58 protein-coding genes and 1 pseudogene (2 of these 59 only partly in view) are annotated in these 53136 nt (G+C 66.8%); 31 read left to right on the forward strand and 28 right to left on the reverse strand.

The features are described from left to right. Together CQ039_RS02710 and CQ039_RS02715 are read right to left on the reverse strand one after the other, a co-directional pair. Window positions 1-83, reverse strand: the beginning of a protein-coding gene (locus tag CQ039_RS02710; RefSeq protein ID WP_199183592.1) for a metallophosphoesterase. The gene continues 733 nt to the left of window position 1, outside the view; the window shows 83 of its 816 coding nt (coding positions 1-83); the start codon lies at window positions 81-83; its stop codon lies beyond the left edge, outside the window. Beyond that, window positions 67-846: a hypothetical protein gene (locus CQ039_RS02715; RefSeq protein ID WP_199183593.1), complete on the reverse strand. Its 780-nt coding sequence runs from the start codon at window positions 844-846 to the stop codon at window positions 67-69. Before CQ039_RS02715 ends, CQ039_RS02710 begins: the two co-directional genes overlap by 17 nt. Before the next feature lie 266 nt (window positions 847-1112). On the opposite strand from CQ039_RS02715, the gene CQ039_RS02720 reads away from it, so the two are divergent. From CQ039_RS02720 to CQ039_RS16770, 4 genes are all read left to right on the forward strand, one after another. Then, on the forward strand, window positions 1113-1535 hold the full coding sequence (locus tag CQ039_RS02720) for a DUF2231 domain-containing protein (RefSeq protein ID WP_105562233.1): 423 nt from the start codon (window positions 1113-1115) through the stop codon (window positions 1533-1535). Next, on the forward strand, window positions 1535-2842 hold the full coding sequence (locus CQ039_RS02725; RefSeq protein WP_105562232.1) for a sorbosone dehydrogenase family protein: 1308 nt from the start codon (window positions 1535-1537) through the stop codon (window positions 2840-2842). The genes CQ039_RS02720 and CQ039_RS02725 overlap by 1 nt, the downstream gene beginning before the upstream one ends. Window positions 2843-2909: 67 nt before the next feature. Further along, window positions 2910-3629 (forward strand): cytochrome c oxidase assembly protein, encoded by a 720-nt coding sequence (locus CQ039_RS02730; RefSeq protein ID WP_199183600.1) that lies wholly within the window; start codon window positions 2910-2912, stop codon window positions 3627-3629. After that, window positions 3626-4360 carry a cytochrome b gene (locus CQ039_RS16770; RefSeq protein ID WP_105562230.1) on the forward strand — a complete coding sequence of 245 codons (735 nt, stop codon included), beginning with the start codon at window positions 3626-3628 and terminating at the stop codon, window positions 4358-4360. Before CQ039_RS02730 ends, CQ039_RS16770 begins: the two co-directional genes overlap by 4 nt. Here the strand turns inward: CQ039_RS16770 and CQ039_RS16950 are convergent. Then, window positions 4350-4823, reverse strand: a pseudogene (locus tag CQ039_RS16950) (cytochrome c); the annotation flags it as partial. The gene CQ039_RS16770 and the pseudogene CQ039_RS16950 overlap by 11 nt on opposite strands. 224 nt (window positions 4824-5047) lie before the next feature. Between CQ039_RS16950 and CQ039_RS02745 the strand changes: the two are divergent. Genes CQ039_RS02745 through CQ039_RS02760 form a run of 4 tightly spaced genes read left to right on the forward strand, consistent with a single transcriptional unit; the run spans window position 5048 to window position 9207 of the window. Continuing rightward, window positions 5048-5428, forward strand: a complete 381-nt coding sequence (locus CQ039_RS02745) for a cytochrome c family protein (protein WP_105562228.1) — start codon at window positions 5048-5050, stop codon at window positions 5426-5428. After that, complete coding sequence (gene coxB, locus CQ039_RS02750) at window positions 5418-6368, forward strand: cytochrome c oxidase subunit II (RefSeq protein ID WP_105562227.1); 951 nt, start codon at window positions 5418-5420, stop codon at window positions 6366-6368. Before CQ039_RS02745 ends, coxB begins: the two co-directional genes overlap by 11 nt. Next, window positions 6365-8911: a cbb3-type cytochrome c oxidase subunit I gene (locus CQ039_RS02755; RefSeq protein WP_105562226.1), complete on the forward strand. Its 2547-nt coding sequence runs from the start codon at window positions 6365-6367 to the stop codon at window positions 8909-8911. Before coxB ends, CQ039_RS02755 begins: the two co-directional genes overlap by 4 nt. Further along, a complete protein-coding gene (locus tag CQ039_RS02760) occupies window positions 8908-9207 on the forward strand; it encodes a hypothetical protein (protein WP_105562225.1) in 300 nt (99 codons plus the stop codon). The genes CQ039_RS02755 and CQ039_RS02760 overlap by 4 nt, the downstream gene beginning before the upstream one ends. 205 nt (window positions 9208-9412) lie before the next feature. On the opposite strand, the gene CQ039_RS02765 is transcribed toward CQ039_RS02760, so the two are convergent. Together CQ039_RS02765 and CQ039_RS02770 are read right to left on the reverse strand one after the other, a co-directional pair. Further along, the gene (locus CQ039_RS02765) at window positions 9413-10201 is read right to left on the reverse strand and encodes a TSUP family transporter (RefSeq protein ID WP_105562224.1); all 789 of its coding nucleotides are present in this window, start codon (window positions 10199-10201) and stop codon (window positions 9413-9415) included. A 7-nt stretch (window positions 10202-10208) separates the two neighbouring features. Next, window positions 10209-10841, reverse strand: a complete 633-nt coding sequence (locus CQ039_RS02770; RefSeq protein ID WP_105562223.1) for a LysE family transporter — start codon at window positions 10839-10841, stop codon at window positions 10209-10211. A gap of 77 nt (window positions 10842-10918) precedes the next feature. On the opposite strand from CQ039_RS02770, the gene CQ039_RS02775 reads away from it, so the two are divergent. Then, window positions 10919-11797 carry a LysR family transcriptional regulator gene (locus tag CQ039_RS02775; protein WP_105562222.1) on the forward strand — a complete coding sequence of 293 codons (879 nt, stop codon included), beginning with the start codon at window positions 10919-10921 and terminating at the stop codon, window positions 11795-11797. 96 nt (window positions 11798-11893) lie between these two features. Here the strand turns inward: CQ039_RS02775 and CQ039_RS02780 are convergent, their stop codons facing one another. The 5 genes from CQ039_RS02780 to CQ039_RS02800 all read right to left on the reverse strand — a co-directional run bounded on the left by CQ039_RS02780 (window position 11894) and on the right by CQ039_RS02800 (window position 18842). Further along, the gene (locus CQ039_RS02780; protein ID WP_105562221.1) at window positions 11894-12916 is read right to left on the reverse strand and encodes an ABC transporter ATP-binding protein; all 1023 of its coding nucleotides are present in this window, start codon (window positions 12914-12916) and stop codon (window positions 11894-11896) included. After that, a complete protein-coding gene (locus CQ039_RS02785; RefSeq protein ID WP_105562220.1) occupies window positions 12913-14454 on the reverse strand; it encodes an iron ABC transporter permease in 1542 nt (513 codons plus the stop codon). The genes CQ039_RS02780 and CQ039_RS02785 overlap by 4 nt, the downstream gene beginning before the upstream one ends. Before the next feature lie 71 nt (window positions 14455-14525). Next, window positions 14526-15578 carry an extracellular solute-binding protein gene (locus CQ039_RS02790; protein ID WP_158255977.1) on the reverse strand — a complete coding sequence of 351 codons (1053 nt, stop codon included), beginning with the start codon at window positions 15576-15578 and terminating at the stop codon, window positions 14526-14528. Between the two features lie 495 nt (window positions 15579-16073). After that, on the reverse strand, window positions 16074-17867 hold the full coding sequence (locus CQ039_RS02795) for an ABC transporter ATP-binding protein (RefSeq protein ID WP_105562218.1): 1794 nt from the start codon (window positions 17865-17867) through the stop codon (window positions 16074-16076). Between the two features lie 423 nt (window positions 17868-18290). Continuing rightward, window positions 18291-18842, reverse strand: a complete 552-nt coding sequence (locus CQ039_RS02800) for a thermonuclease family protein (RefSeq protein ID WP_233190117.1) — start codon at window positions 18840-18842, stop codon at window positions 18291-18293. Window positions 18843-18988: 146 nt separating this feature from the next. Here CQ039_RS02800 and CQ039_RS02805 point away from each other — a divergent pair, with 146 nt between their 5' ends. The 5 genes from CQ039_RS02805 (at window position 18989) to CQ039_RS16780 (ending at window position 22547) form a co-directional block, all read left to right on the forward strand. Beyond that, the gene (locus tag CQ039_RS02805; RefSeq protein ID WP_105562217.1) at window positions 18989-19585 is read left to right on the forward strand and encodes a JAB domain-containing protein; all 597 of its coding nucleotides are present in this window, start codon (window positions 18989-18991) and stop codon (window positions 19583-19585) included. Beyond that, window positions 19582-19857, forward strand: a complete 276-nt coding sequence (locus CQ039_RS02810; RefSeq protein ID WP_233190116.1) for a hypothetical protein — start codon at window positions 19582-19584, stop codon at window positions 19855-19857. The genes CQ039_RS02805 and CQ039_RS02810 overlap by 4 nt, the downstream gene beginning before the upstream one ends. Before the next feature lie 73 nt (window positions 19858-19930). Then, the gene (locus CQ039_RS02815) at window positions 19931-20251 is read left to right on the forward strand and encodes an AlpA family transcriptional regulator (protein WP_105562381.1); all 321 of its coding nucleotides are present in this window, start codon (window positions 19931-19933) and stop codon (window positions 20249-20251) included. A gap of 502 nt (window positions 20252-20753) precedes the next feature. Beyond that, the gene (locus CQ039_RS02820; RefSeq protein WP_105562216.1) at window positions 20754-22406 is read left to right on the forward strand and encodes a sodium:proline symporter; all 1653 of its coding nucleotides are present in this window, start codon (window positions 20754-20756) and stop codon (window positions 22404-22406) included. A 9-nt stretch (window positions 22407-22415) separates the two neighbouring features. Continuing rightward, complete coding sequence (locus tag CQ039_RS16780) at window positions 22416-22547, forward strand: putative transporter small subunit (RefSeq protein WP_233190115.1); 132 nt, start codon at window positions 22416-22418, stop codon at window positions 22545-22547. A 44-nt stretch (window positions 22548-22591) separates the two neighbouring features. Here CQ039_RS16780 and CQ039_RS02825 read toward each other — a convergent pair whose 3' ends face one another. Further along, a complete protein-coding gene (locus CQ039_RS02825; protein WP_105562215.1) occupies window positions 22592-23029 on the reverse strand; it encodes a MarR family winged helix-turn-helix transcriptional regulator in 438 nt (145 codons plus the stop codon). Between the two features lie 83 nt (window positions 23030-23112). On the opposite strand from CQ039_RS02825, the gene CQ039_RS02830 reads away from it, so the two are divergent. From CQ039_RS02830 to CQ039_RS02880, 11 genes are all read left to right on the forward strand, one after another. After that, window positions 23113-23781, forward strand: coding sequence for a glutathione S-transferase family protein (locus CQ039_RS02830; protein ID WP_105562214.1), 669 nt, complete (start codon window positions 23113-23115; stop codon window positions 23779-23781). 67 nt (window positions 23782-23848) lie between these two features. Next, entirely contained in the window at window positions 23849-24520 is a 672-nt protein-coding gene (locus CQ039_RS02835) for a hypothetical protein (RefSeq protein ID WP_233190114.1), read from the forward strand. Between the two features lie 128 nt (window positions 24521-24648). Further along, window positions 24649-25008, forward strand: coding sequence for a hypothetical protein (locus CQ039_RS02840; RefSeq protein ID WP_105562213.1), 360 nt, complete (start codon window positions 24649-24651; stop codon window positions 25006-25008). After that, on the forward strand, window positions 25001-25366 hold the full coding sequence (locus CQ039_RS02845; RefSeq protein WP_105568029.1) for a hypothetical protein: 366 nt from the start codon (window positions 25001-25003) through the stop codon (window positions 25364-25366). The genes CQ039_RS02840 and CQ039_RS02845 overlap by 8 nt, the downstream gene beginning before the upstream one ends. Window positions 25367-25866: 500 nt before the next feature. Further along, a complete protein-coding gene (locus CQ039_RS02850) occupies window positions 25867-27060 on the forward strand; it encodes an MFS transporter (protein WP_199188414.1) in 1194 nt (397 codons plus the stop codon). Beyond that, window positions 27057-27458 (forward strand): DoxX family protein, encoded by a 402-nt coding sequence (locus CQ039_RS02855; protein WP_105562210.1) that lies wholly within the window; start codon window positions 27057-27059, stop codon window positions 27456-27458. Before CQ039_RS02850 ends, CQ039_RS02855 begins: the two co-directional genes overlap by 4 nt. Before the next feature lie 89 nt (window positions 27459-27547). Beyond that, window positions 27548-28579: a cation diffusion facilitator family transporter gene (locus CQ039_RS02860; RefSeq protein WP_105562209.1), complete on the forward strand. Its 1032-nt coding sequence runs from the start codon at window positions 27548-27550 to the stop codon at window positions 28577-28579. A 309-nt stretch (window positions 28580-28888) separates the two neighbouring features. Then, a complete protein-coding gene (locus CQ039_RS02865) occupies window positions 28889-30097 on the forward strand; it encodes an efflux RND transporter periplasmic adaptor subunit (RefSeq protein ID WP_233190113.1) in 1209 nt (402 codons plus the stop codon). Continuing rightward, entirely contained in the window at window positions 30094-33267 is a 3174-nt protein-coding gene (locus CQ039_RS02870; RefSeq protein WP_105562208.1) for an efflux RND transporter permease subunit, read from the forward strand. Before CQ039_RS02865 ends, CQ039_RS02870 begins: the two co-directional genes overlap by 4 nt. Before the next feature lie 160 nt (window positions 33268-33427). After that, window positions 33428-34891 (forward strand): efflux transporter outer membrane subunit, encoded by a 1464-nt coding sequence (locus CQ039_RS02875; RefSeq protein ID WP_255413083.1) that lies wholly within the window; start codon window positions 33428-33430, stop codon window positions 34889-34891. Window positions 34892-35071: 180 nt separating this feature from the next. Further along, window positions 35072-35416, forward strand: coding sequence for a helix-turn-helix transcriptional regulator (locus CQ039_RS02880; RefSeq protein WP_105562206.1), 345 nt, complete (start codon window positions 35072-35074; stop codon window positions 35414-35416). A 122-nt stretch (window positions 35417-35538) separates the two neighbouring features. On the opposite strand, the gene CQ039_RS02885 is transcribed toward CQ039_RS02880, so the two are convergent. From CQ039_RS02885 to CQ039_RS02900, 4 genes are all read right to left on the reverse strand, one after another. Further along, entirely contained in the window at window positions 35539-35832 is a 294-nt protein-coding gene (locus tag CQ039_RS02885; RefSeq protein ID WP_233190112.1) for a DUF305 domain-containing protein, read from the reverse strand. Between the two features lie 116 nt (window positions 35833-35948). Then, on the reverse strand, window positions 35949-36143 hold the full coding sequence (locus tag CQ039_RS02890) for a heavy-metal-associated domain-containing protein (RefSeq protein ID WP_105562204.1): 195 nt from the start codon (window positions 36141-36143) through the stop codon (window positions 35949-35951). A 120-nt stretch (window positions 36144-36263) separates the two neighbouring features. Further along, on the reverse strand, window positions 36264-36713 hold the full coding sequence (gene cueR / locus CQ039_RS02895; protein WP_105562203.1) for a Cu(I)-responsive transcriptional regulator: 450 nt from the start codon (window positions 36711-36713) through the stop codon (window positions 36264-36266). Window positions 36714-36776: 63 nt separating this feature from the next. After that, the gene (locus tag CQ039_RS02900) at window positions 36777-39275 is read right to left on the reverse strand and encodes a heavy metal translocating P-type ATPase (RefSeq protein WP_105562202.1); all 2499 of its coding nucleotides are present in this window, start codon (window positions 39273-39275) and stop codon (window positions 36777-36779) included. A 162-nt stretch (window positions 39276-39437) separates the two neighbouring features. Between CQ039_RS02900 and CQ039_RS02905 the strand changes: the two genes are divergently transcribed. Next, window positions 39438-39632, forward strand: coding sequence for a heavy-metal-associated domain-containing protein (locus tag CQ039_RS02905; protein ID WP_105562201.1), 195 nt, complete (start codon window positions 39438-39440; stop codon window positions 39630-39632). Window positions 39633-39709: 77 nt separating this feature from the next. On the opposite strand, the gene CQ039_RS02910 is transcribed toward CQ039_RS02905, so the two are convergent. From CQ039_RS02910 to CQ039_RS02935, 6 genes are all read right to left on the reverse strand, one after another. Then, window positions 39710-40756: a 2Fe-2S iron-sulfur cluster-binding protein gene (locus CQ039_RS02910; protein WP_105562200.1), complete on the reverse strand. Its 1047-nt coding sequence runs from the start codon at window positions 40754-40756 to the stop codon at window positions 39710-39712. A 10-nt stretch (window positions 40757-40766) separates the two neighbouring features. Beyond that, the gene (locus CQ039_RS02915; RefSeq protein ID WP_105562199.1) at window positions 40767-41030 is read right to left on the reverse strand and encodes a glutaredoxin family protein; all 264 of its coding nucleotides are present in this window, start codon (window positions 41028-41030) and stop codon (window positions 40767-40769) included. Window positions 41031-41140: 110 nt separating this feature from the next. Next, complete coding sequence (locus tag CQ039_RS02920) at window positions 41141-41629, reverse strand: methylated-DNA--[protein]-cysteine S-methyltransferase (protein ID WP_105562379.1); 489 nt, start codon at window positions 41627-41629, stop codon at window positions 41141-41143. Window positions 41630-41670: 41 nt separating this feature from the next. Continuing rightward, window positions 41671-42153, reverse strand: a complete 483-nt coding sequence (locus tag CQ039_RS02925) for a flavin reductase family protein (RefSeq protein WP_158255976.1) — start codon at window positions 42151-42153, stop codon at window positions 41671-41673. A gap of 17 nt (window positions 42154-42170) precedes the next feature. Then, on the reverse strand, window positions 42171-43220 hold the full coding sequence (locus CQ039_RS02930) for an LLM class oxidoreductase (protein WP_199183595.1): 1050 nt from the start codon (window positions 43218-43220) through the stop codon (window positions 42171-42173). A gap of 23 nt (window positions 43221-43243) precedes the next feature. After that, window positions 43244-43867 (reverse strand): glutathione S-transferase family protein, encoded by a 624-nt coding sequence (locus CQ039_RS02935; protein ID WP_105565020.1) that lies wholly within the window; start codon window positions 43865-43867, stop codon window positions 43244-43246. Window positions 43868-44029: 162 nt separating this feature from the next. Between CQ039_RS02935 and CQ039_RS02940 the strand changes: the two genes are divergently transcribed. Together CQ039_RS02940 and CQ039_RS02945 are read left to right on the forward strand one after the other, a co-directional pair. After that, complete coding sequence (locus CQ039_RS02940) at window positions 44030-44914, forward strand: LysR substrate-binding domain-containing protein (protein WP_105565021.1); 885 nt, start codon at window positions 44030-44032, stop codon at window positions 44912-44914. A 128-nt stretch (window positions 44915-45042) separates the two neighbouring features. Continuing rightward, window positions 45043-45810, forward strand: coding sequence for an SDR family oxidoreductase (locus CQ039_RS02945; RefSeq protein WP_105565022.1), 768 nt, complete (start codon window positions 45043-45045; stop codon window positions 45808-45810). 157 nt (window positions 45811-45967) lie between these two features. On the opposite strand, the gene CQ039_RS02950 is transcribed toward CQ039_RS02945, so the two are convergent. After that, window positions 45968-46297: a hypothetical protein gene (locus tag CQ039_RS02950; protein WP_105565023.1), complete on the reverse strand. Its 330-nt coding sequence runs from the start codon at window positions 46295-46297 to the stop codon at window positions 45968-45970. A gap of 172 nt (window positions 46298-46469) precedes the next feature. On the opposite strand from CQ039_RS02950, the gene CQ039_RS02955 reads away from it, so the two are divergent. Next, complete coding sequence (locus CQ039_RS02955; RefSeq protein ID WP_105714861.1) at window positions 46470-47384, forward strand: DUF2268 domain-containing putative Zn-dependent protease; 915 nt, start codon at window positions 46470-46472, stop codon at window positions 47382-47384. Window positions 47385-47475: 91 nt separating this feature from the next. On the opposite strand, the gene CQ039_RS02960 is transcribed toward CQ039_RS02955, so the two are convergent. Further along, complete coding sequence (locus CQ039_RS02960) at window positions 47476-48456, reverse strand: hypothetical protein (protein WP_105564490.1); 981 nt, start codon at window positions 48454-48456, stop codon at window positions 47476-47478. A 130-nt stretch (window positions 48457-48586) separates the two neighbouring features. Between CQ039_RS02960 and CQ039_RS02965 the strand changes: the two genes are divergently transcribed. Beyond that, entirely contained in the window at window positions 48587-49480 is an 894-nt protein-coding gene (locus tag CQ039_RS02965) for a MurR/RpiR family transcriptional regulator (RefSeq protein WP_158256017.1), read from the forward strand. A gap of 176 nt (window positions 49481-49656) precedes the next feature. On the opposite strand, the gene arsH is transcribed toward CQ039_RS02965, so the two are convergent. From arsH to CQ039_RS02990, 5 genes are read right to left on the reverse strand one after another with little or no spacing between them, the layout of a single operon-like run. After that, window positions 49657-50403 (reverse strand): arsenical resistance protein ArsH, encoded by a 747-nt coding sequence (gene arsH / locus CQ039_RS02970; RefSeq protein WP_105564492.1) that lies wholly within the window; start codon window positions 50401-50403, stop codon window positions 49657-49659. After that, on the reverse strand, window positions 50400-50840 hold the full coding sequence (gene arsN2, locus CQ039_RS02975; protein WP_105564493.1) for an arsenic resistance N-acetyltransferase ArsN2: 441 nt from the start codon (window positions 50838-50840) through the stop codon (window positions 50400-50402). The genes arsH and arsN2 overlap by 4 nt, the downstream gene beginning before the upstream one ends. Beyond that, a complete protein-coding gene (arsB, locus tag CQ039_RS02980; RefSeq protein ID WP_199183596.1) occupies window positions 50840-51925 on the reverse strand; it encodes an ACR3 family arsenite efflux transporter in 1086 nt (361 codons plus the stop codon). The genes arsN2 and arsB overlap by 1 nt, the downstream gene beginning before the upstream one ends. After that, complete coding sequence (arsC, locus tag CQ039_RS02985) at window positions 51925-52347, reverse strand: arsenate reductase (glutaredoxin) (RefSeq protein ID WP_105564494.1); 423 nt, start codon at window positions 52345-52347, stop codon at window positions 51925-51927. The genes arsB and arsC overlap by 1 nt, the downstream gene beginning before the upstream one ends. 7 nt (window positions 52348-52354) lie before the next feature. Continuing rightward, a complete protein-coding gene (locus CQ039_RS02990; protein ID WP_105564495.1) occupies window positions 52355-52690 on the reverse strand; it encodes a helix-turn-helix transcriptional regulator in 336 nt (111 codons plus the stop codon). A gap of 429 nt (window positions 52691-53119) precedes the next feature. Between CQ039_RS02990 and CQ039_RS02995 the strand changes: the two genes are divergently transcribed. After that, a protein-coding gene (locus tag CQ039_RS02995; protein ID WP_105564496.1) for a DUF2177 family protein crosses the window boundary here: on the forward strand, window positions 53120-53136 show its 5' portion. 394 nt of this gene lie beyond the right edge of the window; 17 of the gene's 411 nt are visible here — the first part of the coding sequence; it begins with the start codon at window positions 53120-53122; the stop codon falls past the right edge of the window.

Genomic DNA, 53136 nt, shown 5'->3' on the forward strand with positions numbered 1-53136 from the left:
CCAGGCTGCGGCGTCTGGGCGTCCGATGTCTGGGCGTCCGGCGTCGGGGCGTCCGGCGTGGCGCGCTCAGTAGACGGGGTCATGGCGTTCCTCCAGGCCCTTGCCCACAACGTCGCCGAAGCCCCATTCGGTGATGTCGGCGATATAGTCGCGCGGGCTGAACAGGCGGCCGCGGCACACCCTGACGCGCGGGGCCGGCAGGTCGACCTGGGCTTCCAGCCGCTGCAGAAGTTCGGTCATGAGCCAGGCCGGGACGCGCCCGCGCTCCGTGGGATAGGCGAAGCGGAAGTTGAGCAGGTGGGCCATCAGGACCTCCCAGTAGAGGTCCATCTGATCCAGCATGGACTTCCAGTCGATGGCGTCGGACTGCTTGAGAATGACGTGGTTCACGTCCGCCCCGTCATAGCGATACCGATCCTGGATGAAGACCTTGGACAGGATCAGGGCGGTCGGCGGGGTGATGGTCACCTCGTGGCCGTAGACCGTGATCCGGTTCTCGCCAAACCAGCTGTCCGACACCGCGATGGTCCCGTTCGACATGGCGAAGATGACGTCGAAGAAGTGTTTGTCGTCCTTCCACACCTTGGCGATCCAGCGCTCGTCCTCGACATCCGTCCGGTAGCCGCGGGACTGGAAGTAGGCGAGAATGCGAGGGTAGTCGCCGGGCTTGCAGAAGACGTCCAGATCCTTGGTCGGTCGCCTGATGCCGGTATAGGCCGTGACCGCATAGGTGCCCGAAAGCAGGAAGGGCACGCCGGATTCCTTCAGCAACCTCAGGCTTTCCTCGTAGAAGGCCATCGCCTCGGGCGGCGGTTCAAAGGCGGGATCAGCGACCATGTCGGACATGTGGGCGTGGGTTCCTGAACAGGGCAGGGGAACGGAGCCATGAAGGCTTGGGTTCCGCCGCGCCCCGCTGGGAACGGAGTTGAACAGGTCGATCCGGGCCCAGCGGCGAACGCGCTTCCCCCATCGCTGCAAAGGCGGCCTCAGCCTGGCGTAGCGTCGGTCGGGGCGGGGCCGACCGATCGAACTGAGGCTGCAAGGGTGGAAGACCTGTGAACCATCTCACGGCCAGGCAGTTAGCCTAAGCTAGGCATTAAGGAGAGGCTGGCATGAGCATCCATGGACTATCGCGCGGATGGGTTCGACCGCTGCATCGCCTGCTGCTGGCGTTTCCGATCAGCCTGTTCACCTTCGCCCTGTTCACGGACATCGCCTATCTGAAGACCGCTGAGGTCCAGTGGACGAACTTCTCGGCCTGGCTGATCACTGGCGCCCTGGTGTTCGGCGGCGTCGCCGGCGTCTTCTCCATCGTCGATTTCGCTCTTGGCGCCCGCCGCCATGGATCGCGCCGGCCCCTGATCCATCTGGTCGCACTCGCCCTGGCCTGGGTGCTGGGGCTGGTGAACGCCTTCAAGCACAGCCAGGACGCCTGGAGCTCGGTCGGCGCCTTTGGCCTGAGCCTGTCCATTCTTTGCACTCTGCTCGTCCTCTTCGCCGGCTGGATCGCCTATTCCGCGCGGGAGACCCTCTGATGAAAAAGACCCTGCTCGCCGCCGGCGTCGCAACGATCGCCATGGCGCTCGCCCTGGCCGCCTGCGGAAACCCCAGCGATCCGAAGCTGAACCAGACCGGCGCCGCCCCAGACCTGCCCAGGATCAACGAGACCCTGGTCCCGGCGATGAAGATCAGCCCGCCCGCCGGCTGGAACGGCGAGACGCCGACCGTACCGCAGGGCTTCACCGTCAGCGCCTTCGCCACCGATCTGAAGATTCCGCGTCAGATGCTGATCCTGCCGAACGGAGACGTCCTGGTCGCCGAGGGGCGCGGCGGTCATGCGCCGCGCCTGCGTCCCAAGGACGTGATCGCCGGCTTCATCAAGAAGCAGGGCAACACCAAGATCAAAGGGGGCGACCGCATCACCCTGCTGCGTGATGCGGACAACGACGGCGTCCCCGAACTGCGCGCTGTCCTGGTCGAGAATCTGGATGCGCCCTATGGGCTGGCCTATGTGGACGGCTATCTCTATGTCGCCGAACAGGGCGCCCTGAGCCGTTTCGCCTTCCAGCCCGGGCAAACGGGTATCGCGACGCCGGCCGAGCGCGTGACGGCCCTGCCGTCCCGCATCAACCACCACTGGACCAAGTCCCTCGCCCTTAGTGCGGACGGGAGCAAGCTCTATGTCGGCATAGGCTCCAACTCCAATATCGGGGAACGGGGGATGGCGGTGGAAGAGGAGCGGGCGGTAGTCTGGGAAATCGACCGCGCAACCGGAGCGCGTCGTACGATCGCCACCGGCATCCGCAATCCGACCGCCCTGGCGATCGAGCCCACGACCGGTCTCCTGTGGTCCGTGGTCAACGAGCGCGACGAACTGGGGCCGCAACTTGTGCCCGACTATCTGACACAGGTGCGCGACGGCGCCTTCTATGGCTGGCCCTACAGCTACTGGGGCCAGAATATCGATCCGCGTGTGAGGCCGCAGAACCCGGACATGGTCGCAACAGCCCTCAAGCCTGACTACGCCCTGGGATCTCATGTCGCCGCGCTCGGTCTGGATTTCGCGCGCGTCGGGGGCTTCGGGGGGGCGTTCGGCGACGGCGCCTTCATCGGCATGCACGGCAGTTGGAACCGGGAAGACCCCTCTGGCTACAAGGTCGCCTGGGTGGCCTACAACGGCGGCCGTCCGGTCGGTCGGCCCGTCGATTTCGTCACCGGCTTCCTCAAGGACGGCGAGGCGCGCGGCCGCCCTGTCGGCGTGGCCTTTGATCCGACCAAGAGGATCCTCCTGGTCGCGGACGATCTGTCCAACACGGTGTGGCGGATCGCCCCCTCGCGCTGAGAGCGAGAGGTTCGCCACATATGATTGAACTGTCGCGGTTCCGACCCGTTAGCGGCCTATGACGCTCATGCCCTGGACGCCCTATTGCGGGCCCGCGCCCGATCCGAGCGAAGTGCTCGGGCGCTGGAACGGCGATCCGCTCGTCCTCGCGGGCCTCATTCTGCTCGCTGCGGTCGGGGCGTCGACCTTGCGCGGGCGATCGAGGTCCCCGGCTCTGCTGGGAGCGGCTGGCGTTCTGGCCATCGCCTTCATATCGCCCCTGTGCGCCCTGAGTTCAGCCCTATTCACGGCGCGCACCCTGCATCACCTCCTGCTCCTGTTCGCCGCGGCCCCCTTGCTGGTTCTGAGCCTTCCGCGCCTGAAGGCGCCGCGTCTGGCATTGGCGACGGCGGTTCAGGCCATGGTTTTCTGGGCCTGGCATGCGCCCGATCTCTATGCGGCGGCCCTGTCGAGCGACGCCGTCTACTGGCTCATGCAGGTGACGATCCTCGGCAGCGCGGTCTGGTTCTGGGCGGCCGTGCGGGCCTCTAACGTGCCCGCCGCTGTCGCGGGGCTATTGGCGGCCATGCTGCTGATGGGGCTGCTGGGGGCCCTGATCGTCTTTGCCGGAGAGCCGCTCTACGCGCCGCATTTCGCCTCGACCCTGGCCTGGGGCATGACGCCGCTGGAGGATCAGCAGGCGGCGGGCCTGATCATGTGGGCGCCGGCGGCTGCGGCCTATCTTCTGGTCGCCCTGTGGCGGGTCGCCGGCCTGTTCCAGAGGCGCGAGACGGCGCGCCCGGCATGATCGACCGGCTGATCGCGCAGGCGCTGGAGTGGGCGGCCGGCCATCATGACGAAGGCCGCTATTCCCCTGTCGCCATCCTTTTCCACTGGAGCATGGCGGGTCTGGTCGTCTTCCAACTGGGCTGGGGCTGGTGGATGGGCCGGCTGTCGGTCGGCGGGACCAAGGTCGCGGCCTATGAGGTGCATTTCGCGGTGGGGGTCCTGATGCTTTGTCTGGTCATGGGGCGGCTGTCCTGGCGGCTGATGGCGCCCAATCTGATCAATGACGCCGACAAGCCGGGGTGGGAGAGCGTCGCCGCCCATTTCACCCACTATGTCTTCTACATCTGCCTGTTCGGCCTGCCCCTGTCGGGGTGGGCGATGATCTCGGCCACGGCGCGAGACACCCCCTTGATGGCGGCGGGCGTCGTGCCCTGGCCCCTGCTGCCGTTGCAAAACCTGTCCAACACCCAGCTTTGGGCGATCGAAGCCGCCGCCGAGTGGATGCACTGGGCCATGGTGGCCGCCCTGTTGCTGATGATCCCGATCCACGCCGGGGCCGCCCTCAAGCACCATCTGATCGATCGGGACGACGTGTTTCACGCGATGCTGCCGGTCGTGCCGCAGCGGCGACCGAAGCGGACGCGCTGGCAGAGGCGCTGGCGGGCCCTGGAGAAGCAGGTAGGCCGGACAGCCAACGGGCTATGGCGCGGGCTTCTTCGTCCGTCAGCCCCTGGACGGCGGCGGCCATGACGCCGCGCGGGTCGTTGCGGCGCCGGCCCGATTTCCAGCGATCGATCTGCTCCAGGGTATAGGCGGCGGGCTGGCCGGCGACGGCCGGCTGGCCTTCGCCCGCGCCCTGGCCTGCGGCGCCGTGGCAGGCGGAGCAGGCGGTGATCCCGCGGCCCGCGTCTCCGGTGATCCAGATGGGCGGGGGGGAGGCGGCGGGCGCAGGCCGCGCCTTGTCGTCCGCGGGCAGACCGGCGTACCAGGCTGCGACGGCGCGACGGCTGTCCTGGTCCAGACCCCGGGCGATGCGCGTCATGACGTCGTCGGGACGCCGACCGCCGGCATAGTCCTCCATCTGCTTTTGCAGATAGCCCTGATCCAGCCCGGCCAGGCGCGGCGTCGCATCCCGGTCGCCCTGGCCATCCAGCCCGTGGCAGGTGAAGCAGGCGGCGCCCGCCCCGCCGGGGCCGCCGCTCATGGCGATCATTTCGCCGGATGCGGAGAAGGCCCGGTCCGTCACCCCCGGCGTGGCGTCGCAGGCGGCGAGCGACAGGACCAGGGCAAGCAGAGGGGGCAAGAGGAGGGGAGGAGGGGCGCGCACCCTGTTCCAACACCGGTATATGGCGCCGGTTCCGGCGCGGAACCCCCGGCCTCCCGGCGGATTGGTTCTGGTGAAGCTGGGAAGGGGTGCGATGCGATCATGTACGGACGATGCGGACCATAGGCGCGTTGATGCTGGCGGCGGGTCTGTTCAGCGGCCTTGCGGCCTGCGCCGACAAGGCGGATGCGCCGCGGTCCCTGGCCCAGGCCGATCCGGCCGAAGGCCTGAAGCTCGTCGAGCGCTCCGGTTGCGCCGCCTGTCATGTCATTCCCGGCCTGTCCTGGCCCAGGGGACGGACTGGAGGCTCTCTGGCGGGCGTGGGGGCGCGTCCCTTGATTGCGGGCCGGCTCCCCAACCAGCCCGATGTCATGGTCCGGTTTGTCCGCGACGCCCCCTCCTTGCTGCCCGACCTTGGAATGCCGGCCATGCCCTTGACCGAACCCGAAGCCCGCGACGTGGCGGCCTATCTCTATACCCTCGATGACGATTGAGACGCCCGCCATGCTGAGCGGCTGGCCGCCGCCCGTGCTAGACCCGGCCGGCCCCTTCGCCGGGCCGGTCACAACGGTGGCCTGGGTCCTGTTCGTCATGGGGGCGGTCGTGCCGGCCGTGGTGCTGGTTGCGCTGGGCCTCGCCCTGTTCGGGCCGCGGTCATGGAAGCGGCGGGTGGCGAGCGAGAGGCTGGTGTGGATCGGCGGACTGGTCTTTCCCGTCATCGTCCTGAGCGGCCTGCTGCTGTACGGGCTCAGCGTCACCGCGCGGCTGTCGGATGCGCCTCGCGCCGGCGAGATGCGGGTGCGCGTCACGGGCGAGATGTGGTGGTGGCGGGTCGCCTATCTCGACGGCGAGGGCCGCGAGATCCTGCAGGACGCCAATGAGGTCCACATACCCGCCGGGCGCCCGGTCGTGCTGGAACTGGAAAGCGCCGACGTCATCCACAGCGTCTGGATCCCGCGCCTGGGCGGAAAGACCGACATGATCCCCGGCCGTCGCAACTTCATGCGCCTCCAGGCCGATGCGCCGGGCGTCTACGCGGGACAGTGCGCCGAATACTGCGGCGGGCCCCACGCCCTGATGGGACTGGTGGTGGTGGCGCATGAGCCAAAGGCTTTCGCCGCCTGGCGCGAGAAACAGAAGAGGCCTGCGGGACCTTCCTCCCTGCCTGGCGCGGAGGTGTTCAGCGCTTCCGGCTGCGGCGCCTGCCACACCATCCGGGGCACCGAGGCCAATGGTCTGGCCGGGCCAGACCTGACCCATGTCGGTTCACGCCAGACCCTGGGCGCCGGCATCCTGCCGAACAACCAGGGCACGATGGCGGGTTGGATCTCTGACAGCCAGGGCATCAAGCCCGGCAACCGCATGCCCGCCTATTCCGTGTTGACGGGGCAGGAACTGCGCGACGTCTCCGCCTATATGGAAAGCCTGAAATGACGTCGGAAACGGGCTTCGACGTCGACAAGTACGATCGTTTTCCGACCACGGAGCCCAGACCCGAGGGCGAGCTGGAGCAGCTGGAGCAGGCCTGGTGCGGGCCGCGGTCGCCCTGGGAATGGATCACGGCGACCAACAACAACATCGTCGGCGTCTACTATGTCGGCGCCGCCATGCTCTTCTTCGTGCTGGCGGGGGTGCTGGCCCTGCTGATGCGGACCCAGCTGGCCCTGCCGTTGACTGGCTTCCTGGCCCAGGAGACCTACAACCAGATCTTCACCATGCACGGCACGGTGATGATGTTCCTGTTCGCCGTGCCGGCGGTCGAGGCTCTGGGCGTCCTGTTGCTGCCGCAGATGCTCGGCGCGCGTGACCTGCCGTTTCCGCGCCTGGGAGCCTACGCCTTCTGGGCCTATCTGATCGGCGGCCTGGCCTTCTTCTGCTCCCTCTTCTTCGGCCTGGCCCCGGACGGGGGCTGGTTCATGTATCCGCCGCTGACCAGCACCACCTATTCGCCGGGGATCAACGCCGACTTCTGGCTGCTGGGCATCGGCTTCATCGAGATCTCGGCCATCGCCGGCGCCATCGAGATCATCGTCGGGGTCCTGAAGACGCGGGCGCCGGGCATGACCCTGGACAAGCTGCCGATCTTCGCCTGGGCCATGCTGATCTTCGCCTGCATGATCATCATCGCCTTCCCCTCCATCATCCTGGCGACCCTGCTGCTGGAACTGGAAAGGGCCTTGGGCTGGCCCTTCTTCGACCCGCTCAAGGGCGGCGATCCCATGCTGTGGCAGCACCTGTTCTGGTTTTTCGGCCACCCGGAGGTCTACATCATCTTCCTGCCGGCCGCGGGGGCCATGTCGACCATCATCCCGGCCATGGCGCGCACGCCGCTGGTCGGACACCCCCTGGTGGTCATGGCCATGCTGGCGACGGGCTTCATCAGCTTCGGCGTGTGGGCCCACCACATGTTCACCACCGGCATGCCGCAGATCTCGATCAATTATTTCAGCGCCGCCTCCATGGCCGTCAGCGTGCCGGCCGGCATCCAGGTCTTCGCCTGGATCGCCACCATGGCGGCGGGGAAGATGCGCTTCTCCACCCCGGGGCTCTTCGCCACAGGCGGGCAGGTGATCTTCGTCATGGGGGGACTGTCTGGCGTCATGGTGGCCATGGTCCCCTTCGACTGGCAGGCCCACGACAGCTACTTCATCGTCGCCCACCTGCACTACGTCCTGATCGGCGGGATGGTCTTCCCCCTATTCGCGGCCATCTACTACTGGCTGCCGATGTCCAGCGCCCGGCCGCTGAGCGAGCGATGGGGGCGATGGATCTTCTGGCTGATGTTCGCCGGGCACAACATCACCTTCATGCCCATGCACCTGACGGGCCTGATGGGCATGCCGCGACGGGTCTACACCTATCTGCCGGACCGGGGCTGGGACCTTCCCAATCTCGTCTCGACGCTCGGAGCCTTCATGTTCGGGCTGGCGGTGCTGCTGTGGGTCGTCGACATGGTCCGCAACTACCGGCCCTTTGGTCCGCGCGAGGCCGGCAACATCCACGGCGGCCCTGGCCTGGAGTGGCTGCCCAGCGGCTTCTATTCGGTGCGGTCGATCCCGGTGGTGAAGAGCCTCTATCCCTTGTGGGAACAGAAGGGGCTGGCCAAGGACGTGGCGGCGGGCCGCTATTTCCTGCCGGGCGCGGCCCGGGGCGAGCGCCAGACCCTGGTCACCAGCCCGCTGAACGCCGAGCCGCAATATGTGCTGCGTATCCCGAGACCATCGGCCTGGCATGTGTTCGGGGCGGTCTTCACGGCGGGCTTCTTCCTGATCCTGACCATCCAGGCCTATGCGGCCGCCGTCATCAGCGGCGTGTTGGCCGTCTATTGCATCATGCGCTGGTGCTGGTTCCTGGATGCGCCTCATGCCCGTAAGACGACCGACATCGGGGCGTCGATCCGCGTGCCCAACTATGTGTCCGGTCCGTCCAGTCACGGCTGGTGGGCCATGGTGATCGTGCTGATCGTCGGCGGCATGGTCTGCCTGCTGGCGGCATTCTCCTATGTCTTCCTGTGGAGCCGACGACCGGACCTATGGCAGGCTCCTCCGGCCGTCAGCTCGCTCATGGCGTCCGTCGGCCTGCTCGTCGTGGCCGGCCTTTGCGCCGTCGTAGCGCCGCGGACCGTGCGAATGGCGCGCGCCGGGTCGGTTTCGGCGGCAGCCGGCTTGCTGGTGCTCGCCTCCGTGGCGGCGATCGCGGCGTCGATCCTGGAGGGCAGGGCGTGGTGGGCGACTGGATTGCGGCCGGAGGCTTCCAGCCAGGGGGCGTCGGTCTACGCCCTGCTCAGCTGGACCGGGACCTTCGCGGCCATCGGCGGCTTGATGGGCCTCTATGTCATGCTGAGGCGCCTGTTCGGCCGCCTAGCGTCTGAACGCCCTTCGACGGTGGACCTGATCAGCCTCTTCCTCGCCTTCACCGCAGCCCAGGCGATCGGCGTCATCCTCCTGGTCCGCCTCTTCCCGGGCGGCGGGACATGAGGCGCTGGGTGAGGATGACCGGCGGCCTGTTGATCTGGGCTCTGCACTTCGTGGGGATCTATCTGATTTCCAGCGCCGCCGACGTCTGGTCGTCGAGCGAGGCCGGGAGCGCGCGCTGGATAGGACTGGCCTTCAGCATGGCCTGCCTGCTCGCCGTCATCGCCCTGGCGGTCTGGCTCGGCAGGGGGAGGCGCGAGGGTTCCGGCGAGGAGGCATGGGAGCGGCGCGTGGGCCTGACAGGGGCTCTGGTCGCCGGGATCGGCGTCCTATGGCAGACGGCGCCCTTGGCCTTCTGACCTGCTTCTCTATCGAGACTATCGAGGAATGCCTGGCGCATGTGACCGGCGACGGGACCGAGAGGGCGTATCGGCGGCGCGACGCCCTGCGCAAAAGGCCTGGTCCGACTACTGCCTGTCGGCGCTCTCGGAAAGCCTGGCCCCTCTGAGAGACGAAGAGAAGGACCGCTGTGCTGCGGGTGGTCATCTGCGCTCCGGTTGAGCGTCAGAGGCTGTTCGAAATCCAAAGTCTGATGGGGTTTGCGGGATCGGACAGCAGCTTGGCCACCATGCCGAGGCAGATCACGACCAGGAGCGGACGAATGAGTCTGGGGCCGAACCGCATCGCGGCGTGAGAGCCCAACCATCCGCCGAGGACCTGGCCGATCGCCATAATCAGGCCGACCGCCCAGAGCACATGGCCGCCGATGGCGAACACAATCACGGAAATGAAGTTGCTCGCGAAGTTGAGCGCCTTCGTGTGAGCCGTGGCCCTGGTCAGGCCCATGCCCAGCAAGGTGACCAGGGCCAGGGCGTAGAAGGATCCGGCGCCCGGGCCGAAGAAGCCGTCGTAGAAGCCGATCCCGCCTGCGATGGCTCCAAAGGCGAAGGGCGTGAGCCGGGCGTGGACATCCTCGTCGCTCGCCTTCGGGCCGACCAGGAAGTAGACCGCGATCCCTATGAGGAGCACGGGCAGCAGAACCATCAGCCAGGTCGTGTCGACGAAGGACACGGTGATCGCTCCCAGAACCGCGCCGACCACTGCAGCGATCAAGGGCCACTTGAGGAGGGTGAAGTCGATCCGTCCCTTGCGCCAGAAGGTCCAGGTCGCGGCCGCCGTGCCGAAACTGCCCTGGACCTTGTTGGTGGCGATGGCGGCCACCGGAGCGACGCCGGCGGCCAGAAGCGCCGGAATGGTGATGAGGCCGCCGCCGCCGGCGATCGCATCGATAAAGCCCGCCGCGACCGCTGCGGCGAAGAGGAAGGCCAGGATTTTCGGGGTGATTTCGAACATGGGGCGGTCAGGTTTTCACAAGGGAGAGGGTCAGTTTGACGGCCCCTGCGAGAAGCAGGGCGCCGAACACGCCTTCCAGAAGCGGCCTCAGGCGTCTGAAGGCGTTTCGGGCGGCGGCGCTGTCCAGAAGGCGGGTGAGCAACTCGTACCAGGCCAGGGTGACGGCCAGCACGATGAGGATCAGGGCCATGCCGAGGCTTGGGCTGATATCCTGAAAGCCGCCCATGATGGCGGCGGTGAAATAGACCAGGGCCTGGGGGTTCAGGCCGGCTGAGGCCAGGCCCTGCCAGAAGGTTCTGTGGGTTGACGCGCGCGTATCGGGCGCCGTTTCCGCCGGTCTGGCTGTTAGGGCGCGCCAGAGCATCTGCAGGCCGAGCCAGGCGAAGTAGGCGGCGCCGCAGGCCGTGATCATCAGCCGGAGTCCGGGGCGCTGTTGAAAGACAGCGGCTCCGGTCAAGGCGACCAGGCACCAGAAGGCGTTCCCTGACGCCACGCCGGCGGCCGTCGACATGGCGGCCCGGCGGGAGGACGACAGGGCCGCATTGGTGATCCTGACGAAGTTCGGGCCCGGAACCGCGACCTGCGCCCACCATAGGAGGGCGAAGGTTCCGAGTGCTGTGAGGCTGGCGGCCTGGGTCATGGGCCGGAACTGACATCCGCCCGGTCGCTGGGCAAACGCATGTTTACGATAGGGGGTATTAGGGATACTTATGGGGCATGGTTTCCTCGCGCCTGCCGCCGACCTCCGCGCTGAAGGCCTTTGTGGTGACGGCGCAATCCGGATCCTTCACCCAGGCCGCGAGGGACCTCAATCTCACCCAGTCCGCCGTCAGCCAGGCCGTACGCAGCCTGGAGGATCAACTGGGCACGCCGCTGTTCGCGCGGGGCGTAGGCCGTGTAGAGCTTACGGCGGCGGGGAGGACCTACCGGGACGCCGTGGCTCCGGCCCTGGACCGTATCGCGGCCGCCACGGCCCAGGTCCGGGAGGTCGTTCCAGCTGCCCTGAAGATCGGCTGCGTCAGGTCGGTGTTGAACAATTGGCTTCTGGCCCGGCTGCCTGACTTCACCGCCCTGTCGGGTGCGCTCGATCTCAATGTGCAAACACTCGACCGCGAAGACCGCAGCCTGGCAGGCTGCGATGTCGCCATTGTTCTGGCTCCGAAGGCTGCACCGCCCGTCGGCTCCCGTCATCTTCACGATGAGAGGCTCATCGCTGTCTCCGCGCCGTCGCGGGACGGCGGCGAAGGCGTCGTCACGGCGGAGCGGCCGCGCATCGGCCGTCACTGGGGGATGTGGCCCGGGTTTGGCGAGGGACCCGGAACCGTCATTCAGTTTCGCGAGACCGGCGCTCAGCTGGCGGCGGCGCGAGCAGGGCAGGGCATGGCCTTGCTGCCGGATATCGTCTGCTACGACGACCTGGTCTCGGGGGCGCTCGTCCGGCTGTCGCCCGATACCCTGTCCCGCGAGCGCGCCTTCTATCTCCTTCAGGCGGCGCCGGGCGGCTCGGCGGCGGCCGGTTTCGTCGCCTGGGTCGAGGCGCAGGTCCATGCCTGCATGGATAACGTGTTTTCAGCGAACGCGCCTTTGGGGCGGTAGCGGCGGGGGCGCATTCAAGCCAGGTAGTCCGCTCAATCCCACCGAGGCTCTCGCGACTTGAGGCTCTGGACGCCGGGGGACCGTGCCGATTGCCGCTCAGGCGCGGGGATAGATGCGCGCGCGGGCGGCGTTGAACGTCACGCGGACCATTTCGCCGATGGAGGGGGCTGGTCCCGCAATCCGGAGCCTCAGGGTTTGGCTCCCGGCCAGCAGCTTCACCTCGGTGAAGGGGCCGCCGAAGGCGATGGCGCCGACGGTCGCAGGCGCTCCTTCCGTCCCCATGAAGGCGTCGCCGGGGCGGATCATCACCCAGGCGGGGCCGTCGGGCGCGTCGGGTGCAGGCAAGGGGCCGAAGGCTGTTGTCGCTGCACCTGCCCGAACCTCGGCCGGGAGCAGTTCGACTTCTCCCAGCAGCCGCGCGGCGGCGGGCGAAACGGGGTGCAGATAGGCGTCGTCCGGCGCGCCGATCTGCAAGATGCGGCCCTTGTCCATCAAGACCAGATCGTCGGCCATCAGCAGGGCCTCTTCAGCATCGTGAGTGACCATCAGGACGGCGGCGTCGGCGGCGCGCAGGGCGCTCATCAGCGTCTGGCGCACCTCGGACTTCAGATGTCGGTCCAGGCCGGAGAAGGGCTCGTCCAGCAGGACGGTGTGCGGCCGCCGGGCCAGGGCGCGCACCAGGGCCACGCGCTGCTGCTCTCCGCCCGACAGCATGTGCGGCCAGGCGTCGGCCCTGTCGGCCAGATGCACGGTGTCCAGCCATTCCAGGGCCGTGCGGCGGCGCTCGGCGCGGGGCAGGCCCTTCAACCCGAAGGCGACGTTGTCGGCGATGTTGAGGTGCGGGAACAGGGCGTAGTCCTGGAACACCAGCCCGACGCCGCGCGCCTCGGGCGGGGTCGAGCGCGCAGGCTCGGACAACAGCCGGCCCTCGGCGTGGATGGTTCCTTCGTCCATCGGCTCCAACCCGGCGATCATCCGCAACAGCGTGCTCTTGCCGCAGCCGGACGGGCCGAGCAGGGCGGTGATGCGACCGGCGTGCAGGTCCAGATCGACGCCCTCGACGGCGAGGCGGGCACCGAAACGCCGCGTGGCGCCGCGTAAGGTCAGGGCGGGGGTCATCGTGGGGCTCCGGGACGGGAGGCGGCGATCTTGCGCGTCAGCCAGATCACGCCGGGCAGGGCCAGGACAATGATCATCAGCGACGGCCACCCCGCCTGCGGCAACCGCTCGTCATTGGCGTAGTTGGAGGCCAGCACCGCCAGGGTGTCGAAGTCGAACGGGCGCAGGATCAGGGTGGCGGGCAGTTCCTTCAGCACATCGATGAAGACGATCAGGGCGGCGGTCAGCAGGGCGCCGCGCGCGATGGGCAACTGGATGGCGAGAGCGGCGCCGGTCTCGCTGCGGCCGAGGCTGCGGGCGGCCCCGATCATGGCGGGGGTGACCTTGGAGAAGCCGGCCTCAATGGGTTCCAGCGCGGCCGCCATCAGACGCGCGGCATAGGCGTAGGTGAGCAGGGCCACGCCGACGCCTATGCCGGAGGTCGCGCCAGGCGACAGTCGCCACAGCACGGCGGCCGGGGCCAGAAGGCCGATGGCCATGACGGCGCCGGGCGTGGCGTACCCCAGGCTGGCGATACGCGCGGTGACCGGCAGGCGCGCCGCGCCCAGCGCCAGAAGCGTCGCCAGGATCACCGTAGCTCCGGCTCCCAGTCCGCCCATGATCAGGCTGCGTCCTCCCGCAGAAAGCAGCCGCGACCAGTCGGGCGTGATTTCAAGCGACCGCATCAGCAGGAAGCCGACCGGCAGGATGAGGGCCAGGGTCAGCAATATCAGGCAGAAGCCTGTGGCGGCGACGGCTCGCCAGCCGGTCAGGGCCTCTGACTGCAAGGGGCGATAGCGGGCGTGGCTGCTCTCAAAGCTGCGTCCCTTGCGGCCCCAGCGCTCAAGCCAGAGCAGGACGGCTGCCGTCGCCAACAGGGGCAGGGCGAAGCGCGCGGCCGAGGCCGGAGAACCATAGACCGACCACGCTCGCACCACGCCGGTGGTCAGGGTCTGGACGCTGAGGAATTGCACCGCGCCATAGTCGGCCAGGGTCTCCATGACGGCGAGGGCCATGCCGGCGGCCAATGCTGGCCGGGCCAAAGGCAGGGCGATCTGGACGAAGGCCTGCCAGGCCGAACAGCCCAGGGTGCGCGCGGCTTCCAGCGGATGCACCGACTGGTTCAGGAAGGCGGCGCGCATGGCCAGGAAGACGTAGGGATAGAAGGCGCAGGTCAGGACGAAGATCGCGCCCGGAACCGAGCGCATCTGTATGGGCAGATCCCAGCCCAGGCTCGGTCGCATCCACATCCGCAACGGCCCCGCCACGTCGAACAACTGGGCATAGGCATAGGCCAGGGCGAAGGCGGGCGCCGCCAGAGGCAGGGCCAGGGCCCAGGCGAAGACGTCCCGTCCCGGAAACCGATGCATGGCCGTCAGCCAGGCGGCCACAGAGCCGACGACCGCCGTCGTCGCCGCTACGCCTAAAGCCAGAACGCCGGAGGTTACGGCGTAGCGCGCGATGTCCTTGGCGGCGATGTCGGCCATGCCAGGCTGCATCGCGGCCCAGACCACGCCGGCCAGAGGCGCCAGGGCGACCACGGCCGCGCCGATGGCCATCAGGCGTAACGACGAAGGCCCGCCGCGACCAGCGCGGCGGGCCTTCTGGCCCTGGCTGACGGGGGGCGTGTTTATCGCCAGCCCGCCGCGCTGATCATCGACTGGGCCTGGGCCTGAAGCACGCCATAGCGGGCGACAGACATCGGGTTGGCCTTGAAGCCGGCGTAGGGCGCGACCGCTTCGGCCGGGGCAGCGTCAGCCACGGCCGGGAACTCGAAGTTGGACTGGGTGACGATGGCCTGGGCTTCCGGCGAGGCCAGGAATTCCAGGAACTTGACGGCGTTCTCCCGGTTGGGCGCATGGGCCGCCAGGCCGCCGCCCGAGATGTTGACGTGGGAACCCTGGCCGTCCAGCGACGGGAAGCCTAGGGTGAGCTTCTGGGCGATCTGGCGGTCGCCGGCGTCGTCGCCGGACGCCATGCGGATGAAGTAGTAGCTGTTCGTCAGGGCGACTTCGCAGACTCCCGCCGCCACGGCGCGAATCTGGTCGCGGTCGCCGCCTTCGGGCGGGCGCGCCAGATTGGCGACGACACCTTCAACCCATTGCTGGGCGCGTTCGGGCCCCCAGGCCTCGATCAGGGCGCCGACCAGGGACAGATTATAGACGTTGTCGCCCGAGCGGACGCAGAGCTTGCCCTTGAAGCGGGGCGTGGCGAGCTTGGCGTAGTCGTCGATCTCCTCCGGCTTCACCTTGGCGGGGTCGTAGGCCACCACGCGGGCGCGGCGCGAGAAGCCGAACCACTGGCCGTCGGGCGCACGCAGGTTGGCGGGAATCGTCTGGTTCAGCCTGTCGGAGTCGGCCGCCTGGAACAGGCCCGCGTCCTGGGCGCGCCACAGGGCCCCCGCGTCGGCGGCGATGAAGACATCGGCCGGGCTGTTGGCGCCCTCGGCCTTCATGCGGGCGATCAGTTCGTCGGGCTTGCCCTCGATGCGCTTGACGTCGATGCCGGTCTTCTGCGCGAACAGATCGTAGAGCTTCTGGTCGGCGTCATAGTGGCGAGCAGTGTAGAGGTTCAGCACCCCGGCCTCGCCAGCCTTGTCGGCGGAGCCTTCCTTCTGGCCGCAGGCCGCGAGCGACAGGGCGCTCAGGGCGACGGCGGCGAGTGTGACGATGCGAAGCTTCATGGCGCCTCTCCAGCTAAAGACAGATTGGCGGTAGTTGGATTGAGAACGTTTCTCAATGTCCAAGGGGCGGTCGCGACCACTGGCCGCAGTCTCTCGACCGGTCGATCGCCCAGAACCAGTGCGGCGAGAGCGGCTATGCCGGCGACGACGCTCGCTCCCAGGAAGGTCCAGCCTGGTCCCGACCATGCTGCAGATGCTGTTGGAGCGTCCCGAGCTGGACAGCCGTGATCTGTCGCCGCTGCAAGGGATCGTCTACGGCGCCTCGTCTATGCCGAGTCCGGTCACCGAAAAGCGCGCTGCAGGCGGATTTCGTCGTCTGACATCTGAACAAAGGGCTGGGGTGGAGTGGGCTCTTCCACCCTTCGATCGGGCCTCGCGCGCTGGGGCATCATTGAGGGTTGCGCGGGGGGCTTCACACGAACGCCTCAGCGCTTTTCGCTCGCGCCCTGGCGTCGAAGAGGGCGCCCGTCGCAATGACGCCCTCGTCGTCTTGGCCTACTCTATGATCTCAGGCGTCTTCCCCGATTGACGCTCAAACAGGCGCCGATAGTGACCGTCGCCGGCCTGAAGCAGGTCGTCATGGCTTCCGTCTTCGACGATCTCGCCGCTTGAGAAGACAAGGATGCGGTCCAGCGCCCGGACGGTCGACAGCCGGTGGGCGATGACGATGGCGGTGCGGCCGATCAACAGCCGCTCCATCGCCTCCTGGATCGCCGCCTCGCTCTCGGAATCGAGGCTGGATGTCGCCTCATCCAGGATCAGGATCGGCGCGTCCGCCAGGAAGGCCCGCGCGATGGCCACGCGCTGGCGTTCACCCCCGGACAGCTTGACCCCCCGCTCGCCCACCAGGGTCTGATACCCCTTCGGCAGGCGGGCGATGAAATCGTGCGCATTGGCCAAGCGCGCGGCCCGCTGGATGTCTTCGGGTGTGGCGCCGGGACGGCCGTAGCCGATGTTGTCAGCGATCGAGCGATGGAAGAGGATCGGCTCCTGCGGCACGATCGCGACTTGCCGGCGCAAGGACGCCTGGGTCGCGTGGGCCACGTCCTGTGCGTCGATCATCACCCGGCCTTCATTGACGTCATAGAGGCGCTGGACCAGCTTGACGAAGCTGGTCTTGCCCGAGCCTGAGCGTCCCACCAGCCCGACGCGCTGACCCGCAGGAATGGCGATGTCGAGGTTTCGGAACAACGGCCTTTCCTGTCCCGCGTAGTGGAAGGTGACGTCGTCGAAGCGGATGGCGCCGTCCCTGACCCGGATCGGCTGAGCTTCGATGCGGTCGGGGACGCCCAGCGGTTCCTGGTGAAGCTGTACGAGCTCCTCCATCTCGTTCACCGAACGCTGAAGCTGGTGAATATGCATGCCGATGTCGCGCAGATAGCCGTTCAGGACCAGATAGCTGGTGATGACATAGGCCATGTCGCCGGCGCTGGCCTGGCCGCGCATCCACAGCCACAGCGCCACGGCCGTGACCGCCAGGCGGATCAGCCACAAAAGCGCGATCTGTCCCGAGCCGGCCCAGGTGAAGGCCATCCAGGTCCGGTGCGTTCGCTTGCGCCACTTGGCGACGGTCTTCGCCAGGAGGGCCTCTTCGCGCGTTTCGCCGCCGAAGGCCTTGACCACGGCGTTGGCGCCGATCGCATCGGCCAGTATGCCGCCGATCCGGGTGTCCCACTGGTTCGACAGTCGCGCGGCCGGCGCCAGCACCTGTGTCGCCAGGCCGACAGTCAGGGCTATGTAGGCGATGGCGCCGACGCCCATCACCAGGCCCAGGATCGGCCAGTGCAAGGCCAGCAGGATGACCGTCCCCGCCAGCACCGTCAGCGACGGCAGAAGCGAGAGCAGCAGCACGTCGTTCAGGGTGTCGAGCGCCCACATGCCCCGCGTGATGCGTCGGACGGTCGAGCCCGAGAAGGCGTTGGCGTGCCAGTCGGTCGACAGTCGCTGGACGCGCGCGAAGCCTTCCTGCGTCACGTCCTGCATCATCTTCAGCGTCAGGGGCGTGATCGCCCACCAGCCGAGGTGGCGCAAGACGACCATGGCGGCGCCCAGGGCGGTGATGACGGCGAAGGCCGCCCAGGTGGCGCTGACATCGCCCCGGCCGGCCGCGTCGATGATGCGCCCGGCGTAGAGCGGCGCGAAGACTTCCGTGAGGGTCGCCAGCAGCATCGTCCCGGCGCAGGCGGCGGCCAGCAAGGGGGTTCGGCGCCACAGGCGGAAGGTGAAGGCGAGGACGGTGCGCAGTACGGACGCGCGCAGGCGCGCGTCGGCGTCGTCATGGTCGGTCATGAGAAATAACCGCGCAGATCCGCGCGGTCCTTGTGTCAGCGATGATCAGGAGCGCGGCTACGCATAGAGCCGCTAGGGAGCGTCAGCGGCCGAGGCGGCCGAAGACCTTCAGGAAGGTACGGACGGGCGTGGTCTTGTCGATCATCATGCCCTCCTTTTCCCTGCAACAACTGAGCGCCTCACGACTATCAGGCTCGGATTTCGGCGGCAATGTCTTCGTGAGATGCGAGGGGTGCGACTGTTTGATCCATGCCTCGTCCGAGCTCGCAGGCGTGGGGGTCGCGCAGACGGGCAGGATCGGCTGGCGTCGGGCAAAAGTACGAGCAGAAACCCGCCGGGCCCTGGCGTAGGCGTCTCGAATGGGAATTCGTCGCCGGCCGTACCGGGGCCAGTCGTTCTTGGGGATCGCGCTTTGATCTTCCCTCAGCCCTGGCAGATCGGATGCTGCCGGTCGAACCTGTCCCAGACCAGGGTGGTCCCGCTGCGGATCATGGCGCAGTTGATCTCCTCACCCTCGGGCGTGCTGCAGATGGCGGTGATGCGCTTGTAGCTGCGGCCGACGGGGTCGCACGTCAGGGTCTTGCCGGCGGCCAGACGGTTGAGCGCCGCCGTGGCCGACGCTCCGCTGGCGGCGGGACAGGGATGGCCGGGGGAGCAGGTCTCGTTGGCTTCACGGGCGGCGACGGCGTGCAGCCTGACGCGGACCCCGTCGCGACATCGCAAGGTGTCGCCGTCGTTCACATGGTCGACCACGCACGGGAAGGCGGCGCCGGCGGTCGGCGCCCTCGGAGGCGAAGCCGTCGCAGGCGTCAACGGCAGGGGCGGCGACGGGGCGGGCGGGTTCAACAGCCCTTCGGCCTGGGGCCAGTTCAGGGTGACGAGGAAGGCCGCCACGGCGACCAGCGCCGTCACGGCCAGGAAGCGCCGGTCGCGGCGACGCATTCTTGCGGGGCGCGAGGGTCTGAAGCGTCTCATGCGCCCAGCCTAGGGCGAACAGGTGAACGGGGCGTGTGCCGGGTCTGATCGCCGCCCTGGGCCGGGCGAGGATTGCGTCCTCGGACCGGAGAGAAGGAAAGGGCGCTCGGGGGCGCTCCGCTCGGGAGCGCAGGGAGGAATACGCCATGACTTCGCTCGTCGCTTTCGACTGCACCATTTCGGCTACACCCTATGAGGAGGCGGCGGATCTGGACCTGTTGTCGGCCCTACTGCAGCGGGAGCTGCCGGGGTCGGGACGGGACGCCGCCGCCGCCCTGATCACGGCCTTTGGGGGGCTGGCGGGGGTGGCGGCCGCGGACGCCGCCGCCCTGGCGCGAGCCGGTCTGCCGCCCGGGGCTGTGGCCAGTTTCGCCAGCGTCAGGGCCCTGGCCCTGGCCATGGGCCGGGCCGAGGCCTGCAGGCGACCCGTCCTCTCGTCCTGGAGCGCGCTCTTGACCTATCTGCGCCTCTCCCTGGCCCATGCCCCGCGAGAACAGTTTCGGGCCCTCTATCTCAACAAGCGCAACATCCTGATCCGCGAGGAACTAAGGGCTGACGGCACGATCGACCACGCCCCGGTCTATAACGCCGGGCCTGGCCGGGTGGCCCGCCTCGGGCGCGTGCCGGACATCGCGGAGACCCGCGCCTACGTCGAGACCGTGATCGCCTGCTATCTGGCGCTCGCCGCCGGCCGCGAGGTGCGTTCGTCGCGCGCCTGCCGAAGCCCGGAGGGCGGCGGATGATCGAGGCTCGTGTCATGGGGGCGGCCGAAGGCGGCGACGACGACCTGCTCACGCGCAAGGAGGCCTCCGCCTATCTGGCGCAATTCGGGGTGCGGCTGAAGCCGGCCACCCTGGCGCGGCTCTGGTCGGTCGGCGGCGATGGTCCGCCCTGTCGGCACGTCCGGGCCAGACCCTATTATCCAAGAGGACTTCTTCGGGGCTGGGCTCTGTCCCAGATTTCCGAGGTGCGAAGCGGGGCGCCGGCCGCCGCCCAGGCGCGTCGCCGTGGCTGAGACAGGCGAGGGCGATGCGGCCGCGGTCGGCGGGCCTGAGGACCGCCTGCTGGCCTGGGCGATTGTGCACGACATGACGGGTCTGAGCCGGTCGACAGCCTGGCGCCTGCAACAGGCGGGCGCCTTCCCGCATCCCGTCGCGCTTTCGCCGGGTCGTGTCGGCTGGTGGGAAAGCGAGCTGACGGCCTGGAAGCGGGCGCGGCCTCCAGGGCGTTTGCGCTCGCCCGCGCGGCCCCGTCTTCCGGGGACGGGGCCTCGCGCAAGGCGAACGACTGGGGAGGCGCCCGCGGCGGTCCCCGCGTTGGAGCCGTCCGAGCCTCCCTTGCGCGTGTCGCCGGATCGGGTTCGCAAGCGGCGTCCGGTGCATCCGGATCAGATTGATTTCGGCTTCTGAGACAGGCCTTCCCGGGCGGGATCAACGATCGGCTCGCACGTCAGCCGCAGTTGGTTTCGTTCAGTGGTGCGCTAAGGGGGTGAGGGGCGTTTGAGTCAATGGTTGGTGGGTTCGAACGCAGGGTATGGATATTATTTTGGCGCTTCAAAATCGCTTGAGATGTCTGTGTCTGACGGCGCGCAAGTCCTTTGTCTGTCGACTTATGGCGCTGCGGAGTGGATTGCGTTCAACCTGAATTTTTAGGCCGTATCTACTGCGTCGCACAAAAAGTTTATCTCAGCGTCGCCGTATCCAATCTATGGTCTTCACGCGGCCTGCACGAGGCGGCTGCATGCGGCGCTGCATCGACGGCGCCGTCATCATTCGCGTCTGGCCGGGGTCGGACGTTTGCGCACCTGTGAAACGATCGTCCGCCGGCGCCTGGCGCGGCGCGATCCCTTGCGACGTGCGCTCATGGGCGAGCTGTGGCGGACCCTCCAGATAGACAGGAGCGCGGACAGGCGTGGGCGACATACAACTTCATCAACTGGGCGGACCGCTGACGGTCGCCCTGCTGGCGATCTTCTTCGGCGGGACCTTTCTGATCTCGCTGTCCATCAGCCGACGCAAGGAGAACGCCGACGGCTATATGACGGCCGGAAACGGCATCGGCCTGGGGGTTTCGGCGGCCTCGATGACCGCCACCTGGATCTGGGCCGCGTCGATGTACGCCTCGGCCACCTCGGGCTACATCTACGGCGTGTCAGGGCCCATCCACTATGGCTTGTGGGGCGCGCTGATGATCCTGTTCATCTATCCCTACGGCAGGCGGATCCGCGCCGTGGCGCCTCGGGCCCATACCCTGGCCGAGGTCATGTATGCGCGCCATGGACGGTCGAGCCAGTTGATGCTGGCCAGCTCCAACGTCCTGGGCAGTCTGATCAGCCTGACGTCCAACTTCATCGCGGGCGGCGCGCTGATCGCCATGCTGTCGCCCTTCAGCTTCAGCCAGGGGATCGCGGTGATCGCTGGGGGCGTGCTGCTCTATACGCTGTGGTCCGGCTTCCGGGCCTCTGTCCTGACCGACTTTGTCCAGGTCTGCGCCATGCTGAGCGCCGTGGTCATCATTATCCCGGCGGTCTTCTTCGCGGTGGGCGGGCCGGCGGTCTTCATCGAAGGGGCCGCCAACCTGACGCCGCAGCAGGGCTCCTTCTTCTCGTCGGACGCCTTCTTCAATCAGGGCGCGCCCTATATCGCCGCCGTCCTGGCCTACGCCATCGGCAACCAGACCATCGCCCAGCGCCTCTTCGCCGTGCGCGAGGACCTGATCAAGCCGACCTTCATCATCGCCACTATCGGCTACGGCGCCACGGTGATCGGCGTGGGCATGCTGGGGGTGGTCGCCCTCTATGTCGGCATCGCGCCGATGGACGGCGATGTGAATAACCTCATCCCTCAACTGGCGGGGACATACCTGGGCCCTGTTCTGCTCAGCGTCTTCTTCATCATGATCATCGGGTCGCTGGCCTCGACGGCGGACTCCGACCTGTCGGCCCTGTCGTCGATCATGATGGCGGACGTCTATGGACGGCAGGCGTCCGGCAGGAAGGCCAACCCGCGGACCATGCTGCTGATCGGCCGGGTCACCATGGTCGCCGCCACCGCCGCCGCCCTCTATTTCGCGGGCGGTCGGATGAACATCCTGGATCTTCTGGTCCTGGTGGGCGCCGTCTGGGGCGCATTGGTCTTCCCGGTCATCGCCAGCTTCTACTGGGACAAGGTGACGAACCGGGCCTTCTCGCTATCGGTCCTGGCGGCCTTGGCCTTGTTCGTTCCCGTTCGCTTCGGCTGGCTGCCCATGGAGGGCGTCACCGCCTACGCCTTCGACGTCCTGGCGGTGATCGGCGTCGGGGTGGTGGCGGGGCTGATGACCTTCGGCTTCTTTGGAGCGCGGGCGGCGCGGATCGTCGGCGTGGTCGCGACCCTGGCTGTCGCCCCCTTCGCGATCGGCTTCCTGCACCAGTACGCCGTGCTGAGCAGTTCGCTGATCGCCTATGCGGTCAGCACGATCGTCTGTGTCCTGCTGTCCTTCCGCAATCGCACGGCCTTTGACTTCGACCGGATCGCTGCGCGCACCGGCGACTTCGACGTCGCGCCTTCTTCGTCCTCAAACTAGGAGTCCATCATGAGCGCCTTCTGGCTCACCGCCTACGTCCTGGTCTGGCCCGTCATTGTGGCGGCGGTCCTTCTCTTCATCGCCCGGGCCTTCTTTCGGGAATGGCGAGAGGCGCGCCGCGAGGGCAGGGCGATGATCTGAATCTGAGGCCGCACGCGTCCTGCGAGGATGTCATTGCGCCCAGGTCAGGCGATGGCGAGCAGGGCTTTTCTCAAATCGTCGCCGCTCTCGATTTCACGCTCGATGAGCGCATGCTCGCTGATCCATACTGGGGTGGCCGCGCCCAGCACCGTGCGACCCTTGTCGGTCAATGCGACCCGCCTGCCACGACGATCGTTCGGATCTACGGACACCGAGACGAGGCCCGCTTTTTCCAGCGGCTTGAGGTTCGCTGTCACGGTGGAGCGATCCATCGCCAGAAGCTCGGCGACCGCGCCGATCGTCGGGGGTTCCGGGCGGTTCAAGCCGTTCATCAGCGAGAACTGCCCGCTGGTGATGCCGTAGGGACGAAAGGCGTCGTCGAACCGTCGTGAGAGGACCCGCGCCGCCCGCTGTGCGTGAAGGCACAGGCAATGATCGCGGATGTGCAGGGTCAGTCTGTATGGCGCAACGTCGTTTGACATGACGGATTATATGTTGATATCAACTTATTGGTCAACAAGGCCTGCGTGGACCAGTGCGCGGGCAGGGAGGGAAGGGACGTCACATGATCCAGGTCACAGCATTCAAATGGGTGCCGCCCTTCGCCCAGGGGTCTGTCCGCGACATCCGCGTGCGCTGGGCGCTGGAGGAGGCAGGGCTTGGCTACGACGACCGGTTGATCGGGTTTGAGGACCAGTCCACGCCCGCCTATCGCGCCATTCAGCCGTTCGGCCAGGTTCCTGCCTACAGCGACGGCAAGGTGGAGATGTTCGAGAGCGGGGCTATCGTCCTGTGGATCGCCGAGCACTCGGACCAGCTCATGCCGTCCGACAACGCGGGCCGGGCCCTGGTCATGACATGGCTCTTCGCGGCCATGAACAGCGTCGAGCCCTTCGTCGCCGAGCTGGCCGGCATCGACCTGTTCCACGCCGACAAGGCCTGGGCCAAGGCTCGCCGACCGGAGGCGGAGGCCTTCCTGCGCAGCCGCCTGGGCGAGTTGCAGGCGGCGCTCAGGGAGCGTCAGTGGTTCGCCAACGACCGCTTCAGCGCCGCCGACATCCTGATGGTCCATGTCCTGCGCGACCTGCGCCACACCGACATCGTAGCCGATTTTCCCCGGCTCGCCGGCTACGTCTCCCGGGCTGAGGCGCGTCCGGCGTTCAAGCGCGCCCTGGCCGATCAGTTGAAACCGTTCCGCGAGCATGAAGCCGCGAAGCCTTCCGCAGCCGGCTGACCCCGGCTTGCGAGGTCTTCACAGCCCCTGCCGCCGTCCGGCTCGGCCCCGCGTCTGGAGAACACCAATGAAACTGCTTCCGCTTGTGCTGGCAGCCTCCGCAATCTGCGCAGGGCAGACCGTCGCTCAGGAAAGCCCGCGCCGACCTTCGCTGGAGGTGCTGGAAAAAATCATCGAGACGCGCACGCCGGAAACGCGTGTCGTTACGCCGGATCATGACCGCATCATCGCCCGACGCATCGATATCGTCGACGCCGACGGGACGATCCGCATGACCCTGGCCGGCACAACCCCGGCGCCGATCATCGACGGCATTCAATACAAGCGAGCCTTCGATGTCGCGGGCCTGGTCATCTATGATGAAAAGGGCAGCGAGCGCGGCGGCTTCGGCACGGCGGACATCGAAGGCGGCGCGGCCGTCCTGGCCCTGGACCACCCGGCCATGGACGCGATCGGCTGGCGGGTATCCCCGGACGGGTCGGTGAGCTTTGTCATCAATCAGGCGCCGCCCCTGATCCGCGACCCGGGACTGGGCGGGGCGCTGGTGCCGGGGGTCCTGACGCCCACGCGGATGGAGCTTTCCGTCGCCGCCGACGGAACGCCGACGGTGGCTCTGTCGGACAAGAACGACAAACCGCGTGTGCGTCTGACGGTGACTGAAGGAGGCTTCGGAGCCATCGAGTTCCTGAACGCAAGCGGCGAGGTGATCCACACCATTGCGCCAGAGTCGGATCTCTAGGGCGCAAGGCTCAACCTGCACGCCCTGCGTCTCCGATGGGGGCCCTGACGCCCTGACGAAGCAGCGCCCCGACGAAGCCGCGTCCAGGCAACGGCGCGCCCCGGCCTTCACATTCGAAAGAAACGGACATGCGTTTATCGATTTTCACGGCAAGCGTGGTTCTGACCTGCCTGTTGTCCAGTCCGGTCCGGGCGCAGTCGAGCGCGACCCTCGACATATCGGACGTCGACCTCTTCTATCGTCTCTACGATGCGACCGACGGCAGACCGACCGCCGAGCAGATCCAGTCAGGCTATATCGACGTCGGCTCGCCAGGTTTGCGCACGTTTTTCGACGCCAGACGCACGACGGCGGTTCGCGTCGCCGAGGCTAGCGGACATTGCACTCGCACCCTGCTGGGTGCAGGAATTGAGCACGCAAGTTCAACCCGAAGATTACGAGGCATTGAGGGGCTGGTTTTCGTATATGGTGCGATTGGCCATGCCTGACGTGGTGCCGGGTTCCGACATCGATCCGATTGTTGTGCTTGACCGCTTTGCAGAAACCTCGCCCGCGAAAGCGCGCAGGGGCCTGTCTATGGCGATAGGCGACATCGTGGAGATGACCAGCAACTGGCCCCTCGACAAAATCGTGGAAGCTGATCGCCAACTGTCGGCAGCTGACCTACCTTCGCTTTCCGCTGTTTGTGCGAAGTTCAGCAAGGCCGTTGCAAAGATTGTCCGCAAGGGCGTCATCGCAAACGACGCTGAATTCTATCTGGTGCGCAACGCAACTGAAATGACCGGCGATCATCGGCAAGTTCTCTTGAATTTGGCTGAGGCCTACGAAGGCAAGGCGGTCTGCTAGGGTCCGTAACGGGTCGATTTCGGTCCTGGGCTTTGGCTTCGAAAGCAGACCTGGGTCACCAGGCCGGAAAGCAGGCACCATAGATGTCAACTAAGGATGGAAAGCGGACGATATATGCTCACCTGACCCTTAGCCCTTGAATGTGCGGCGCGATCCGCCTCTGGCGCATGGTCTTCGCGCGCCGCGGCTCGTCGTTTGAAGAGGCCGTCGGCCGAGGCGCCAAGGGAGGCGGGGAGGGGTTGACCTGCCCATCGTTGGAAACTCCATTTCCCTTTGGATGTCATAGAGGGAGTGGTTCCAATGGCCTCCATCATCGCCCTGCGGCCAAAGGCCGACGGGTTTTCGCCGCAAGGCGCTTCCGTTCCTGTTCGCATCGAGCGCTCGACGTCTGCGTCAGGCGGCGGCCTTGTTGAACCAGCGCGCGGGGCGGCTGTCGCACCCGCCCTGCCTGGACGTGGCGCACCGACGGCGTCGCGGACATGATCGGCAAGAGCATGGGGATGTTTGATGAACCACGTCGGCCGGTTCTGATCCTTGGCGTCGCCCAGGCCCTCTACCTGTCTGCGGTCTCGGTGATCTTCACCTTTTCGGGGCTGGTCGGCGCGACGCTCGCGCCGTCCCCGAGCCTGGCGACCCTGCCTGTCGCGCTCATCACCGTGGTCACCGCCGTCACAACCATTCCCGCGTCGCTCCTGATGGCGCGGATCGGTCGTCGCGCCGGGTTCCAGATCGGCGCCTTCGCCGGCGCCGCAGGCGCAGGCCTGGCGGCCTGGGGGATCGCCGGCGGCGACTTCGTCCTGTTCTGCCTCGGCAATGCGCTTATGGGGGTCTTTCAGGCGTCGGCCATGTACTACCGCTTCGCCGCCGCGGATCTCGCCGCGCCGGATTTCCGGTCCAGGGCCGTCTCCTGGGTCCTGGCCGGCGGCGTCGCCGCCGCCCTGATCGGCCCCGAGATCGCCGCGCGCACCCGCACGCTGGCGCCAGCCGCGGACTATATGGGCGCCTATATCGCCGCCGCTCTGCTCGCGCTCCTCTCGATCGTTCTGCTGTCGGCCCTGCGTGCGCCGTCGCCGGTGGTCGAGGCGCAGGGGAACGCGCGCGGTCGTCCCCTGCTGGCGATCATGCGCCAGCCCGTCTTCCTCGTCGCGGCGCTCAACGCCGCCGTGGCCTATGTCGTGATGAGCTTTGTGATGACCGCTTCTCCGCTCGCCGTGGTCGCGGCGGGCTACGGGGTCGACGCGGCTGCAGGCGTCACGCGTTGGCATCTCATCGGCATGTTCGCGCCATCCTTCTTCACGGGCGGGTTGATCGCCCGTTTCGGCGTGCGGCGCATTCTGGTCGTCGGCGTCCTTCTGTTGGCGGCAAGCCTTGGGATCGCTCTCAGCGGTTCGGCCCTGACGGCGTTCCAGGCGTCGCTGCTGCTCCTCGGGATCGGTTGGAACTTCATGTTCATCGGGGGCACGACGCTCCTGACAGAAGCCTATGCGCCCGCCGAACGCGCCCGGACCCAGGCCGCCAACGAGTTCCTGGTGTTCGGCACGACAGCGGTGGCGACGCTGGCGGCCGGCGCGGTCCAGACCGGCCAGGGCTGGGCGATCGTCAATCTCGTCGCCTTCCCGGCGCTGCTGGTCGCGGGCCTCGCTACGGTCTGGTTCTCGGCGCGCGGTCGCAATGTCAGGACTGAAGGGACATGACCCGCTGGCCTGCAAACTATCGAAACCTGGCGCTGTGGACCCTGCAGGGCTGGCTGGCGATGTTCTTCCTGGCCGCCGGCTACGCCAAGCTGACCGAACCCATGGACATGCTCGTTATTCTTCTGTCGTGGCCGGCCCATGTCGCTCCGGAAGTGGTTCGCGCCCTCGGGGCGGCGGAGGTTCTGCTGGCGATCTCGGTGCTGGCGCCCCTGTTCTCCCGCTCCTTGGGACGCCCGGTGCTCGTGTTGGCGGCGATGGCGATGCTGGCGCTGGAGACAGCGATGCTGGTGATCCATGTGGTGTCTTTCGAGTGGGGGCATGTGGCGACCAATCTGGCCTTGGTCCTCATAACGACCACCGTCTTCATGCAGAGGACCCGTGAGGCTTCGGCCGGCTGAGATCAGGGGGAGGAGGCCCAGATTGGTTTGACTGCTGACGTATGAATACTTATTCATATGTCAGTTTTCTTCCTTCCCAAGGGCATTCCATGTCGCACGCACATCAGGGTCACGGCCACGCCGGTCATGACCACTCGGGCCACGATCACGACCACACGCCAACCGTCACCCGAGACAATGAGCGCAAGGTCCTGCTGTCGTTTGCCCTGATCTTCACCTTCATGATCGTCGAGGTGGTCGGGGGACTGGTTTCGGGCTCGCTGACCCTGCTGGCGGACGCCGGCCATATGCTGACCGACGCGGCGGCGCTCGGCCTGGCCTATCTCGCCTTCCGCTTTGGCCGGCGCCTGGCCGATTCCCGGCGAACCTTCGGCTACCTCCGCTTCGAGGTGGTCGCCGGCTTCATCAACGCCATCACGCTTTTCGCCATTGTCGCCTGGATCGTCTACGAGGCCTGGCAGCGCTTCCAGGAGCCTGCCGTGGTTCTGGCCGGGCCGATGCTGGCCGTCGCCGTCACGGGGCTGCTGGTCAACGTCCTGGTGTTCTGGATTCTGACACGTGGGGACGCCGAGCACGTCAACATCAAGGGCGCGGCCCTGCATGTGATGGGCGATCTACTGGGATCGGTCGGCGCGGTCGCTGCGGCCATCATTATCTCCTTCACCGGTTGGACGCCTATCGACCCGATCCTGTCGGTGGTCGTGTCCCTGCTCATACTTGGCAGCGCCTGGAAGCTGCTCGGCAAGTCCTTGCATATTCTGCTGGAAGGGGCGCCCGACGACGCTGCGCCCGACGCGATCATCAAGCGCGCGAAGGAGGCGGTTCCAGGCGTCGCCGAGGTCAGCCATGTCCACGTCTGGTCCATCACGTCCGGTCGGACCCTGGCGACCCTCCACGTGCGGCCGACGACGGATGAGGATGCGCGGACCGTGGTCCAGGCGGTGGAGCGGCTGTTGAAGACCGAGTTCAACATCGAGCATCCGACGATCGCGGTCGATTGGAACGAAGGGAGCGTCGCTTGCAATCTCTCGTCCGAACCTGCGCCGGCCGGCCATCCGCCTCATGAGGAACATGCGCACGAAGACCATGAGCCGGGCGCGTGCGGATCGCCGGGTCACTGATCGGCAAGACCGATGGAGAGCGCGGCGCTCTCCGTCGGTCGTGCTGAGCCGCCGCTGACTGACGCTTCGCGTCGAACCCCGGGGCAGGCCTATCAGGCCTCTTGCGGGGTTTTTTTCTTGAGCGCGCGGTTGTTTCTGACGTCATCAGAAGCCGTTCGTAGGCCGGTAGAAACGGCGCAGACGCTGATGGCACAACGGGCCTTGGGCAGGCTTGACCTTACAAGGGTTGTAGCTGGCACCAACCGCTGATCGGCAGGAGAGCGCCCCGGCATGGGCCGGATTTCGCGGCCCTCCTCGGGATCGGAACGAATGCGAATATCGAAGAAGGCAGCGGTGGTCGTCGCAGGCGGCCTGCTGGTCGGCGGCGGCCTGATTTACGTGACCCAGGGGCAGCCAGGGCAGGGCGCCGCGGCAGCCGCTGCGCCGGGGGCGCCGACGGTGCCGGTGGCCCAGGCCATCACCCGCGAGATTGCCCCGGCAGCCGAATTCACCGGCAGCCTGGCGTCGCCCGAAACAGTAGAATTGCGGCCACAGGTCGGTGGTCCGATCCAGAGCGTGAGCGTGCCCGAGGGCGGGTTCGTACGCCGCGGGCAGGTGCTGTTCCAGCTGGATCCCCGGCCGTTCCAGGTCGCGCTCGACGCCGCCCAGGCCCAGCTTCGGCAGGCGGAGGTCCAGTTGACCCAGGCCGAGGCGGATTTCGGTCGCGCCGAACGCCTGGCGCCCAATGGCGCCGTCTCGGCGCGGACCCTGGAGACGGCGCGCTCCACGCAACGCGAAAGGCAGGCCCAGGTTCAGGCGGCCCGCGCCACGGTGAGCGCGGCGCGCTTGAACCTCTCATATGCCCGTGTGACCGCGCCCATCAGCGGCCGCGTCGATCGGATCATGACGACCCAAGGCAATGTGGCGACAGCGGGCGTGACCGTGCTGACGACGATCGTCTCGGTCGATCCGCTTCAGGTCTATTTCGACATAGACGAGGCGACCTATCTGGACTTCGTCGCCCGGGCGCGCCCGGACAGCGCCGGTCGCACGACGGCGAAACTGCCGGTGCGCATCGGCCTGATGAACGAGGAGGGGTATCCTCATTCGGGCGTGCTCGACTTCATCGGGGCCCAGATCAATCGCGGCACGGGCACGGTGCGAGCCCGCGCCGTGATCGCCAACCCCAATGGTCGGCTGGCGCCCGGCTTGTTCGCGCGGGTTCGACTGGACACCGCCGCCCCGCGTCAGGCCGTGCTCATAGACGACCAGGCCGTCGGCACGGATCAGGGCCAGACCTATGTCCTGATCCTGGGGGCAGGGAACAAGGTCGAGTATCGCCCCGTCACCCTCGGCCGGGTCGTGGACGGGCTGCGCGTCGTGGAGAGCGGACTGCAGTCCGGTGAGACGATCGTCATCAAGGGGCTGGTGCGCCCGGGAATGCAGGTCACGCCTCAGCGCACGCCCATGCAGGCGCCTGCCGCCGTTGCCGTTTCCGCCGCGCCAGCGGCGACGCCCGCCGCGGAGGCGGCGCGATGAAGTTTCCCCGTTTTTTCATCGACCGCCCGATCTTCGCGGTCGTGCTTTCGGTGCTGATGCTGATCGCCGGCGGGCTGGCCCTCCTGCGCCTGCCGCTCAGCGAATATCCGGCTGTGACCCCGCCCATGGTTCAGGTGACGGCCGCCTATCCGGGAGCGAGCCCTGACGTCGTCGCCGAGACCGTGGCCGCGCCGCTCGAGCAGGCCATCAACGGCGTCGAGAACATGCTCTATATGAGCTCCCAGGCGTCCAGCGACGGGCGGATGTCGATCAGCATCTCGTTCAAACAGGGGACGGATCCGGATCTTGCGCAGATCCAGGTGCAGAACCGGGTGGCGCGCGCCCTGCCGCGTCTGCCGCCGGAAGTGCAGCAGATGGGGGTGGTCACGGACAAGACCTCTCCCGATGTCCTGATGGTGGTGCACATGCGCGCCACGGACAAACGCTATGACCCGCTCCACGTCTCCAACTATGCAGCCCTCAACGTTCGCGATGAACTGGCGCGGCTGCCCGGCGTGGCCAATGTCCTCATCAGCGGGGTCGGGGAGTACGCCATGCGCGTCTGGCTAGACCCGGCCAAGGTCGCGGCCATGGGGCTCACCGCCAGCGATGTCGTCGCCGCGATCCGCGAACAGAACGTCCAGGTGGCCGCCGGTTCGGTCGGCCAGCAGCCCGATGCCCGCTCGGCCTATCAGATTTCCGTCAACGCCCTGGGACGACTGACCACGGTGGAACAGTTCGGCGACATTGTCGTCAAGGCCGGCGCAGACGGTCAGACCGTCAAGCTGAGCGACGTGGCGCGGATCGAGATGGGGTCGGACGCCTACACCATGCGCAGCCTGCTCAACGGCGAGCCTGCCGTGGCCATGCAGATCCTGCAGAGCCCGGGAGCCAATGCGCTCGACGGCTCGAAAGCCGTGCGGGCGACCATGGAGCGTCTTCAGGCCGATTTCCCGGAAGGGCTGAAATACGAGATCGCCTATGACCCCACCGTCTTCGTGCGGGCTTCGCTGAACTCGGTCGCCGTGACCCTGCTCGAGGCGACCCTGCTGGTGGTCCTTGTGGTGGTGCTCTTCCTGCAAAGCTGGCGGGCGTCCATCATTCCCCTGGTCGCCGTACCCATCTCCCTGGTGGGCACGCTGGCCATGATGCATCTGTTCGGCTTCTCGCTGAACACCCTGTCCCTGTTCGGTCTGGTGCTGTCGATCGGCATCGTCGTCGATGACGCCATCGTTGTCGTCGAGAATGTCGAACGGCACATCGCCCTGGGCAAGTCGCCCAAGGAGGCGGCGCGCGCGGCCATGGACGAGGTGACGGGGCCGATCCTGGCCATCACCGCCGTGCTGGCGGCGGTCTTCATTCCGTCCGCCTTCCTGTCCGGGCTGCAGGGCGAGTTCTATCGTCAGTTCGCCCTGACCATCGCCATTTCGACGATTCTCTCGGCGATCAACTCGCTGACGCTTTCGCCGGCTCTCGCCGCTGTCCTGCTTCGTCCTCACCATGGTGATGCGAAGCGCGACCGACTGACCCGCCTGATCGATCGCCTGTTTGGCGGCTTCTTCTCGCGCTTCAACCGCTTCTTCGACAAGTCGTCCGAACGCTACGTCTGGTCGGTGCGCCGCGTCGTTCGCGCCAGCGGCGTCGTCGGCATCCTCTATCTGGGCTTCCTCGGCCTGACCTGGCTGGGCTTCCATCAGGTTCCGGCCGGCTTCCTGCCGATGCAGGACAAGTATTTCCTGGTGGGCGTGGCCCAGCTTCCGACGGGCGCATCGCTCGATCGGACGGAGGCCGTCGTCAAACGGATGTCGGACACGGCCATGGCCGAGCCGGGCGTCCAGAGCGTGGTCGCCTTCCCCGGGCTCTCGCCCAACGGCGGGGCCAATCTGCCCAACTCCGCGCTGATGTTCATCATGCTCGATGACTTCGACGAGCGGACAACATCCGAACTTTCGGCCAACGCTATCGCCGGCAAGCTGATGGGCAAGTTCAGCCAGATCCCCGACGGGTTCGTGGGCGTGTTCCCGCCGCCGCCGGTTCCGGGCCTCGGCGCCCTGGGCGGGTTCAAGCTTCAGATCGAGGATCGGGCAGGCCTGGGCTATCAGGCGCTCGCCCAGGCGCAAGGAGCGGTTATGGCCAAGGCCATGCAGGCGCCGGAACTGGTCGGCATGCTGGCCAGCTTCCAGACCAATGCTCCGCAGGTCCAGGTCAATGTGGACCGCGTCAAGGCCAAGGCCCAGGGCGTGGACCTGTCCGCCGTCTTCGAGACGATGCAGATCAATCTTGGGTCAGTCTACGTCAACGACTTCAATCGCTTCGGTCGAACCTATCGCGTCATGGTTCAGGCTGACGCCCCCTTCCGCGAGCAGGCGGAGGACATCGGCCTGCTGAAGGTGCGCAACGCCGCCGGAGAGATGATCCCGCTATCCGCCCTGGTCACCGTCACCCGCAGCACAGGGCCGGACCGGGTCATGCACTACAACGGCTATCCGTCGGCCGACATCAGCGGCAGTCCGGCGCCGGGCTATTCCTCGGGTCAGGCCACGGCGGCGATCGAGAAGATCCTCGCGGAAACCCTGCCGCCCGGCATGACCTATGAGTGGACCGATCTGACCTTCCAGGAGAAGCAGGGCGGCAATACCGCCATGTTTGTCTTCCCTCTGGCGGTGCTGCTGGCCTTCCTCATCCTGGCCGCCCAGTACAACAGCTGGTCGCTGCCCCTGGCCGTTCTGCTGATCGCGCCGATGGCCCTCCTGTCCGCCATCGTGGGCGTTTGGCTCTCGGGGGGAGACAACAACATCTTCACCCAGATCGGCTTCGTGGTTCTCGTCGGTCTGGCCGCCAAGAACGCGATCCTGATCGTGGAGTTTGCGCGCGCCAAGGAGGATGAGGGCGTCGATCCGCTGAACGCCGTGCTTGAGGCGGCGCGGCTTCGCCTTCGACCGATCCTCATGACGTCGCTCGCCTTCATCGCCGGGGTCGTGCCCCTGGTGCTGGCTTCGGGCGCGGGCGCGGAGATGCGTCAGGCCATGGGGGTGGCCGTCTTCGCCGGCATGATCGGCGTGACGATCTTCGGTTTGATCCTGACGCCGGTCTTCTACGTCGCCGTTCGCCGCTTCGCGACGCGCGGGAAGCCTCGCGCTGCGCCGGTGACGGCGGTCGCGCCGGACTGACCTCCAGAGCCTCAATCAGCCCCCATCCGTCGCCGCCTGGTCGGCGGCGGATGGTCGGGGCCTTCACCTCCAGATTTCAAGGATCGCCATGTCTGCTGTTCCTCCCGCCGCTTCGCTTGGAAGCGGCGTCTTGCGCCCCCGAGGCGCTCATCCCTCCAGGTTGTCGCGTCATGCTGCGGCACTGACGGCCTTCGCCCTCATGGGCGGCTGCGCCCTGTCGCCGGCCTATCAACGCCCGGCGGCGCCCGTTGAAAGCGCCTTTCCGACCGGGGGCGCCTATGGTTCGGCGGTCTCGATCTCCCTTGCCGGCGCGGCCGCCGATATCGGCTGGCGCGACTTCTTCCAGGATCCCATCCTGCAGACCCTGATCGAGACCGCCCTCGACAACAACCGCGACATCCGCATTGCGGCCCTCAACGTCGAGACGGCGCGGGCGACCTATCGCGTGCGGCGCGCCGACCTCCTGCCGCAGTTGGACGGCGTGGTGTCGTCGACATCTCAGCGCACGCCGGCCGATCTCGCGCCGCCCGGAGCGCCCGAGATCACCCGCGCCTACCAGGCATCCGGGGCGGTTTCGGCCTGGGAGCTGGATCTCTGGGGGCGGATCCGCAGCCTGAACGATCAGGCCCTGGCCGCCTATCTGGCCCAGGAGGAGACCAGGATGTCGGCCCAGCTCTCGCTCATGGCCGAGGTCGCCAACGCCTATCTGACGCTGCGCGCCGATCAGGCGATGCTGCGTCTGGCCGAGGAAACGGTCGAGACTCAAACACGCGCCTTCGCCCTGACCCGGGAGCGGGCCGAGGCCGGCGAGGCCGGGCGGATCGACATGCATCAGGCCGAGGCGGCCCTGCGCGGCGCTGAGGCGGATCGCGCCGCCTATCAGCGGCAGGCGGCACGCGACCGAAATGCTCTGGTTGTTCTTCTTGGGCGCCCGCTGACTCCGGAGCTGAGCGCAGGCCTGGATGGGGCGGTCACCCTGCCGGACGACCTGGCCATGGCCGATTTGCCGCCAGGCCTGCCGTCAGACCTGCTCATCCGTCGCCCGGATATCCGGGCGGCGGAACAGGCCTTGATGTCGGCGAACGCCAACATCGGCGCGGCGCGCGCGGCCTTCTTCCCGACCGTCAGCCTGACCGGATCGATCGGTTCGGCCAGCAGCGATCTCGACAACCTCTTTTCGTCCGGCGCGCAGGCGTGGAGCTTTGGGCCGCAGATCACCGCGCCGCTTTTCAGGGGCGGGGCTCTGCGCGCCAGCCTCGATCGCGCGCATCTGCTCAAGCAGATCGAGGTCGCCCGCTACGAGCGGACGGTCCAGGTCGCCTTCCGCGAAGTGGCGGACGGACTGTCGGGACTGGGGACGTTCAATGAGCAGATCCACTCGGAGAGGCTGAGGGTCGAGGCGAGCCAGACGACCTATGACCTGGCTGAGCAACGCTTCCGCGAGGGCGAGGACAGCTATCTCGTCGTCCTGGACGCCCAGCGAACCCTTTATAGCTCGCAGCAGGGGCTGATCCGTGCGCGCCTGATGCGCCTGAGCAATCTCGTCGATCTATACAAGGCCCTCGGCGGCGGATGGACGGAGCACGCTGTGACTACGGCCCGCTCTGTTGAATCTGAAGCCTGAGGACAGTCAGGACCGGACGCCTGCCGGCTTTCGCCGCGTCCGGTCCTGAAGCTCTCCTTCCGGCGCGCAACCCGACCGCTGATGACCGGCCATCGCAACAGCGCTGGTGAAGCCGGGATGATGCTCTATGTATGAAGACATGATCACGCATCATACACATCGCAGCTGAGCGCCCGGCCCATGTCCCACGCCGCTTCTCCGTCCGTTTCTCCGTCGGAACCCGGATCTCTCTCGACGGGCCAACTGGTGCTGCTGGCGGAAACCTTTCGGTTGCTGGGCGATCCGACGCGTCTGCGCATCCTCATGTACTGCCTGAACCAGCCGAGAGCCGTGGGCGACATCGCCGGGAGCCTGGGCCTGTCGCAGACCCTGGTCAGTCATCACCTGCGCCTCCTGCGGGGCGCGCGCCTGATGCGCGGCGTGCGGCAGTCGCGGCAGATCTTCTATGAAGTCGCCGACAGCCACGTGAGCGACGTCCTGACCGACATGGCCAGCCACATCCAGGAAGACCACGCCGAGGACTGAGGGCGCGCTTCCAGTCTCCAGTCTCAAGAACCTCAAGACCTGGGCCTCATGCAAAAAGGCGCGCCGACATGCGGCGCGCCCGAAGTTGGGGCAGGGACCAGGGCAGGTGTCTGGCGTCGGGCCTAGTTCTCCCGTTGGGCCAGCCAGGCCTTCATCATCGCGATCTCGCCTTCCTGGGCGGTGATGACGTTTCGGGCGAGGGCGTTCACCTCGGGGTCCTTGCCGTGCTCGAGCGCGACCCTGGCCATGTCTATGGCTCCCTGGTGGTGAGGGATCATGCCGCGCATGAAGTCGGCGTCGGCGTCGCCGGTGAACTCGATGGCCATGTCGGCGTGCATGCGGTCGTTGGCGGCCTGATAGGCGGCGACAACAGGGTCGCTGGAGCGCTCGGCGGCCGCGTGATGAGAACTGTCCATATTGGAAGGAGCTTCTTTCTGGTTGGAAGGGGGGCGGGTGAGGAAGAGGACGGCGACGAGGGCGCCGACGATGAAGATGAGTGGAAGGGTTCGCATGGCGAAGGCGCCTTCCAGGGCTAGAGGAGGCGGGCGGTGTAGCCGTCGTCGGCGAGCGCCCTGATCACGGCGTCGGCGTCGGCGGTCGTGTCCAGGCTGATCCGGCGCGCCACGGTGTCAGTCTCGATCCTGGCGTCCGGGTCGATGGCGGCGATGGCCATGGTGACGTGTTTGACGCACGATCCGCACGTCATGTCGTCGATTTGAAACTGCATGCAGGCTCTCCTTCCGGGTAGGTGATGGGAAGAGGAATGCCCCTTCCAACGCTTGGCGGGTCAAGCGTTGGATCGGAGGGAATTACGCCCTGGTCCTCGAAACGCCGGCGCGGTCGTGTCTCATTGCATGGGACGGGCGACGGCGCCGCGGCGAGGCTGGATGGACCGGTCCTCATCCTTCGTGCCGGTCTCGAGGCTTTGCAGGATGGGGCAGTGGGGGCGGTGGTCGCCGTGGCAGGCGTTGACGAGCATGGTCAGGGTATGAGCCATGTCCTGCAGGCCCTTGATCTTCTTTTCCAGTCCGTCGATGTGGCCCTGGGCCATGCGCTTGACCTCGGCGCTCTGGCGGGTTTCGTCGCGCCAGAGGCCGAGAAGGTCGCTGATCTCGGCGACCGAGAACCCCAGGTCGCGGGCGCGCCGGATGAAGCGCAGCATATAGGCGTCGGTGTCCGAATAGTCGCGGTAGCCGGACGCCTTGCGGTCAGCAGCCGGAATGAGGCCGGTCTGCTCGTAATAGCGGATCATCTTGGCGGAAACGCCCGAGGCCTTTGAAGCCTGTCCAATATTCATCGGTATTCTCCCTGGAGGGTGCGGCGGCCGGCCCGAAGGCAGGGCCGGCTGCCGCAGGGTTTGTCAGTGGGGCGCCTTGAACGAGCGTAGCCGCAGCGCATTGCCGAGCACGAAGACGCTCGACAGGGCCATGGCGCCGGCGGCGAAGACGGGCGACAGCAGGACGCCGTAGGCCGGATAGAGAAGGCCCGCCGCGACCGGGACCAGGGCCGTATTGTAGGCGAAGGCCCAGAACAGGTTCTGGCGGATGTTGCCGATCGTCGCCTTCGACAGGGCGATCGCGTTCGGCACGCCCTGCAGGCTGCCGGACATCAGGACCACGTCCGCCGCCTCGATGGCGATGTCGGTGCCTGAGCCGATGGCGAGGCCCACGTCTGCTTCCGCCAGGGCCGGGGCGTCGTTGATGCCGTCGCCGACGAAGGCGACCTTGCCGTACCTGGCCCTGAGGCGGCGAACCGCCTCGACCTTGCCGTCAGGCAGGACCTCGGCCACCACCTCGTCGATGCCCAGTCGAGCCGCGATGGCTCCGGCCGTGCGGGCGTTGTCGCCGGTGATCATCGCGACCTTGAGGTCAAGCGCGTGCAGGGCCTTGATCGCGGCCGGCGTGGCCGCCTTGATCGGGTCGGCGACGGCGATGACGGCTGCAAGCCTGCCGTCGATGGCGGCGTAGAGGGGCGACTTGCCCTCGTCGCCCAGACGCTCGGCGACCTTGGAGAAGGCGGCGACGTCGAGGCCGAGATCGACCATGTAACGATCGGCGCCGATCTCGATGCGTTGGCCCTCGACCATGGCCCTGACACCGAAGCCGGTGACGGATTCGAAGTCCGAGACGGCCCGCAGGGGCAGGCCTTCCGCGGCGGCAGCATCGACGATAGCGCTAGCGATCGGGTGTTCCGACCGGGCCTCGACAGCGGCCACCAGACCCAGGACATTGGATCGCTCGAACCCGGCAGCCAGTTCCAGATCGGTCAGGGACGGCTTGCCCTCGGTCAGGGTGCCGGTCTTGTCCAGCGCCACGACCCTGGCGTCCTTCAGCAGTTGAAGGGCTTCACCCTTGCGGAACAGGACGCCGAGTTCGGCGCCGCGGCCGGTGCCCACCATGATGGAGGTCGGGGTGGCCAGGCCCATGGCGCAGGGGCAGGCGATGATCAGGACGGCGACGGCGTTGACCAGGGCGAAGGTCAGCGCCGGCGACGGTCCGAAGAAGAGCCAGGCGGCAAAGGTCAGCGCCGCGACGAGGAAGACCGCCGGCACGAACCACATGGTGACCTTGTCGACCAGGGCCTGGATCGGCAGCTTGGAGCCCTGGGCCTCTTCGACCATGCGGATGATCTGCGAAAGCACGGTGTCGCCGCCGACGGCCGTGGCGCGGTAGGCGATCGCGCCCTTCTGGTTGACCGTGCCGCCGACGACCGCGCTGCCGGGAGATTTGGAAACGGGGATCGGCTCGCCGGTGATCATCGACTCGTCGACATAGCTGGCGCCTTCGACCACCTCGCCGTCGACCGGCAGGCGCTCGCCGGGGCGAACCTCGACGATATCGCCGGCAACGACTGAACTTATCGGCAGGTCGACCGTCTGGCCGTCACGACGGACGCGCGCCGTCTTGGCCTGAAGTCCGGCCAGGCGCTTGATCGCTTCGGAGGTCCGGCCCTTGGCGCGGGCCTCGAGCAGGCGACCGAGCAGGATCAGGGTCACGATGACCGCAGCGGCTTCAAAATAGACGTTGATCGTGCCGGGCGGGAGGACGCCGGGCGTGAGGGTGGCGACCAGGGAATAGCCGTAGGCGGCCAGAGAGCCGACCGCCACGAGCGAGTTCATGTCGGGGGCGAGGCGCCACAGGGCCGGCAGGCCCTTCTTGTAGAAACGGATGCCTGGAATGAAGAGGACCAGGGTGGTCAGGACGAACTGGATGTACCAGTTGTTCTGCATGCCGATGGTCGCCTCGATGAGGCCGTGCACGCCCGGGATGAGGTGCGATCCCATTTCAAGAAGGAAGACCGGTAAGGTGAGCGCCGCCGCGATGGTGAAGTCGCGGGTCAGTTCGCGACGTTCCGCATCCTTCTTCTCGGCGCGCTCAGCGTTTTCGTCGCCATCGCCGGCGGACTGGCCGATCAGCCTGGCCTCATATCCGGCATCCTTGACGGCCGAGATCAGGATGGCGGCCTCGACGCTTCCCTGGATCGTGGCGCGCTCGGTCGCCAGGTTGACGACCGCCTCGGTCACCCCGGGGACCGCTTTCAGGGCGCGCTCGATGCGGCCGACGCAGGAGGCGCAGGTCATGCCCTCGATCGACAGTTCCGTGGCTCCGACCGAGCCCGAGGTCTGCTCCGGCACTGAATAGCCGGAGTCTTCGACGGCTTTGACAAGCCTGTCGCGGGCGACGACCGAACTGGTCTTGATGCTGGCTCGTTCCGTCGCCAGGTTGACCGAGACGGTTTCAACGCCGGGGACGGCCTTCAGCGCCCTTTCGATACGACCGACGCAGGAGGCGCAGGTCATGCCCTCGATAGGGAGCGATATCGCTCCGGAGAAGTCTGTTGCTCGAACGGGGGCATTCATAGCCGCCTCCTTTTCTCGTTCCGAATTTCAAGTTCGGACGGAGGCTGGGGCTTCCAACCATGGGAAGGTCAACACCCGTTTTTCTCGCTTGGATTCCCTTGACCCTGACAGGGTTGGAAGCCCCAGCTTGAGTGACATGAGACCCAGAAAAGGAGAGATCTCATGGAACTCCGAATAGAGAGCATGACCTGCGGGGGCTGCGCCCGATCCGTGACCCGGGCGATCCAGTCCGTCGATCCGAACGCCAGGGTTGAGACCGATCCTGCCTCCCGGACGGTCAAGGTCGAGACGACGGCGACATCGGACGCTGTTCGGCAGGTTCTTGAAGAGGCCGGGTATCCGGCTGCTGCGGATTGAGAAGTCGAGGTTCAGGTCTGGCCCGGAGCAGCGACTGAAACAGAGGCCCGCCGCGAGCATTCTCGCGGCGGGCCTTTTCATTGGGTCTCGACCGTCACAGAGCGAACCGGCGTTAGAGGCTCGTCCTGGGTAAAGAAGACGTCGGCGTGCATGTCTTCCCTCCGCAGGCCGAGGGCAAAGGTCGCCTTCATTGCCGCGTCCACCATCTGCGGCGGGCCGGCGACATAGGCTTTCCAGCCGTTGAGATCGGCGAGGTCCTCTTCAACGGCCTGCGTCACGTATCCGCTCCGATATTGCGCGGACGGCGCTTCGGACAGAACGGGGGTGAAGGCCAGGTTGGCATGCTGTCTGGCGAGCGCCTGAAAATGCGCGCCGAGGTAGAGATCGCGCTCGGCCCGAACCCCGAAGTAGACATGGATCAGTTGCCTCATGCCGTGGGCGAGGGCGGTTTCGACAATCGACTTGATGGGCGCGAGCCCTGAGCCGCCAGCGACGCACAGGATGGGGCCGGAATGATGCTGGCGCAGGGAAGAAGATCCGAGAGGGAGTTCGAGCTCGGCCCTGTCGCCGATCCTCAAAACGCCATGCACATGCGCTGATGTCGCGCCTCCCGGAACACGGCGAATGTGGAATTCGAGGCTGTCATCGCCCTGTCGGCTGGCCATGGAGTAGCTGCGGGCGGGAACCCCGTTGAAGCTGACCTGTGCATATTGTCCGGCGGAAAAGTGCAAGGTCTCGCTGTCCTGAGGGGCTATCCGGACCAATTTGATGTCGTGGGTGAGGTCTTCAAGCCAGGTCACGACGCCGGTCAGGCGGCGTGAGGGGAAGGCGGCGTCAGTTTCGTCGTCGCCGAGCCAGGCCACGGCCGCATCCGTCAGGGGAAGCGCCCGACAGGCCAGGATCAGGCCATCGGCCTTTTCGTCATCTGTGAGGGCGAAGCGCGAATGCGGCAGAAGCTCCACCTCGCCTTCGATCAGTCGGGACTTGCAGGCGCCGCAGCGTCCGGACCTGCAGCCGTGAGGATAGGGAATGCCGGCGGCGAGCGCCGCCTCCAGGAGGGTCTGACCCGCCTGGACTTCGGGACGGATCCGGGCTTGCCGGATGTCAACGCGTCTGGCTGTCATGCCCGCTTCCTCACAGGCCTTGCAGTCCAAGCGCCCTGATCAGACCGGGCTTCTGGCTCTGGAATGTGCCGTAGAAGATGTCGGAGCCGACAATGCTGATGGGGGCGACCCGGACCCCCGTGCGCGCCTTGGCCTCTTCGGCGATAAGCGGGTCGGTGAGGTCGCGTTCCTCGTAGGCGATGCCCTTTTCGGCGAGCCAGCGCTTGAGCGCATGACAGTCTGGGCAGGTCGGGGTCGTGTAGATGAGGATAGGGGGTGCGTTGGCGTCGGTCATGGTCGTGCCCTTTTCGGAATTCGCCGGTGTTCCTCGCGGGCCGAACGGCTGCGGCGCCGCCGGTGGAGAGGAAGATTGTCGTCAGCGTGGGGCTTCCAGCGCTGGCAAGGTCAAGGGGGGCGGAGGAAAGGGGAGAGCTGAACGACCGGATGGAGGCGATGGGCGTTTTCATGCGCCAGCAGCGCCTGCTTTCGCTCCGGGCCGCCGCTGTATCCGGTCATCTGGCCGTCAGCCGACAGAATCCGATGGCAGGGGATGAGGATGGACAGGGGGTTGAGGGCGTTGGCGCGACCGACGGCGCGCGCGGAGCTCGACGGCTCCATGCGTCTGGCGAGGTCGCCGTAGGACAGGACCGATCCATAGGGCGTATCGCGAAGGCCTCGCCAGGCTCGCTGCAGGAAGGCGCTGCCTTGCGGCGCCAGATCGACGTCGAAGCGACGACGCCTGCCGTCGAAATACTCGGCCAGCTGGAGCGCCACGTGCGCGACCGCTTCAGGGGAGGCCGCGCCTGAAATGAGCCTGTTGGCCTCCTCGCGGTAACTGTCGTCCTCGAAATCAAGGCGAACGACGGCGCCTTTCGGATCGACGACGGCGGACATGCGTCCCAACGGGGTGTCGATCCAGCTCCAACGGAAGGGCGTCATACGCGATGTCCGGCGTCCTGAGCGTGGCCGGTGAAGGCCCGTCTCCAGTGGAGCAGGGGCCGGCCAGCGCCGACCTCCGCCGAGGCGACAAGGGCGGTGACCAGGACATGGTCTCCGAAGGTCGTCCTGTCCCGCACTAAAGCCGTCATCCAGGCGGCCGCGCCTTCGAGGCGCGGCGCGCCTTCCGCGTGGCTCAGCTTCAGCCCGGCGAAGCGGTCATCGCCCCGCCGTGAGAACCGCGTCGCGATCTCGGCCTGGCTCTCGCTCAGGAGCTGGATTCCGATCACCATCCCAGGTTGGAGACGTTGCAGCACGCTGCTGTCCTGCATCAGGGTGAACATCAACAGGGGCGGGGCGAGCGACAGGGGCGACAGGGTCCCGACCGTGACGCCGCCCGGGTCGGAAGCCGGACCGGTTGTCACGATGCAGACGGCCGTCGGCAGATGTGCGAAGGCTCTCTTGAAGTCCTCGGGCTGCACCTGCGTGCTCTCCCTCGTCACCATGACGAAGGGAGGGGCGGGGGCGCGTCGTGGGACGGGAAGAGGGGCAGAACCTCTTCAGCCAGCTCCTGGATGATCTCGGCGGGCGGACGCTCGGCGAACTGCATGCCCAGCGCGGCGTGGTTGACCCCGGCGTCGCGCCACTCGCCCAGCAGGTCGATTAGGCCCTTGCGGCCGGTGCGCAGGACAAAGCCGCCCTGCATCGGCGTGCGCGGGAAGTCGGGATCTTCAACCAGATCGAGCCACTCATTGGTCATGTGAGGGCGGAAGCCGCCGTCGGGAATGCCTGAGCGCCAGGCCCTGATCTTCTCCGCCAACTGCCGGGGGCCTTCCGGCGTATGGGTCGACTGCGGATAGGTGAGCCAGCCGTCGGCGTATCGGCTGATCCACGACAGGTCCTGACGGCTGGACCCGGTGACCATCAGGGGGATGCGTCCGGCGGCTGGCTTGGGCAGAAGGTCGGCGGCGCCCGCCATGACGCCGAGGGGGGACTGGATGGAGGGGCGGGTCTCGCCGGTCAGCCGTCGAAAGACTGAAACGGTCTCGGCGAACCGCTCGCCACGAGTGTCACGATCCAGGCCATAGGCGGGAAACTCAACCGGCCGGTCGCCCGAGGCTATGCCCAGGACAAGGCGTCCGCCGGACAACTGGTCGATGGTCGTGGCCGCCTTGGCGAGGTCGATCGGGTGGCGAAGCGAGAAGACGGCGCTGCCCGTGGCCAGGGCGATCCGCTGTGTCCTGGCGGCGAGGTAGGCCAGGTAGGTGAAGGGGTCGAACACCTGGCCGGCGTCGCCGAAACCAGGATCGTAGAGCGGCACGTCGCGCACCCAGACGGCGGCGAAGCCCAGGCGGTCGATCTCGGTCACGAGGTCGGCCTGGCCCTCGAGCACGCGCATGTCGCCCTGATAGAAGCGCAGCGGCAGGAAGACGCCGATCGTCAGCTGGTTCGGCGCGAACATGCGGCGATAGCCGGGGTGGTCCGCGAAGGCGTCGATGGACGCGCCGAGAGGCGCGGGCATGCCGCGCGCGAGAAGGGAGGTCGTCATGAGGATGTCCTTGAAGGGCGAGCCTAGGGGGCGGTCGCGATTTCAGGCAGGGCGACGCCGCGCTGGACGGCGGGGCGAGCGGCGACCTGTCGATGCCAGCGCGTCAGGTGCTTGTGGTGCGAGAAGTCGATGCCGCTGACGCTGGCGATATGGGTCCAACCGAAGGTGGCGATGTCGGCGATGGAATAGTCGTCGCCGGCCAGCCATTCCTGGTCCGCCAGCCGTCCGTCGAGGGTCGTAAAGGCGGCCTCGGTCAGATCTCGGTAGCGGTCGATGGCGGCGGGAATCGGCTCGGCCGCGAACATCTCGAAATGGACGCGCTGGCCCAGGATGGGGCTGGTGCTGGAGGCGTGGAAGATCAGCCACTGGATCGCCTCCCAGCGCGCCTTGAAGTCGGTCGGCAGCAGGCGTCCGGACTTCTCGGCCAGGTACAGCAGTATGGCGGCGGATTCGAAGAGGATGACGCCGGTCTCGTCGTCGGTGATGACGGGAATTCGACCGTGGGGATTCAGCGCCAGGAAGGCCGGGGTTCGATGGTCGCCGTCGTCGATCTTCACATGGTGAAGGCGGTAGGGAAGGCCCAGCTCTTCCAGGGCGATGGTGGCCTTGTAGCCGTTTGGCGAGGCCGTGGTGTAGAGGGTGATCATCGGGCTTGCCGCCCGGCGTGCGGTTGAAACATCCTGGTCCTCGACTGAAAGACCGGAGCTTGACTAAACTCCTGATTGATCGTTTCAGGCGTGCATTGTCTCAATCGGGCGAAGCGAATGGAAACGATCGCTTCTGACCTTAAAGTGTAGGTGAACTAAACTATGGGTCGCGTACTTCCCCTACTGGCTCTGCGCGCCTTTGTCGAGACAGGGCGCAAGGGCAGCCTGAAGGCCGCCGCCGAGGCCATGGGGGTGACGTCGGGCGCCGTCAGCCAGCAGATTCGGCTGCTGGAGCAAAGGGTCGGCGCGCCCCTGTTCACACGCACCCGCTACGGCGTCCGCCTGACCGAGGCCGGCGTGCGGGCTCACCCGGACCTGCTGCGCGCCTTCGACCAGATCGAGCGCAGCCTGGACAGCCTGGAAGCCGCCGCCGCGCGCAAGACCGTGACGGTCAGCACCGTGCCCTCCTTCGCCGCTTCCTGGCTGGCCCCGCGGCTGGGGCGGTTCACCGAAGCGCATCCGGAGGTCGAGGTGCGCGTCGAAGCCTCGGGCAAGCTGGTCGACCTGCGGCGTGACCGGATCGACGTGGCGATACGCCATGGGCTGGGCGACTATCCAGGACTTGAGGCCCGTCATCTGATGACGCCGGTCTTCCTGCCGGTCGCCTGCCCGGAGCTGTTGAAGACCGGGCCAATGATCCGTAGGCCCGCCGACTGCCTCGGCTATCCTCTGCTCCAGGATTCAGATCGCGCCGATTGGCGTCTTTGGCTGAAGGCCCACGGCGTCGAAGGCGACCCTCTAGCCGAGCGGGGATCGTCGTTCGACGACGACTTCACGCTGATCCGGGCCGCCATATCGGGGCAGGGACTGGCCCTGGTCCGGGACATCTACGCGGCTGACGAGTTGGCGTCTGGACGGTTGGCCTTGGCCCTGGACTGTTCCTGGCCGTCACGGTTCGCCTACTACAGCCTGACGCTGGCCGGGACGATACCTCGCCCCGAAGTCGAGGCCTTCGTGTCCTGGCTGGATGAAGAGGCGGGGGCTTGAAGGCGCGCGGCGCCGTTGGCGAGAGGCCTTTTCTCAGCTGATGATGGGTGCGCCCGTATGGCGAATGGGTCGCTGTCCTGATCCGGCCTATGGAGCGGGATCTCCCGTCATAGGCGCCTGTTTCCCCCATGATCTCCCTGCAGAAACTCGAAGGCTCCGTCGTCGTTGTCACGGGAGCCGGCCGGGGGCTGGGCGCGGCCCTGGCCATCAGTCTGGCCGAGGTGGGGAGCCGGCCAATCCTTTGCGGTCGCAGGCGCGAGGCGCTCGAGGGCGTGGCTTCGACCATCCTTGAGCGGACCGGATTGCAGGCGAAGCTCGTCGAACTGGACCTCGGCGACGCCGCCAGCGTGGCGCGGGCCGTGGCGCAGCTGAAGGCCGAGCACGAGGTCGTCGACATCCTGATCAACAATGGGGCGATGTGGCTTGAACGAAGCGAGGAGGATCATCACCCCGAGGAGGTTCTGGGGGTGGTGAACGCGGCCGTTTCAGGGACCTTCCTCCTGACGCAGGGCCTGATGCCCTTGCTGCATGGGTCGGTCCGCCCGGACATTGTGACCATCGGGTCGATCGGCGGCCTGCCGAACGCCGCCATCCAGACGGTGTCTGTGCCCTTCTACGCCGCCAAGCGGGCTCAAGCCGCCCTCGCTGAAGGGCTGGCCCAGATGCTGGTCGGAACGCCCGTTCGGTCCCCCGTCGTACACCCGCCCTATCTCGAAGATATCGAGCCCGGTGGAGAGGCGTGGGAGAGTGCGTCTCAGCGTCGCAAGGGGGAGCGCGCGACCAACCGGGACATCGTGGACGCGGTGTTGTTAGCAGTGACGCGGCCCCGGCACGTCTCCCTGTCGATCATTGTCGACGCCGACGAAGGCGGGCGCTTCTCGTCTACCCAGGCCTAGGCGACGGGCGCCCGCCAGAATGTTCGGCTGCTGCGCCGCTTCGGAGCGTCGCGGCGACGGTCCTCGAACCTGGAGATTTCGCCTGAGCGGCGCCTTCTATTCGGCCGCCGGACGGATTGAGCAGGCTGCCGGCCGCGACAGGGACCTGGGGGTGGAACTAGGTGCGACTGGCGGTTTCGGCGGCGAAGCGGATCTGCTGCCCGTATGACAGCTCCAGCGTATTGCCGTCGGGATCACTGATATAGGTCCAGTAGCCGACCGGGTGCCCGCTGTCGGTCGGGGGCGAGCGAAGAATGCCCTGGGCGTCGGCCATGGCGGCCATGCGGTCCACCTCCGTCTTGCTGGCGCAGGCCAGGCCCAGATGGCCGAAAGGCCCCAGCGGGGTGTCCGCCAGCTCGGTCGACTTGACCAGGACGACGACGAAGGCGCGCTCGGCGCGGATTTCTGACTGAAGAAGGCTTCGGAGCCATCGAGTTCCTGAACGCAAGCGGCGAGGTGATCCACACCATTGCGCCGGAGTCGGATCTCTAGGGCGCAAGGCTCAACCTGCACGCCCTGCGTCTCCGATGGGGGCCCTGACGCCCTGACGAAGCAGCGCCCCGACGAAGCCGCGTCCAGGCAACGGCGCGCCCCGGCCTTCACATTCGAAAGAAACGGACATGCGTTTATCGATTTTCACGGCAAGCGTGGTTCTGACCTGCCTGTTGTCCAGTCCGGTCCGGGCGCAGTCGAGCGCGACCCTCGACATATCAGACGTCGATCTCTTCTATCGTCTCTACGATGCGACCGACGGCAGACCGACCGCCGAGCAGATCCAGTCAGGCTATATCGACGTCGGATCGCCAGGCTTGCGCACGTTCTTCGACGCCAGACGCACGACGGCGGTTCGCGTCGCCGAGGCTATAGTCTCGAGACCGGAAATCTATCGACAGGCCAGGGCGTGTTCGAGCGTCCTGCCGCAGGTCAAAGGCCAGGTCGACGCAGCCTTGGCAAAACTCGTAAGCCTCTATCCGGAGGCTCGTCTCCCCTCTGTCACCCTGGCTGTGGGCCGCGGCCGCCCCGTCGCTATCGGCAGTTCGGTCACGGGCATACAGGTCGGGCTGGAAGCCCTGTGTGCAACGGACTTCATTGAAGCTGACATCGAGAGCCGGTTCGTGGGCGTTCTGGTGCACGAATATGTTCATGCCCAGCCGAACCCGGGGCTGACAGAGAAGACGGACCTGACCGTCCTCGAAACCGCCTTGCTCGAGGGCGGCGCCGAGTTTGTCACCGAGGTGCTGATCGGTCGTCCCGCATATACCTATTTCGGCCCCCTGGTCCGGGGGCGGGAGCATGAAATCGAGGTCGCATTCAGTGCTGATATGGACAAGACCGACCTGTCGGAGTGGTTCTATAATTCCACCAAGGATAAGCCGTCGGACATCGGCTACTGGGTCGGCTACCGCATCGCCAAAAGCTATTACGAAAAGGCCCCCGACAAGACGGCCGCGCTAAAGAACATCCTTGAGTTTTCGGATGCTCAAGCCTTCCTTGCCGCAAGCGGTTGGAGGCTTGGAGTTGGCTCGACAGAATAGGGCGGCTTGGAGGGGCCTGAAGGAGTTGATCGCAGACCAAGACCGCTTCGAGTGCCCTGCGGGACCGTAAAACAGGCCTTCAGATTGTCCGCTATTCGTCGAAATAGCCCGAGGCGTCGACGAAAGCTTGGACCGCGGCCTGATCGGCGTAGTCCAGTTCCAGCATGGTTTTGATCGCCAGGGCCTTGTCAGCCGCCCGCTCATAATAGCGACGCGTGATCGCATAGCCTACGTAGTAGCCTAGGTCGGCCACGCCGAAGGCGTTGTTCATCCCGTTGTACAGCCAACCGCTGTAGTCGTTCTCCATCATGTCCTTGTGGAAGGCGGCCTTGATCGTCGCGTCGTTGGCAGGGCCGTAGGCGACATAGGGCAGGTCCGGCAGGCGGCCGGCTGCCTTTTCGGCCACGAAGTCGGCGACGCCCTCATAGACGGCTTGGCCCAGCAGGGTTTGTCGCTCGCCGTTCTGCTGGGTGTGGACGAACTCGTGGGTCGCCAGCAGGTCGAGGTTGTCCAGCGGGCGGCTGGCGAAATAGGTCCCGAAGAAGCGCTGGAGCCCCGGTGGCATCTGGGAGACATCGACGCTGTCGTCGCCCGCGGCCATTTCGACGCCGATCAGCACCTTGTCCCCTAGGGCGGTCCCAGCCGAGCGCAGGGCGCCGATCTCGAAATAGACCCCGGCTGGACGCAGGTCCGGGTATAGGGCGCGCATGCGAGCTAGGTGGCCTTCCAGCCGATCCAGCGCTCCGGCGGCCAGGGCGGTGCGCGGCCGCACCGTGTCCCAGTATTTCGGATAGGCGCGGATCGCGTTCAGATAGGTGTCGGCCGTATAGCCCTTGGCCTCCATGAAGGCAGCCAGGCCGGGCGTTCCCTGGTCGATGTACAGGCGCTGGAACAGGTCGCGCTGCTCCGTCGGGTCCTGCGTCGCCCGCACGGCGTCATAGGCGATCCAGAAGCGGGCGACGTCGTCGTCCGTAACCCGGACCGCCGACGGCGAGGCCGGCGCCTGGGCCGTGGCCGGCAAGGCCGTCGCAAGAAGAACGAGGGCGGAGACGGCGGACAGGATGATGCGCATCGGGTTTCCCTACTTGCTCGCCGTTCGCTCGCGGCGATGCATGGTGGTCGTATGAAAGAAAACATGCATCATGTATACGTCGATGCATGATAATTATCGTCGCATGCTCGAAACGAACGGCGCTACATCCATGGACGTGACCGCTTCCGATCATCCGCCGGCCCCGATCTTTGACCTCATCACCGAGCGCTATCTCGGCCTGAGCGCGGGGCATCGGCGCGTGGCCGACGTCATCCTGTCGTCTCCGCACGAGGCGGCCTTGATGACGCTGAAGGACCTGGCCGAGGCCGCCGCCGTGTCGGAGGCGACGGCGAACCGCTTCGCGGGCCGGCTGGGCCTGCCGGGCCATCCCGAGCTGAAGCGGCTGCTGCACGAAGACCTGCGCGACACCTTGCGGTCGATCGAGAATTTCGGGGACGTCATCGCCGAGGCGCGAACTTCCGGCGATCCCTGGCACCTGTCGCTGGAGGACGACGCCGCCCGGCTGCGACGGATCGCTCCCCTGGGCGGCTGGGGAGAGTTCGCGCGGGCTTCGTCGCGTCTGGCCGGCGCGCGCAGGGTCTATCTGGTCGGCTTCGGCAGCAGCGCCTTCCTGGCCCAGTACGCCCAGTTCTGCCTGTCGGCCCTGCGGCCCGACTGTCATGCTCTGGTCGACGGGGCCGGGCTGGAGGGGGCGAAGCGGCGTCTGCTCGACGCCGGGCCGGAGGACGCCGCCCTGCAGATCGCCTTCGCCCGCTATTCCGAGGCGACCCTGACCACGGCCGTCGTTCTGAAGGAGCAGGGCGTGCCGGTCATCGGGATCACGGACGGTCCTGATTCTCCGCTCGTTCCCTTCTGCGAGGTCGGCATCGTGGTCCCGCGCAAGCCGGGCTTCGTCCTGTCCGGGGCGGGGGCGGGCGCCGTGGCCGCGATCGACGCCCTGCTGCGCGGGACCGCCGACATCCTGGGCGAGCAGGCCGTGATGCGGCGCTCGGCCCGCCTGACCTCCCTGCTCGGCGACGCGGTGATCACGCCGCGCCCCTGAACGCCGTCAGCGGTCCGGGGCGAAGAAGCGGGCGGGCGTTAGGTGCGGCAGCAGAAAATGCTGAACCGATGTCAGCAATGAATCGGCTTGCGAAATAGGTGTCGTGCTTGAAAGCAGACTCCCGGCAGGCGCGGAATGTCGCGTTTAGGGCGTTGTCCTTGCGACAGCTCTTGGCGCTAAGCCGACCTGATCGCGATGGCGGACAGATCGTTGGCTGCATCGATCGGCACGCCTGAGGCTTTCCGTTCGGAATAGCGGTCCACCAACTGCCCGGCATGGGCGCGGGTCAGGATGGTGAAGCGCACCAGTTCCTCCATGACGTCGACGATGCGGTCGTAGTAGCTGGACGGCTTCATTCGGCCGTCGTCGTCGAACTCCATGAAGGCTTTTGCCACGCTGGATTGGTTGGGGATGGTGATCATCCGCATCCAACGGCCGAGCAGGCGCAGCGTGTTGACCGCGTTGAAGCTCTGCGAGCCGCCGGAGACCTGCATGACCGCCAGGGTGCGGCCCTGGGTCGGGCGCATGCCGCCCATGTTGAGCGGCAGGTGATCGATCTGAAGCTTCATGATCCCGGAGATCTGGCCGTGGCGCTCGGGGCTGCTCCAGACCATGCCTTCGGACCACAGGGCATGTTCGCGCAGTTCGTGGACGGCGGGATGGTCGTCGTAGTCGACTTGATCCGTCAGCGGCAGGTCGGATGGATCGAAGATACGCGTCTCGCAGCCCATGAAGCGCAGAAGGCGGGCGGCTTCCTCGACGCAGAGGCGGGAAAAGGATCGATCTCTCAGTGAGCCGTAGAGCAGCAGGATGCGCGGGGGATGATCGTTCGGGCCAAGACCGAGTGCAGGCTGGCTGGACAGGTAGGCCGGGTCCAGCGCTGGTAGGTGGTCGGGATCGGGCAGGTCGCGAAGACGGGTCATTGGGTACGCAACTCCTTGAACATGAATGCTGCCGAAGCCGGACACAGGGCGCTAAACTGCCTAGAGGCGGCGATGGCGGTCGGCGCGGCTGATCGGGGCAGGGCGGTGTAACCGTGCCGCTCGAAGAAGGCGGCCGCCGCGGTCGTGAGCAGGTAGAGGCCGGACGCATTTTGCGCGGCAGCCTTAGTTTCCAGCCAGGACAGGATTACTGAGCCGTGGCCTTCGCCGCGACGGTCGTCGATGACAACAATGGATCGGATCAGGGCGTCGGAGCCGACCTGCTCAAGCCCGCCGTAGCCGATCAGTCCGGCATCGTCCTCGAAACGAAAAAAACGACGGCCGGGTTCTTGGAGGTCGTCCGTGGGCAGGCCGGCGGCCTCCAGCGCGGCGATCAGATCGGGGGTGGGCTGGGGCAACTCTACGACGTTGAAGCCCATCAGCAGGTATCCTGCTTCGGGACGGTCGCTTGGAAGTAGCGGCGGCCCAGCCACAGGGCGACCGACACCAGCAGGATCAGTACCGGCACCTCGACCAAGGGGCCGATGACGGCGGCGAAGGCGACCGGCGAGGCCAGCCCGAAGGCGGCGATGGCGACCGCGATCGCCAGTTCGAAATTGTTGGAGGCGGCGGTGAAGGCCAGGGCCGTTGTCCGCGGATAGTCCGCCTCGATCAGCCGCCCCATCAAGAAGCTGACCACGAACATGACGAAGAAGTAGATCGTCAGGGGGATGGCGATTCGCAGGGCGTCCAGCGGCAGGGCAACCACCTCGCCGCCCTTCAGGCTGAACATGGCGACGATGGTGAACAACAGGGCGATCAGGGTGATCGGCGCGATGCGCGGCAGGAAGCGCGTCTCGTACCAGTCGTTCCCCTTCCTCGCGACAAGGGTCCGCCGGGTCAGGAAGCCGCCGAGGAAGGGCAGGCCCAGATAGACCAGGACGGCGCCGGCGATGGTCCAGACGCTGACGTCGACTACGCTGCTCTCCAGCCCGAACAGGGGCGGCAGCACGGTCAGGAACAGCCAGGCGTAGAGGCTGAAGAAGGCGATCTGGAAGATCGAGTTGAAGGCGACCAGGCCCGCCACATACTGGTTGTCGCCCCGCGCCAACTCGTTCCAGACCAGCACCATGGCGATGCAGCGGGCCAGGCCGATCAGGATGACGCCTGTCATGTATTCCGGCTGGTCGCGCAGGAAGATGACCGCCAGGGCGAACATCAGCACCGGCCCCAGGACCCAGTTCTGGAACAGGGACAGGGCAAGCACGCGCTTGTCGGCGAAGACGCGCGGCAGTTCCTCGTACTTCACCCGCGCCAGCGGCGGATACATCATCAGGATCAGGCCGATGGCGATGGGGATGTTGGTCGTCCCGACCGACAGGCTGTCGATCCAGACGGGAAGCCCCGGCACAAGCGTGCCTAGCAGCACGCCCAGCGCCATTGCCGCGAAAATCCACAATGTCAGCCAGCGGTCCAGGAAGGACAGGCGGCGCTGCGGCTGTTCAGTAATCAGGGCATCGACCATCAGCGGACCCTCCGGCCCTCGGCGTCGATGACGACCTCGCCGTCCTCCTTGGTGAAAGGCTTCAGGCCTTCGGACGGCAGGAGGTCCAGGACCGTCTCGGACGGTCGGCACAGCTTCACGCCCAGCGGGGACACGACGATGGGACGGTTCAGCAGGACGGGATGCGCCTCAATGGCGTCCAGCAACTGGTCATCGGTCAGGGTGGGATCGTCTAGCCCCAGTTCAGTGAAGGGCGTGCCCTTCTCGCGCAGCAGGCTGCGCAACGGTGCGCCCATGCGCTCGACCAGCCCCAGGATCATGGCGCGGCTGGGCGGCGTCTTCAGATACTCGATGACGTGCGGCTCGATCCCGACGTGGCGGATGAGGGCCAGGGCGTTGCGCGACGTCCCGCAGGCGGAGTTGTGATAGATGACGACGTCCATGACTGCCTCAGGCGCGGCAGGGCGAGAGTTCGGCCAGCAGCGGCTCGCACAGCTCGGCGCGGCCCTGGCAGCAGTCCTTGAGCAGGAACAGGACCAGCGCCTGGAGGCGGTCCAGATCAGCCCGGTAGATGATCGACCGGCTGCGCCGCTCCGAACTGATCAGACCGGCGCGGGACAGAACCCCGAGGTGCGCCGACATGGTGTTAGCCGGCACGGCGAGGGCATCCGCGATCTCGCCGGCGGGGAGGCCCTCGGGTTCGTGCCGCACCAGGAGGCGGAAGGTCTCAAGCCGCGTGGACTGAGCCAGGGCAGCGAGGGCGAGGATGGCGGGTTCTGATTCCATAATTCCAAGATAATGGAATTAATGCCGTCGTCAACTAAACCCGCAAGAAGGCCCGCTTGCATCCTGCCTCCCGATGTCGCTCATGGCTCTGAAGAGACTGATTTCCCTTCGCAAGATTCCGAGACCCTTTTCCGGGTGGAGCGCTCTCGGAAACGGTTGAGCAAGGAGGAATTTGTCGTTCGAGTGCTGCGTTGAGCAAGTGTCAGTTCGAAGTGTCGCCGTCGATATGGTTGGTCGCTCCATCTATCTTCGTCTGACTAGCTTCGGTGTTTCGCCGGGACCTAGCCGGCCGGCACGGTCGCCTCAGCGCGGTTTCGTCGACGACGTGCCCCCGGCGCTGACGCGTGTATCGACCTGCGGGATCGAAAGCTCGGGGCATCCGGCGCGGCGCGCCGTTCGTATAGGATTAGGAGCTGATGGAGCTGCGCCATGAATATCGCGATCGC

Origin of the sequence: Brevundimonas sp. MYb52, assembly GCF_002979535.1 — a bacterium.
Taxonomy (GTDB): Bacteria; Pseudomonadota; Alphaproteobacteria; order Caulobacterales; family Caulobacteraceae; genus Brevundimonas.

Excerpts from the sequence above, each read along its gene's own strand:
- cueR (WP_105562203.1), bottom strand. The coding sequence starts at position 36,713 with ATGAATATTGGACAGGCTTCAAAGGCCTCGGGCGTTTCCGCCAAGATG.
- CQ039_RS02805 (WP_105562217.1), top strand. The coding sequence starts at position 18,989 with ATGACTTCGCTCGTCGCTTTCGACTGCACCATTTCGGCTACACCCTAT.
- CQ039_RS02785 (WP_105562220.1), bottom strand. The coding sequence starts at position 14,454 with ATGGCCATCGGCGCGGCCGTGGTCGCCCTGGCGCCTCTGGCCGGCGTG.
- CQ039_RS02830 (WP_105562214.1), top strand. The coding sequence starts at position 23,113 with ATGATCCAGGTCACAGCATTCAAATGGGTGCCGCCCTTCGCCCAGGGG.
- CQ039_RS02720 (WP_105562233.1), top strand. The coding sequence starts at position 1,113 with ATGAGCATCCATGGACTATCGCGCGGATGGGTTCGACCGCTGCATCGC.
- CQ039_RS02880 (WP_105562206.1), top strand. The coding sequence starts at position 35,072 with ATGTCCCACGCCGCTTCTCCGTCCGTTTCTCCGTCGGAACCCGGATCT.
- CQ039_RS02965 (WP_158256017.1), top strand. The coding sequence starts at position 48,587 with ATGGACGTGACCGCTTCCGATCATCCGCCGGCCCCGATCTTTGACCTC.
- CQ039_RS02955 (WP_105714861.1), top strand. The coding sequence starts at position 46,470 with ATGCGTTTATCGATTTTCACGGCAAGCGTGGTTCTGACCTGCCTGTTG.
- CQ039_RS02990 (WP_105564495.1), bottom strand. The coding sequence starts at position 52,690 with ATGGAATCAGAACCCGCCATCCTCGCCCTCGCTGCCCTGGCTCAGTCC.
- CQ039_RS02715 (WP_199183593.1), bottom strand. The coding sequence starts at position 846 with ATGTCCGACATGGTCGCTGATCCCGCCTTTGAACCGCCGCCCGAGGCG.
- CQ039_RS02935 (WP_105565020.1), bottom strand. The coding sequence starts at position 43,867 with ATGATCACCCTCTACACCACGGCCTCGCCAAACGGCTACAAGGCCACC.
- arsH (WP_105564492.1), bottom strand. The coding sequence starts at position 50,403 with ATGACCCGTCTTCGCGACCTGCCCGATCCCGACCACCTACCAGCGCTG.
- CQ039_RS02795 (WP_105562218.1), bottom strand. The coding sequence starts at position 17,867 with ATGACCGACCATGACGACGCCGACGCGCGCCTGCGCGCGTCCGTACTG.
- CQ039_RS02865 (WP_233190113.1), top strand. The coding sequence starts at position 28,889 with ATGCGAATATCGAAGAAGGCAGCGGTGGTCGTCGCAGGCGGCCTGCTG.
- CQ039_RS02920 (WP_105562379.1), bottom strand. The coding sequence starts at position 41,629 with ATGTCCGCCGTCGTCGATCCGAAAGGCGCCGTCGTTCGCCTTGATTTC.
- CQ039_RS02915 (WP_105562199.1), bottom strand. The coding sequence starts at position 41,030 with ATGACCGACGCCAACGCACCCCCTATCCTCATCTACACGACCCCGACC.
- CQ039_RS02885 (WP_233190112.1), bottom strand. The coding sequence starts at position 35,832 with ATGGACAGTTCTCATCACGCGGCCGCCGAGCGCTCCAGCGACCCTGTT.
- CQ039_RS16780 (WP_233190115.1), top strand. The coding sequence starts at position 22,416 with ATGAGCGCCTTCTGGCTCACCGCCTACGTCCTGGTCTGGCCCGTCATT.
- CQ039_RS02790 (WP_158255977.1), bottom strand. The coding sequence starts at position 15,578 with ATGAAGCTTCGCATCGTCACACTCGCCGCCGTCGCCCTGAGCGCCCTG.
- CQ039_RS02725 (WP_105562232.1), top strand. The coding sequence starts at position 1,535 with ATGAAAAAGACCCTGCTCGCCGCCGGCGTCGCAACGATCGCCATGGCG.
- arsB (WP_199183596.1), bottom strand. The coding sequence starts at position 51,925 with ATGGTCGATGCCCTGATTACTGAACAGCCGCAGCGCCGCCTGTCCTTC.
- arsN2 (WP_105564493.1), bottom strand. The coding sequence starts at position 50,840 with ATGGGCTTCAACGTCGTAGAGTTGCCCCAGCCCACCCCCGATCTGATC.
- CQ039_RS02850 (WP_199188414.1), top strand. The coding sequence starts at position 25,867 with ATGTTTGATGAACCACGTCGGCCGGTTCTGATCCTTGGCGTCGCCCAG.
- CQ039_RS02910 (WP_105562200.1), bottom strand. The coding sequence starts at position 40,756 with ATGACAGCCAGACGCGTTGACATCCGGCAAGCCCGGATCCGTCCCGAA.
- CQ039_RS02940 (WP_105565021.1), top strand. The coding sequence starts at position 44,030 with ATGGGTCGCGTACTTCCCCTACTGGCTCTGCGCGCCTTTGTCGAGACA.
- CQ039_RS02860 (WP_105562209.1), top strand. The coding sequence starts at position 27,548 with ATGTCGCACGCACATCAGGGTCACGGCCACGCCGGTCATGACCACTCG.
- CQ039_RS02825 (WP_105562215.1), bottom strand. The coding sequence starts at position 23,029 with ATGTCAAACGACGTTGCGCCATACAGACTGACCCTGCACATCCGCGAT.
- CQ039_RS02855 (WP_105562210.1), top strand. The coding sequence starts at position 27,057 with ATGACCCGCTGGCCTGCAAACTATCGAAACCTGGCGCTGTGGACCCTG.
- CQ039_RS16770 (WP_105562230.1), top strand. The coding sequence starts at position 3,626 with ATGATCGACCGGCTGATCGCGCAGGCGCTGGAGTGGGCGGCCGGCCAT.
- CQ039_RS02945 (WP_105565022.1), top strand. The coding sequence starts at position 45,043 with ATGATCTCCCTGCAGAAACTCGAAGGCTCCGTCGTCGTTGTCACGGGA.
- CQ039_RS02780 (WP_105562221.1), bottom strand. The coding sequence starts at position 12,916 with ATGACCCCCGCCCTGACCTTACGCGGCGCCACGCGGCGTTTCGGTGCC.
- CQ039_RS02870 (WP_105562208.1), top strand. The coding sequence starts at position 30,094 with ATGAAGTTTCCCCGTTTTTTCATCGACCGCCCGATCTTCGCGGTCGTG.
- CQ039_RS02810 (WP_233190116.1), top strand. The coding sequence starts at position 19,582 with ATGATCGAGGCTCGTGTCATGGGGGCGGCCGAAGGCGGCGACGACGAC.
- CQ039_RS02775 (WP_105562222.1), top strand. The coding sequence starts at position 10,919 with ATGGTTTCCTCGCGCCTGCCGCCGACCTCCGCGCTGAAGGCCTTTGTG.
- CQ039_RS02905 (WP_105562201.1), top strand. The coding sequence starts at position 39,438 with ATGGAACTCCGAATAGAGAGCATGACCTGCGGGGGCTGCGCCCGATCC.
- CQ039_RS02765 (WP_105562224.1), bottom strand. The coding sequence starts at position 10,201 with ATGTTCGAAATCACCCCGAAAATCCTGGCCTTCCTCTTCGCCGCAGCG.
- CQ039_RS02890 (WP_105562204.1), bottom strand. The coding sequence starts at position 36,143 with ATGCAGTTTCAAATCGACGACATGACGTGCGGATCGTGCGTCAAACAC.
- CQ039_RS02835 (WP_233190114.1), top strand. The coding sequence starts at position 23,849 with ATGAAACTGCTTCCGCTTGTGCTGGCAGCCTCCGCAATCTGCGCAGGG.
- CQ039_RS02730 (WP_199183600.1), top strand. The coding sequence starts at position 2,910 with ATGCCCTGGACGCCCTATTGCGGGCCCGCGCCCGATCCGAGCGAAGTG.
- CQ039_RS02930 (WP_199183595.1), bottom strand. The coding sequence starts at position 43,220 with ATGACGACCTCCCTTCTCGCGCGCGGCATGCCCGCGCCTCTCGGCGCG.
- CQ039_RS02770 (WP_105562223.1), bottom strand. The coding sequence starts at position 10,841 with ATGACCCAGGCCGCCAGCCTCACAGCACTCGGAACCTTCGCCCTCCTA.
- CQ039_RS02760 (WP_105562225.1), top strand. The coding sequence starts at position 8,908 with ATGAGGCGCTGGGTGAGGATGACCGGCGGCCTGTTGATCTGGGCTCTG.
- arsC (WP_105564494.1), bottom strand. The coding sequence starts at position 52,347 with ATGGACGTCGTCATCTATCACAACTCCGCCTGCGGGACGTCGCGCAAC.
- coxB (WP_105562227.1), top strand. The coding sequence starts at position 5,418 with ATGACGATTGAGACGCCCGCCATGCTGAGCGGCTGGCCGCCGCCCGTG.
- CQ039_RS02845 (WP_105568029.1), top strand. The coding sequence starts at position 25,001 with ATGCCTGACGTGGTGCCGGGTTCCGACATCGATCCGATTGTTGTGCTT.
- CQ039_RS02800 (WP_233190117.1), bottom strand. The coding sequence starts at position 18,842 with ATGAGACGCTTCAGACCCTCGCGCCCCGCAAGAATGCGTCGCCGCGAC.
- CQ039_RS02745 (WP_105562228.1), top strand. The coding sequence starts at position 5,048 with ATGCGGACCATAGGCGCGTTGATGCTGGCGGCGGGTCTGTTCAGCGGC.
- CQ039_RS02840 (WP_105562213.1), top strand. The coding sequence starts at position 24,649 with ATGCGTTTATCGATTTTCACGGCAAGCGTGGTTCTGACCTGCCTGTTG.
- CQ039_RS02815 (WP_105562381.1), top strand. The coding sequence starts at position 19,931 with ATGACGGGTCTGAGCCGGTCGACAGCCTGGCGCCTGCAACAGGCGGGC.
- CQ039_RS02960 (WP_105564490.1), bottom strand. The coding sequence starts at position 48,456 with ATGCGCATCATCCTGTCCGCCGTCTCCGCCCTCGTTCTTCTTGCGACG.
- CQ039_RS02900 (WP_105562202.1), bottom strand. The coding sequence starts at position 39,275 with ATGAATGCCCCCGTTCGAGCAACAGACTTCTCCGGAGCGATATCGCTC.
- CQ039_RS02755 (WP_105562226.1), top strand. The coding sequence starts at position 6,365 with ATGACGTCGGAAACGGGCTTCGACGTCGACAAGTACGATCGTTTTCCG.